Raw genomic sequence first — 57,523 nt, forward strand, 5'->3', positions numbered from 1 at the left:
TCTGATCGGCGGCCAGTGCTGTGTCATTCATCAATCAACGCTTCCTTCCAGAAGCTTCGTAAGTATCCGCTTCAGCTCCTGTGCATCCTCTTTGGTGAGGGAAGGGAACGTGCAGGCAAGGCGGAACGGTATGGCGAGGGCACGCTGCTTCAGGGCAGCGCCTTCAGGCGTCAGGGAAATCATGACCTGACGGGAGTCATCCTTCGAGCGCTCGCGCTTCACGTAGCCCTTCTGTTCGAGCTTCACCAGGACGGGCGTGAGCGTGCCTGAGTCGAGGAACAGCCTCTCGCCGATCTCTCCTACCGTCGAGGTGCCCTGTTCCCAGAGCACGAGCATGGAGATGTATTGGGTGTACGTGAGGCCCAGAGGATCGAGGAGCGGCTTGTATCTCCTCACAACCTCTTTCGAGGCAGCATAGAGCGGAAAGCAGAGCTGGTTCTCGAGCTTCAGCTGTCCCTCGTCTGCGGGCGTGCCCTCTGCGTGGCAGGATGTGCCAGCCATTAGAGGAGGTCCTTCACGGCCTGCTCGACTTCGGCCATGTCTGCCGTCGGCTCGAAGCGGGCGACGAGCGCGCCATTGCGGTCGATCAGGAACTTCGTGAAGTTCCACATGATGTAGGCCTCATCGCCGAACTTCTTTGCATTGGCCTTTGCGAACTTCTCGAGTGCCTTGGCCTTGAGGCCGCTTCCAAAGCCCTTGAACGGTGCCTCGGTCGCAAGGTCGCGGAAGAGCGGGTCTGCACCTTCGCCGTTCACCTCGAGCTTCTTGAAGCGCGGAAAGGCGGTGTTGAACTTGAGGGAGCAGAAGGAGTTGATCTCCTCATCGGACTCAGGTGCCTGGTTCGCGAACTGGTTGCAGGGGAAGTCGAGGATTTCGAAGCCCTGGTCCTTGTATGCTGCATAGATGCGCTCGAGATCCTCATACTGCGGGGTGAAGCCGCAGCCGGTGGCAGTGTTGACGATAAGGAGGACCTTGCCTGCGAAGTCCTGGAGGCTTTCCTTCGTGCCATCCTGCTTGGTAACGCTGTAATCGAAGTAGCTCATGGCTGTCCTTTCTCTTCTGTCTGACACCCACAGTATATCCCATTGCGCGCAAAACTATTGTGCAAAATACAATAGAGCACAACTAAATAACGGTACCTGTCAGATCCGGAAAGGGAATAGTGGAGCTAGCTGTCCTGAGCCCTCTTCCCGACTAGGGCCTGCCGCGCTTCTTCTGCCTGCATGCTCCGGAAGGTGCGCCCGAAGAGCTTGCCGAAGAGCGCTGCAAAGAACTGGTTGAAGAGCGTGCCTGTCATCACAGGGAAGAGCGTGATGGCAGGGAAGTACTCCTGGGCGATGATGGCGCCAGCAGAGATGTTCTTCATGGCGCAGAGGAATGTCATGCCCACGGCATCTGCCCTCTTGAGATGCATGAGCCGTGCTGCAAGAAAGCCCCAGACATATCCCGAGGAGGCAAGAAATCCTATGAGGACCAGGACGCCTGCAAGCTCGGGCGTGAGGTTGAAGATGAAGGTGGAGAGGCTCGTCGAGTTCGTGGTGATGACAAGGATCGTGAGGATGCGGGCCAAGGGCGCAAGCACCGGGGAGACTTGCTTCTTTGCCCTGCCCTTCGTGCGGTCATTCAATGCCGTGCCCAGAAGGGCAGGGATAGCGATCATGAAGAGCATGTCCAAGATCATGCCGGCAGCATCCACCTCGACTGTGGCTCCCATGAGGAGCTGGAGGGTGGCAGGAATCGTGAATGGTGCCATGCAGGTAGAGATCAGAAGCGTTCCCAGCGTGAGCGACATGTTGCCTTCATACAGGGAGACCCACATCGTCGAGGTCACGGCAATGGGCACGGTGTATTCGAGCACGATGCCGCAGATGAGGTCCGTATCCGTAAAGAAGAGATGTCCCATGGCCCATCCCAGGACCGGCATGAGGAGCTGGGAGATCAGGATGGCCAAGATCATGGGCAGAGGATGCGAGAACGTGCGCTTCAGGTTCCCGAAGTCGTTGGAAAGAGATCCCTGGAAGGTGATGACGGCAAACATCGGGGAGACATAGGGTGCAAAACGCTGGAAGAAAGCCGGGAAGAAGATGCCCGCCACAAGGCAGAGCGGCACGATCACGATCATGTTCCGCGAGATGAAGCTTCCGAACTTCTGCCATGCTTCCATGTGCCAATCCTTTCTGCAGCGTGCACAGCCTTCATTATCACGCCTGCATGCATGTGTGGCCACAATGGCACAAAGCGTACAAGCAGAGGAGAGACAGAAGGGTTCCATCGGGCCCCAGGGCGTCTCCCCGGGGAAGGTGCCGAAGCCCATTCCCGTTGCCTTCGTGATGATGAAGCACGGAAGCATGTGGCCAGGACCGGAGCAGAGGGCCTTCGTCTCCGGTTCCTGCAAGGGCTTTTCCATAAGGTTTCCCTGTTGTGCAGTTTGGCAAGCTTTCCAGATGCTGCATACATGCACGAAGAGCTCTGTTACCATGAACGTGTGCAGAGCCTCGTGCACGCGGAGGCCCGCACATGCGTGGAAGAGCCGATGCAGCAGAGGAGCTCTATCGCTATGGCCAGCAGCACCCGAAAGCTCACCCTTCTGAGCTGTATCCTGAAACAGCCGAGTCCCCAGAAGGAGGTGCTGCTTCAGGCGTTCACGGGCGTCCAGCTCGAAGACTGCGCCGGGCGCAATTCGATGAGCAGGAGCGAGGTCATGGATATCTGCAGGGACTTTGCGGAGCATGCCCCCGAGCTCGAAGAAGATCGGTATGAGATGGCATACCACGCCTCGAAGGACAGGTACGACTTCTGCCAGACCACAGGACAGAACGAGGGCGTCTTCCTCTATATGGAGCTGCGCTACGGCAAGAAGAAGCCTATCGTTTCCCAGCCCGCCGTCTCTGTGGCAGCACAGCCTGCAGACAGGCCTGTGACGCCCCAGCCCAAGAAGAAGCGTGCTTCCCGCAGGAAGGGCACCTCTGCTTCCAAGAGCGAACCTGCACAGGCGGCAGCGCCTGCGCCAGCACCGGCGCCCAGGGTCCTCACCGAGGAAGAGAAGGCAGCAGCAGAGCTCAGGCGCCAGCAGCGCAGGGCTCTACGCGAGCGTGACAAGGGTTCCTGGTACTAGGACCACGCTGCGCTGGTTCTCTCGTCGTTCAATAGCCCTTCTGAAGATGCTCTCCTGGCATGCCGGAGCAGGGGGAAGATGCTTCTCGTTTGAAAGACAGGCTCTATCCCGGAAAGTCCGGGATAGAGCCTGCATTGCTATATAGAGAAGCGGCCTGCACAGATACGGAACCCAGCAGGTCCGCAGGCAGATACGCTGCTATCCCTCGAGAGGGCTGACTTCCATCGCATAGGTCGTGATGTAGGCTGCGCCGTCGGGAGCCGGGATGCCAGGATCGCACTTCCTGAAGGTGCCTTCGATGCCGGATTCCCGTGCCGCAATCTCGAAATGGCATGCAGCAATGCCCAAATCGACCTTCTGGATGTCGCCTGTCGTTTCGCGGGCGTAGCCTCTGGTCTTGTGCTCAAAGAAGTGGACATTCTTTCCATCCACGACTATCCGCCATGGCTGCTTGTTGGTGGCAGAGGGAGACCAGCGTACCATCTGGAGTGGCTCGAGGAGACGTCCGGCTCCCTCCTCAGTGAGCGGATGCGTGAAGTCTCCGGCAAAGAAGAGCGACTCGAAGGGAACCCGGCTATCCGATTTCATGTTCCTGCGCATGAGCGACTCCCTCACAGATCTCTTCTCGGCAGCATAGCCGATGGGGGTGACTGCAGGCATCACCTCGTCGGGGGCGACCTCGAGCGCGCGCTCGAAAGCCTTGCGGTCGATTGTCGCGGCAAGCCAGACCGTACCCAGTCCCAAGGACGTGGCATACAGGACAAGCCGTTCGAAGGAGTAGCCGAAGCCCAGCTCGGCGTCCTCCTGCCTGCGGTACTTGGCAGCGATATAGGTATCTGCGCCCACGATGACGGGGCTCGATACGCCGTCTCTTCTGCGGTCGAGCATCCGATACGTTATCGGCACGCCGAAGGGGTTCTCATCCTTCTGGATGAAATCCTCGAGCTGGGAGAGCGTTTCGGCCGAAAGAGGCTCTCCATCGAAGGTCCTGACGCTCTTGCGCTCCTTTATGGTGCTGATGTCCATGCGGCCTGTCCTCAATTCCTGGTCTGTCCTGCCATCGTGGCAGCTGTTCGTGCAGCTATGCCTGCTCAATCTTGAGCAGGGTCTTTCCCTGCGAATGTCCGCTCCTGACATGCTCGAGCGCCTCGTTCACCTGGTCGAGGGTGTAGGTGCTGTCTAGGGAGACAGCAAGCGGCTGCTCCTTGGGGAAGAGCTCGCCCACGCGCTCGAGCTGACGTCCGTCCTCATGCACGAACAGAAAATCGTAGGTCTGGCCCCTCTTGGCTGCCATCCTGTCGAACCTGTAGCCGGCTATACCGAAGAGGGCACGCTTGGCAGGGGAGAGGTTTGCCCGCCTGGCGAAGCGGCGATTGGGAAGGCCACGCAGGGAGACGAGATGCCCTCCGCGCCTGAGCACGCTGAACTCGTCTTCGAGCTCGCGCTCGCCCAGGGTGTCGAGCACGCAGTCCACGTCGTGCAGCACATCCGTATAGCGCTGTGTCCTGTAGTCAATGAAGGTGGTGGCGCCAAGCTTCAGGACGCGCTCCTTGTTGGAGGCGCTGCCGTTGGTGGCGACGGCAAGCCCCATGCGTGCGGCGATGGGGATTGCCATGGCGCCGAGGCTGCCTGTCCCGCCCGAGATGAAGATCGTCTGGCCTGTCTGGGCATCCATGAGGGAAAGTGCCTGCAGGGCAGTGAGCGCCGTGAGCGGCACGCAGGCCGCTTCCTCCATCGAGAGGTAGCCCGGCACGATGGCCAAGGCCGACTCGTCCACGGCAGCATATTCTGCGAATGCACCGATCTTTGCAAGCGGCATGCGGCCGTACACACGGTCTCCCGCCTTGAACCTTGCTGCTGCAGATCCCGTCCTGACAACGGTGCCCGAGAATTCGTTTCCCATCACAAGCGGCGTGCGGTAGGGGACGATCGGGCGCACCTCTCCGCGGACAATCATGTTGTCGAGCGGATTGACCGCTGCCGTATGGATGCGCACGAGGGCCTCATGCGCCGAAGGTTCGGGCGTGGGGATGTCGCACACGGCAAGGGCCGTGCCCTTCTTGTCGTAGCTGTCCAGTATCGCTGCCTTCATTGTCTCTCGCCTTCCTGCTGGTGGCTGTTCCTGTCGATCTCTTCGCGCATCCGCGCCATGCAATCTGCGAGGGTAGCGCCTGCAAGCTCGTCTTCCACAACCTCCTCGGCGTGGCGGAACATCCCGCCAAGCACGGGACGGATGTTCCTGCCGACGATGCAGGCATCGCTCGGGTTCTGGTGGATATCGAACACGTGGACATGGTCGGCCTCTTCCACGGCACGGTATACATCCAGAAACGTGATCTCATCGGGTGCTTTGAGCAGGCAGAACCCGCTCCTTCCGCGGCTCCCGATGATTCCTGCATGGCCGAGGCGTGCTGCGACCTTGCGGATATAGCTTGCGTTCGTGCCCACGCTCTGGGCGATCTGCTCCGAGTTCATGGGAGCTTCTGCCTCGGAGACGAGTATCAGCATGTGGATAGCCGTAGAGAACTTGGTGTCCATGTGCCTTCCCCCTTCTTGCCTTTCTGATAAAAGTAAGTGTATCAGATACAGATACAATAAAGGGAGGCACATGGTTTCTGCATCTGGCACAGCCTATGCAGGAAAGGGAAGGGGAGATGCATGGGGAGAGAAGAGACACCTGCTCGTATGGGCCTGATGAAGCCGTCAAAAAGAAGGAATATGTTCTCCAGCGGCTGTCTGTGCCAGACACATACAAACGAGGAGGCAGCATCGCCCCGGTATCTCAGCAGCAGAAAGAAGAAGGCGCACCGGCAACGAGCCGGTGCGCCTTGCGGCTGCAGATGCAGGGATGGGTCTACTGCTTCTGCGACATGTCGACATCCACGTCACGGAAGTGGTAGATAAGGTTGCCGATCTTCATGCCGCTCACATACGGCTTGGCAGCGAAGTAGCGCTTCGGGTAATAGAGCGGGCAGGTTCCCCAATCCTGGAAGCAGAGGATCTGCTCTGCCTGCTGGAAGTCCTGGACCTGCTTGTCGGCATCCTCCTCCGAACGGGAGGCCTCGACGATGCTGTCGAACTCCGGATTGCTGTAGAAGGAGCCCTTTGCAGCGGAAGAGCTGCTGTGGAACAGGGTGTAGAAAGCGATGTAGGAATCCTTGAAGACCATGTTCCAGGAGAAGATGGTGGTTTCGAGGTCTCCATTGCGCCAGCGGTCGGTCCAGATGCCGGAATCGAGGACGTTTACATTGAGGGTGATGCCTACCTTCGCGAGATAGTCCTGGATAGCGACAGCGACAGCCTGCTCCGATGCGCGCACGCCGCACTCGAGCGTGAGATTGGTGGCACCTGCCTCCTCGAGCAGGGACTTTGCCTTGTCGGGGTCATACTCTATGACCGGCAGCGAATCGTCGTGTCCCGGCAGGTTCGGGTTCAGGTATTCGGTGGCAGGGATGCCTGCGCCGTGCAGGACGGTATCGACAAGCTCCTGGCGGTTGATTGCGTGGTTGATGGCCTCGCGCACGCGGGAATCCTTGAGGTTGTCCTTGGAGAGGTTCAGGTTGAAGATATAGGTTCCCAGAGGATCGTACTCGTGGAGCTCCTTGCTGACGGTGGCATCGTTCTGGTACTGCTCGAGCAGCGAAGGATCCACATCGCAGAGGTCGATATCACCGTTCACGTACGACATCATCTTCGTGTTTGCATCATCGATATATCTGACATCGAGCTCGTCGATCTTTGCCGGCGTGCCATGGTACTGATCGAACTTCTCGAAGACGAGCTCGGTCGCATCGTCGTTCTGCGTGAGCTTGAAGGGGCCGGTGCCTACAAGATTGGTGCCGGAACCCCAGGTGCCGCCGGCAGACTCCACCTTCTCGACCGCTGCCTCGGGATAGATCATGAAGAACTCGGAGCCGAGGATGTTCATGAAGGTCGGATAGGCATACTGCAGCTTGATCGTCAGATGGGTATCGTCCTGCACTTCGATGCCGGAGCACTCGGTGGTGGTACCGTTGATCACATCGGGAGCGCCTTCGATGAAGTTGATCATATAGAGGCTCTTGTAGCCCGTTGCAGGATTGAGCATGCGCTCGACTGACCATTTGACATCGGATGCCTTGAGCGTCGATCCATCGTGGCAGGCGATGTTGTCCTTCAGCGTGAGCGAATAGGTGAGGCCATCTGCCGAGACGGTCGGTATCTCCTTGAGCAGGCAGGGGACAAGCTCGAGGTCCTCTGTCCACATGAGCGGAGATTCTGCGACGCAGTCTGCAAGCGAGTAGGAGAGCTGGTCGTTGATCACATGCTCGTCGAGACCCTTCTTCGCGTTGGTCTGGGCGAAGTTCAGGACCTTGCGTCCATCCTCGTCGCTGGTCTCGGAAGAGCCGCAGCCAGAAAGGCCAAGCGCTGCGAGCGCCGCCGTTCCTGCTGCACTTTCGATGAACTGCCTCCGTGTCATGCCGGATCTGTGCGTGGCAAGCACCTGCTGCACGAAGCTTTCGCTGGGGCGCCTGCTGCTGTCTGCTTCAGCCATGATTACCTCCTTGTTCTGGCTGGCATAGGGGCCGGCAGGGCTTTCAGGAGACGGATGGTTTCCGGAAAGCTGTGCTGGCGTGGCTTCGCATTCTAGGAGGCAATGCGGGGACGTCATTGCATTGCTGTGAAACTGCGCTGTGTTTTAACCATCCTGTAATACAGTTCACACTATGGTTTAGCCATGCATTATCCATTTCTTTGCATCGGAGATGACGTCATGAGCAGAGTAGCAGACCGCTTCATTGCCTATGCCAGGATAGATTCGCCTTCGGATCAGGACAATCTTGCACATACTCCCTCGCTGCCGGGACAGTTCGATACGGCGAGAAAGATTGCCGGGGACCTCAAGGATATGGGAGCCTCCGATGTCTGCGTGGATCAGCACGCCTACGTGACTGCGACGATTCCGGCATCCAAGGGGGCGGAATCTCTGCCGGCTCTTCTGCTCTGCGCCCATCACGATGTGACACCCGATGTGAAGGCTACTGGCGTGAAGCCGCATATCGTGCACTATGAGGGAGGGACCCTCCACATCGGATTCGATGCAGAGGGCAACGAGGTCACGACCGACGAGAAGGAGACGCCGGGGCTCGCCGACTATGTCGGCCAGGATGTCATCTGCTCGGATGGCACGACGCTTCTGGGGTCTGATGACAAAGGTGCTGTGGCAGAGATCGTGGAGCTGGCAGCACGCCTTCTGGAAGATCCTTCCAAGCCCCATCCCACGCTGAAGCTGGCTCTTGTGCCTGATGAGGAGATTGGCCACGGCGCACGTCTGCTCGATATCGTGAAGACAGGCTGCCGGTGGGGCTACACCGTCGACGGCGAGCGGGTCGGCAAGCTCAACTATGAGTGCTTCAACGCCTCGATGTGGGACGTGACGGCACGTGGCCTCAATGTCCATCCGGGCATTGCCAAGAATGTCATGGTCAATGCCGTGCGGGTGCTCGAAGAGTTCGATATGGCGCTGCCGGCAGAGGAGCGGCCCCAGTATACCGAGGGCTATGAAGGCTTCTTCCATATGATGAGCCTCACGGGAGACGTGAACCATGCGATGGCGCGCTATATCGTGCGCGACCACGATGCAGGGAAGTTCGCTGAGCGCGAGCAGCTCATGCGCGATGCTGCGGCCTACATCAACAAGCGCTATGGGAAGGAGCTCATTACGCTTTCCGTGAACGAGCAGTACCGCAACATGGCAGAGGTCATCAAGAGCGAGGGAGGCCAGTGCCTCATCGACAATGCGCTTGCTGCCATCAGGGAGGCAGACGTTGAGCCCGAGGTGCTGCCAATCCGTGGCGGCACCGATGGTGCGCAGCTGACCTACCGCGGGCTTCTCTGCCCCAACATCACGAATGGCGGCCTCAACCATCACAGCATCAAGGAGCTCCAATCGGTCCAGTCGATGGAGAAGACGGTAGAGATCCTCGAGCATCTGGTTGCACGCTTCGCTGTGCCCAAGAAAGCATAGAAGAAGTTGCAGAGAAGGGGCAGGCAGAACAATCCGCATTGATGCGCGCCAGGCAGGCAGCCCCGCCGGGAGGCGGCCTGAGGGCAGGGCAGAAGAAGGCACGCCGGGCCGAAGGGACCCGACGCGCCGGTCTTGCACTGTCTTTGGATCGGCAGATATGTCTAGGCAGTATAGGGGACAGCCCAGAAGTCAGGCGCCCCATAGTGTGCATCGTTTGCTGCAGAGAACCAGCGTCCTGCCATATCGTTTGTGGCAACAAGCTTCTTGAGTGCATCGGGAACCGTCGTGTCGGCATCCATTGCTGCCAGGATCTCGTCGTATGAGGTGTGGGCATCGGCCATACCGATGACAGCATCGGTCTCCGTTGCGTCGAACACCATGCTTTCCTTCTTTTTGCTGTCCCAGGCATCCCAGGTGGCAAGTCCCTCGCCGTTGGGATTTCCGGTCTCGAGGAAGTTCTTGAGGTAGGCGTTGAATGCCTTGCCCATGGCCTGGTAGCCCTCCTTGTCGAAGGTGTCAGGAACGAGGGAGGTGTAGTTGTTCTTCGAAGAGAGCATCGGCACGAAGATGCCGTGGAACGACCCGAATGTGTCGATCTTGACGGCAGACGTCTCGCCGCCGAACGCTACCTGGCAGACATAAATGTCCTTTCCATAGCGTGAATCCATCTCCTCTGCCGAGCATTCTGCATTGAAGATACGGTACATGTCGGAGCCATACCTGATCGCAAATGCCTTGGCGGCTGCCTGCTCGTCTTCCGACCAGGCAGTGAGAGGATCGCTCTTCCAGAAGGGATCGAAGGCGCTGAACATGCTGAACTCGGTCGTGCCGGTGAGCATGAGAAGCGGCACCGCATTGTAGTCTGCATTGGCAAAGCCGCCCTTGGGAAGCACGATATCGTCCTCGAACAGATGCGGAAAGACACTCATGCGGATTCCCGCATTGCCCATGAGCGGGGCCAGACGCTCCGCTGAGACGCCCCGGAGCCACGCTGCCACCTCCGCGTCGTCCTCAAGAAGCCAGCGGTAGGCCTCTTCCTCGGTCGCCGCCTTGCCATCCTCTACGACAAGCGGAGCAAGCGCCAGGGCCTCCTTCTTCTGTGACGGCTCGATCTCCGCTGTCGTCATTCCTCCCGAGTAGGCGATGGCCTTGTCGAACTTGCCGGCAAAGAGGGGACTTGCGAGCATGGCCATGACATCACGGCCGCCGGCAGAGAAACCTGATACCGTGACATTGCCAGGGTCTCCGCCGAAGGCTTCGATATTGGAGCGGATCCAGTCGAGGGCCGCTGCGATATCGAGCATCGCGAAATTGCCGGTATCCTGGCCGAAGACAGGAAGGCACATGAAGCCGAAGAGCCCCAGGCGGTAGGAGAGCGACACGTAGACGCATCCATCGTTCGCGGCAAGATCCACACCGGGGATTTCCTGCGAGGTGCCGGTCTGGTTGTTCCCGCCGTGGACATAGACGAGAACAGGCTGCTTCTGGGCGCCCTCTGTGGCATAGATGTCGAGATCGAGGCAGTCTTCGGTGCCGGTGACCTCGTTGTTCGAGAATTGGATGGCAGGGTCTGCCGGGCTCGTGCAGTCAAGCTCTTCGCTCCAGCTTGCTGGCTCTTCTGGCGCCTGCCAGCGGAGATCTTTCTCCGGAGCCTTGGCATAAGGGATGCCGTACCAGATGCGTACGGAACCCTCTTCCGTGCCCTTGACGGGTCCATACGCAGTTTCGATGGTCGTTCCGGAAGAAGGAGCTGCTTTCTGTCCCTCATCCTTCTGCGGTGCCTGCTGCGCGCCGCATCCAGCAAGCGCCAGGCCGAGCGCGGCTGCAGCACCTCCCGAAAGCCCGACGAACGATCTGCGTGTAAGCCCTGCTCTCTTTTCCATGCTCTCTCCCTTGCATCTCTATGGTCAGCCTGGACATCAGGCCAATCGGCACAAAAAACTCCCCGGAGGATCTCGCATGCACCAGATGGCATGATGCCAGGTGCGTGAGTAATGCCTCCGGGGAGTAACAATCTCGATGGGGGGAAGCGTATCAGGTGAATGTATCCTGAAAGAGCGGCTGCCCGCCGAACGGCAGCAGATCGGAGATGAGTGGTATCAGAAATGCGATACCGGCAGGCTGGACGGAGAAGAGGGCTCTTCAGGCAAGTGCCTGTCCAAGCTGCAGCAGATGCATGTTCTGGTGTTCTACATCCGGTTATCTGGCTGTCAGATGGCACAATGGCCGCTTGGCGCATAACGTTTTCGCTGGCTCGTGGAGATGCTGCTTGGGAAAAGCTGTATCAGCAGCAGAGCCTGATATCATCAACGCCGAAATGCTCTCTTTGGCTGCTGCAGATCGTGAAAGATCTGACAGAGACAATGTCCACGATCGTGTTCAGGCCATGCTCCGCCATGCTGCTATGGCTGTTTGCCAGGATGCAGCCTCCACCTGTCATGATCCAGATGCTGGCATCGCCACGACCTGGCTTTTCAGCGGACATGTACCTGAGCGGGTCCGACTCTTTCGTTCGGCCGGAAGAAGATGCGATAGTCTCGCTATTGAACAGGCTTGGCAGCGCCTATGCCACCAGGCGCCGCATATTTTTTTGGAAGTGCAACATGTGCAGGTACAGATTCATCGAAGAAGGCAAGCTCTGCGGGCCGGAGAGTCTTCCGATGCTGTCATCCTGAGTGAGGTCGGAATTGAGTACTTCAGTGCCATCGGCAGATATGACATAGGGATGCATCTTATTGATTGCCTGTTTCAGCTGAGCATCCCGCACGTGGTGCCTATGGATCATTGCCCGCATCATGCCCAGGGGAAAATGGCCGCAGCAGACAAAAGGCAGCCACTGCCGAAGCGGTGGCTGCCTCTGTGCATATCTGTCGGACCAGCGTGATTACATGTGGTCGTGGCAGGTGCGGGCAATGACATTGAGCTGCTGCTATCGGACAGTTCCTCAGCGGCAACCACGCTGTAGGGAACCTGCCAGATAGAGTCTCTAACGCGATGCCTGCATGAATCTGATGCGGCTTGTATGCAAAAGGGCGGAGGAGCTGCCTTAAGATTCTTCACCTGCAATCGTGCGCATCCTCGCGGCTATGGCATCCGAGACCTCTCGATCGTATTCTCCATATCTGATGAGCTGGCCGCATCCATTTTCGCTCCAATACCTGAGATGATGGGAGAACTCCGATAGCTCTGCAGCGGTATTGAAGGAATTGACGAATTCGGCAATCTGCTCTATGAGCGATAGGTCCTGAGCGTCGAATGGCTGTATATCGATATGCTGCGGAACGAGGACCTCTCCCCATCCCTTTTGCTGAAAGCTGATGATTCCGTGCTCCGTCAGGAAGAGCCGGATTTCATCCATGTTGTCCATGACGGGACCATACGTTGCATGGGCATAGGAAAGACCGGTCAAAGAGCGGCTGGTCTGCTCGCAGAAGAGCATGTCTGCAAAGAACATGGCTTTCTGCAGCTTTGTCCAGTACAGATCCTTGCATTTTTCGGACAGCAGGAATACCAGCGCAGATACTCTCGTGAGGTCCAGAGCGCGGTATCCATTGAGAGAAGAGGGCTTGGCTGCGGTGCGTTCCAGCAGTTCCGTTTGGATTGCTGCCGGCTTCTCCTCAGAACCTTCGAGCTCGTCTATATGTTTTTCGATTGCGGCTACAGAGCGGGCGGCCAGGTTCTGGCCATTCCGCTCCAGCAGATGCCGCGCGCCCGTAGCTGTCTGCGCTGCCGCAAGCGTAGAGCTGTGCAGCTGGTCAGGTATGTCTCCATGCTCATAGCGATAGATGGTCTGTTCTCCGAAGCCCAAGAACCGGCTGAATTCGCGCAGGGAGAGACCATAGGATTTTCTGAGATTGCTGATTCCCTCTGGTGACATGATTCCATGCTTTGAACGGTAGATGTCGTATGCGCAATCGAGATTTTCTCCTTCGATGCGTGCGTCGCCGATGGGCTGGCCGCATACAGGGCAGACTGCAACAGTCTCGATGTAGTCGATATTCTCGCCGTGGACAGAAATTGTCGCAGGGCGCCTATGCAGCACTGCCTGCACCTCTGCATCGCATTCTGGGCAGTAGGTATCGAGATATCTATTCATCTGTGTCTCTCCTTTCAACATAGGCCTTCACCGACAGACACTTGGCTCGTTTGATGTCGACACGGATGGATAGTTTCAGATAGAGTCTTTCCCCGTCATGCACGGGCGAAAATTCGGCTACAGTCCACTTCGCGTAACGTGGGTCTCTATCCTGCTCCGGCCCATCGAAGCAATCCTTTGCCTCCAGGGAGAGGATCACGTTGGTGAGCGTTTCCATGGACATGCCCCTGCTTGCCATGAATTCCTTGCTGGCATCTCGTGGGACAAGGATGAACGAGTTCTTCTCCACGAACTGCTTGAGTTGGATCAGAAAGAGCTCTATCAAGGCAGATGATTTCATAAGCCTCCTCTGATTACTGTCATTATATAGTGACAACAATCAGCCATCAAGACAGCATCCATGGTGCTGGTGAGGATATTCGTGGGCCGAATGTCCTCTGTCTACCTGAGCATGCAAAGAGGCAGACAGAAAGGAAAAGGCAGCCACGGCTCATGCCATGGCTGCCTCTTACGTGCATCTATCGGACCTGTGTGATTACATGCGGTCGTGGCAGGTGCGGGCAATGACATCGAGCTGCTGCTCGCGGGTCAGGTCGATGAACTTGACGGCGTAGCCCGAGACACGGATCGTGAAGTTCGCGTACTCCGGCTTCTCGGGGTGCTCCATGGCATCCTTCAGCTTCTCGACACCGAAGACGTTGACGTTCAGGTGATGTGCGCCGTGGTCGAAGTAGCCATCGAGCACATTCACGAGGTTGTTCGTGCGCTGCTCGAGATCGGTGCCCAGGGCAGACGGGTTGATCGTCTGGGTGTTGGAGATGCCGTCGAGGGCGTACTCGTAGGGGAGCTTTGCCACGGAGTTGAGGGAAGCCAGAAGGCCATTCTTCTCGGCTCCGTAGGAGGGGTTGGCACCCGGCGCGAACGGAGTGAAGGCGGGACGGCCATCGGGCAGGGCACCCGTTGCCTTGCCGTAGACCACGTTCGAGGTGATGGTCAGGATCGAGGTCGTGGGCTCGGAGTTCCTGTAGGTGTGGTGCTTCTTGACCTTCGTGATGAAGGTCTTGAGCAGCCACACAGCAATGTCGTCGGCACGGTCATCATCGTTGCCGTAGCGCGGGAAGTCGCCCTCGACCTTGTAGTCGACAACGAGGCCGGTCTCGTCGCGGACGGTCTTCACCTTTGCATACTTGATGGCGGAAAGGGAGTCCACGACATGGCTGAAGCCAGCGATGCCGGTCGCGAAGGTACGGCGCACATCGGTGTCGATCAGTGCCATCTCTGCGGCCTCGTAGTAGTACTTGTCATGCATGTACTGGATGAGGTTCAGGATGTTCACGTAGAGGCCTGCGAGCCAGTCCATCATCAGGTCAAACTTGTGCATGACCTCGTCGTAGTCGAGATACTCCGACGTGATCGGGGCAAGCTCGGGGCCGACCTGCATGTGGTTGCCCTGCTTGTCCGTGAACTTCGCGTCCTTGCCGCCGTTGATGGCATAGTTCAGGCACTTTGCGAGGTTGGCACGAGCGCCGAAGAACTGCATTTCCTTGCCGGTCTCGGTAGCAGACACGCAGCAGCAGATGGAGTAGTCGTCTCCCCAGACCGGACGCATCACATCGTCGTTCTCATACTGGATGGAGCTGGTCGTGATGGAGATCTTGGCGGCATAGCGGCGGAAGTTCTCCGGGAGGCGCTTGGAATAGAGGACCGTGAGGTTCGGCTCGGGAGCAGGACCCATGTTCTCGAGCGTGTGGAGGAAGCGGAAGTCGTTCTTCGTGACCATATGGCGGCCGTCCATGCCAAGCCCTGCCATCTCGAGCGTGGCCCAGACCGGGTCGCCGGAGAAGAGCTCGTTGTAGGACGGGATGCGGGCAAACTTGACCATGCGGAACTTCAGCACGAGGTGGTCGATAAGCTCCTGTGCTTCCTTCTCGGTGATCTTGCCGGCCTCGAGGTCGCGCTGGATGTAGATGTCGAGGAAGGTCGAGATGCGGCCCACGGACATGGCAGCGCCGTTCTGGGTCTTGATGGCAGCAAGGTAGCCGAAGTAGAGCCACTGAACAGCCTCATGGGCATCGGTTGCAGGCTTGGAGATGTCGTAGCCGTAGATCTTGGCCATCTCCTTCATGCCCTTGAGGGCACGGATCTGGTCTGCGATCTCCTCGCGCTGGCGGATGACATCGTCGAGCATGGTGCCGTCGCCGCAGTTCAGGAGGTCAGCCTGCTTCTGCTGGATCAGGAAGTCGATGCCGTAGAGGGCGACACGGCGGTAGTCGCCGACGATGCGGCCACGGCCATAGGTGTCAGGCAGGCCGGTGATGACATGGGAGTGGCGGGCAGCACGCATCTCAGGCGTATAGGCATCGAAGACTGCCTGGTTGTGGGTCTTGTGGTACTCGTTGAAGATCTTGTCGTACTTTTCATTGATCTTGTAGCCATAGGACTCGGCAGCCTGCTGGGCCATCTTGATGCCGCCGTACGGCATGAAGGCACGCTTCAGGGGCTTGTCTGTCTGGAGGCCGACAACCTTCTCGAGCTCCTTGTGCTCAGGATCGATGTAGCCAGGGCCGTAGGCAGTGAGGCCGGAGACGACCTCGGTCTCGCAGTCGAGGACGCCGCCCTTGGCGCGCTCCTGCTTCTGGAACTCCTGGACATCGCCCCAGAGCTCGTCTGTCGCTGCGGTCGGACCCTCGAGGAAGGACTCGTCTCCCTCATACTGGGTGTAGTTGCGCTGGATGAAGTCGCGGACGTTCACGTCCTTTGTCCAGTGGCCAGGGACAAATCCCTTCCATGCTTCCGTTGTTGCCATCAAGAACCTCCTATTTTCCTGTTGCCTCTTTTGGTGTGCGAAGAATATGAAGCGCGTGCTCGACCCTCTCTGGGGTGGGTGGTTCGGTGTCCCTCAGGGTGTAGGGGATGCCAAGTTCGTCCCATTTGAAGATGCCAAGCGTGTGATAGGGCAGAACCTCGATGCGCTGGACATTGTCCAGTGTCTGGATGAAGTCGCGGGTGCGCTCGAGGTAGGAATCTACGTCCGTGATGTCAGGGACGAGGACATGGCGAATCCAGACCGGGATTTTGTGGTCGGAGAGCCACCTCAGTGCTTCAAGGATGTTCTCGTTGCCGTGGCCTGTGAGCTTCTGGTGCTCGACAGGATCGATGTGCTTGATGTCGACCAGCACAAGATCGGTCGACGCCATGAGACGCTCGAAGCCGGAATGCCAGGGCTCCTGCGTCGTGTAGGGAGCAAGAGAGGTGTCGAGGCAGGTATTGATGCCGCGCTCGTGGGCCTTCTCGAAGAGCTCCGTCACGAAGGGAACCTGCATGAGGGCTTCGCCCCCGGATACCGTGATGCCGCCTTCGGGTCCCCAGTAGGAGCGGTAGCGTTCCGCCTTGTCCAGAAGCTCGTCTGCTTCCATCAAGGTCCCGCCATCGAGCTTCCAGGTATCAGGATTGTGGCAATAGCGGCAGCGCATCGGGCAGCCCTGAAGGAAGATGAGGAACCTGACGCCTGGACCATCTGCCGATCCGAACGATTCGACTGAATGAATGCGGCCCTGCATATGCCCCTCCTGCCCAAGATTTGGTGGTGCACGTGATGTGATGGCATCAAATCTAGGGGGTCAGGCTTTACCGTTCCTTGACTCTAATCAAGTTGCAGAATTGTTTCGGGAAATTTTTCTGAGACAGAGTCCTATCTGTCAGAAACCATAACGGATGCTGGCGGAGTATGCCCGTTTGTGGCGGGAAAAGGCATCGAGCTGACAGAGACAGATTGGAATGCATTCTCCTTCGTCCTTCTGGATGCCATCGATCTTTGCCGGCTCGATCTGTCTTGGTGGCACATTGCGCCAAGCATGCAGTGAAAATGCCTTCCCCAAAGAAGAAGGGGGAAGGCGTTGCAATGGCTGTCTGATGTCTGGCGGGCACCTACTCCAGCGTCTTGGCCCAGGCAATGACATGGGAGGTCACAAGGGGATAGCAGATGCACTCGACAGCTACCTTGATGGCGCTCGCGACAACGATCATCTGGCCGATGACAGGCCAGGGAAGGACGCCTGTGAAGGCAAGGAGCGTGAATACCGTCATGTCGAGCGTCTCACCCCCAATGGTGGAAGCAATGCATCGCCATGCCAGTCTCTTCTCTCCGTCATGCATATGCATGAGCTCCATGATCTTGGCATTGGAGTGGGAGCCTGCGACATAGGCGGTGAAGCTTGCAGCCAGGATGCACGGGGTAGAGCCAAGCACGGCTTCGAGGGCAGACTGTGCCGTGAAGGTAGAAAAGGACGGTGACACAAGCGTCGGCTGGAAGAGGATGACGCATAAGAGGTCGCAGAGGAAGGCCGTGATGGTGACGCGGCGTGCTGGGTCGAGCTTGCGGCAGCGTGGCTTGCGCTTGATGGATCGCCTGAGGCGTACGAGATCTAGTCCTCTGGAATGCTTGTGTCTGCATCCATCGCACGCAGTGGGCTCGATTCGCGATATTCCCTGGGGCTCTGTCCTGTCATCTGCCTGAAGCGGTACGAGAAGTTGCTGTCGCTTGAAAAGCCCGTCTCGCGTGCGATGCGTGAGACGGGCTCTGTCGTCTCTACGAGAAGCTCGCGTGCCTTCGTGATGCGATAGCGCAGCAGATAGTTGTGGGGAGAGGTCCCAAGCTGGCGCTTGAAGATGCGCATGAGGTAGGAGGGGCTCACATTCGCTTCGCGTGCCATGTCCTCTACCGTGAGGTCATCAGCATATCTGAGCTCGACGAGCCTGCGCGCTGCCTCGACAGGCCCTGTCCCCATCTCCTGCACCTCAGACTGCACAGCTGTCTCTGCCATCGTGGCCACGATGTCGTATATCGCCCTGTCCTGGCGAAGCATGGGAGCGGCACCCTCCTTTTCGAGCTCTTGGAGGATGGTGGTGAAATGCCGCTCTGCGAAGGATGCTGCAAGGGGCACGGGAACAAGGCGGGGAAGGCCGAGCACTTCGCCCATGGCAGCGATGGCGGGACCATCCACATGCGCCCACCAGTGATACCAGTGCCCTCGGTCCTGTGCTGTGCCATAGTTCTGCGGGCTCCGGCAGTCCATAAGGAGGGCATGCCCCTTCTCGAGGCGTACACCCTGTCCTCCCTGATGCACGACGCCGGCACCGCTGAAGGTATAGAAGAGCAGATAGCTGTCCTTGCTCGTGCGCGAGGTCGAGAAATTGCCTAAGGCATAGAAGCAGCCTGCTTCCGTGCACCAGAGGGGCTGGCGGCGCTCAAGCTCGCTCGGCGTCGAGCGGATCCATTGGCTCTGGCGTTCCATGTCAAGCGTATAGGTAAGCATGGCTGACCCACCCCTCATCCGGCATGCATACGGCTCTTCCAAAGAGGATAGCTTTTCGAAAAACATGGTCACTTTGCAGCATAGATATACGCAGAATGACCATGTAATATGCCCAATAGACAAGCAGGGAAGAGCAATTCACTATTTCGAGATTGGGCAGGCAATGGGACAGAGGCATCTTGCTATCGACATCGGCGCTTCGAGCGGGCGCCACATCGTGGGCGAAGTCATCGATGGCCGCATGGTCCTCGAGGAGGTCTATCGCTTCGAGAATGGCCTCATCGAGAAGGATGGGCATCTCTGCTGGGACATGAACAAGCTTTTCAAGAACGTCGTCGAGGGCCTGCGTGTGGCAGGGGAGCGTGGCCTTGTTCCCGATACCATCGGCATCGATACCTGGGCAGTGGACTATGTCCTGCTCGATGCAGACGACCATCGCATAGGAGATGCGGTCGGCTATCGCGACTCGCGCACGCAGGGCGTGCGCGATCTTCTGGAGAAGCAGCACATCCTCTCCTTCGACGAGCAGTATATGCGTTGCGGCATCCAGTACCAGCAGTTCAATACCTGCTACCAGCTCTATGCGCAGAAGGCAGAGCATCCAGAGCAGCTTGCATCTGCCCGTACCTTCCTCATGGTTCCTGACTACCTCAACTTCCTGCTCTGCGGCGTCAAGGCCAACGAGTACACCAACGCCAGCACTACAGCGCTCGTGAATGCCAAGACCATGGACTGGGACAATGGGCTCATCGATCGCCTGGGCCTGCCACGCGAGATCTTCCAGCCCATCAGCATGCCCGGCACGGTGCTGGGCACATTCACGCCGGAAATCGCCGAGCGTGTGGGCTACTCAGCCCAGATCGTGCTTCCGGCAACCCATGACACGGGATCTGCCTGGCTCGCCGTTCCTGCCAGGGACGAGAAGGCTGTCTATCTCTCATCTGGCACCTGGTCGCTTCTGGGCTGCGAGCTGCGCTCTGCCATTACCACCCCTGCAAGCGCCCAGGCCAATTTCACGAACGAAGGCGGCTATGAAGGCCGCTTCCGCTACCTCAAGAACATCATGGGCCTCTGGATGATCCAGAACGTCCGCCGCGAGCTTGGCAAGGAGACAGGCGCGCTTCCCAGCTGGGGCGAGCTTGTCAAGGCAGCTGAGGCTGCCCGTACAGAAGGCTTTGCCGCAACTGTCGATGTAGACCAGCCGGCATTCCTGGCACCCCAGTCCATGGTCTCTGAGATCAGGCAGGCATGCAGGGAGGCAGGGAAGTCCGTGCCTGAGACGGCAGGCGAGGTTGCACTTGTGGTGTATGACTCGCTCGCCTCTGACTATGCCCGCTGCGTCCAGGAGCTCAAGGAGCTTACCGGCACGGACTATACTTCCATCAATATCGTGGGCGGCGGCTCGAACAACGCCTACCTCAACCAGGCGACAGCAGATGCCACGGGGCTTCCGGTCTTTGCCGGCCCCACCGAAGGCACTGCTCTTGGCAACCTCATGGTCCAGTTCATCGCGGAAGGCGCGTATCCAGACCTCGAGAGCGCGCGAAGAGCCATCAAGGACAGTTTCGAAATCACCGAGTACCAGCCCAGATAGGCAGACAGGCACAGAAAGACAGGCGGGGCACAGGAGCCCTGCCGGAAGGAGAGAAAGATCATGGCAATAGAGGATCTCGAGTTCGTCCAGGGCTTCACCCGCATGTGCGACGACGGCTTTAAGCAGGGCTGGCACGAGCGCAATGGCGGAAACCTCACCTACCTCATGAGCGAAGAGGAAGTGGCAGAGGCCAGGCCCTTCTTTGCAGAGCCGCGTGAGTGGGTTTCGATGGGTGTCGAGGACGCCACCTTGGCAGGCCGCTACTTCCTCTCTACCGGCTCCGGCAAGTACATGAGGAATGTCGCAGGCGACCCTGCCCACAACATCGGCATCGTCGAGATCAATGAGAAAGGAAGCGCCTACCGCATCGTCTGGGGCCTCCTCGAGGGTGCAAAGCCCACCTCCGAGTTCCCGAGCCACTACATGAACCACTGCGTCCGCGTCATGGCAGATCCCACGAACCGCGTCATCTACCACGCCCACACCCCTGGCGTCATCGAGATGAGCTTCATCGTGCCTCTCGAGGACCGTTCCTTCACGCGCATCCTGTGGCAGATGATGACGGAATGCGTCGTCGTCTTCCCGGCAGGCGTCGGCGTCGTCCCCTGGATGGTTCCGGGCGGCGCTGCCATCGCTCAGGCGACCTCCGAGATCATGAAGAAGTATCCTGCCGCTGTCTGGGCACACCATGGCCTCTTCGTCTCCGGGCCTGACTTCGACATTGCCTTCGGCCTGGCATACACGATCGAGAAGGCAGCAGAGCTCTACATCGCGGCTCGCGCTGCCAATGGCGGCTCTGACAAGTTCCTGAATGTCATCTCCGACCAGAACCTCAAGGATACCTGCCGCGACTTCAACGTCGAGATCAATTCCGACTTCGTCGACTAGTCGTCGCACAGGAAAGGGGAGAGTCCATGCTCGTCGAAACAAAGGCGCGTGTCGCCGTATTCTCTATTGCCCTTGGAGCCTATCTGCCGCAGTTCCCGCAGCTCGTGCCTGAGTTCGAGGGACAGTACGAAGCATTCAAGAAGACCATCCCCACGTCTGTCGAGCTCATCGACGGCGGCATGGTCACCACCAAGGAGGCAGCACAAGCTGCCGGCGACAAGTTCCGTGCAGCAGACGTCGACCTCGTGATCTGCCAGCTTCTCACCTATGCGACGTCCTACAACATGCTTCCGGCCATCCGTGACCTCAATGTGCCGGTCGTCCTCGTGAACCTCCAGAAGAAGGCCCAGCCCGACTATGCAGCCACGGACATCCCGACCTGGCTCGGCGAGCTCTATGCCTGCGGCGCTGTGGGCGAGATGGTGGCAGACCTCAACCGTGCCGGCAAGCGTCACGCCGTCATCACCGGCGTCGTGGAGGGCGGAGACCCTGCTGCCCAGGCGGAGATCGAGGACTGGTGTCGTGCTGCCCAGGTCCGCCGCCGCCTGCGCAACACGAACATCGCACAAATCGGCCGTCCCTACCCGGGCATGATGGACCTCTATATCGATGAGACGAACCTCTACAACCGCCTGGGGCTCTACACCAAGCAGTTCGACTGGGAGAAGATGTGGGCCATCGCCGACGATGTGGACGACGAGGCAGCCATCGATGAGAAGGCGAAAGAGATACTCGATACCTTCGAGGTCCAGGGCGGTGCCAGCATCCACGACAGGCCGATCCGCGAGATGGCACGCTATGTCATCGCCTTCGAGCAGTGGGTGAAGGATGAGGATCTGGGTCTTGTTGCATCCCACTACGACGGCTATGCCCAGGGCAAGGCAGGAGTCCTCGACTCCATGCTTATCCCCGCTTTCTCCATGCTCATCAAGCAGGGGACTGCCTGCGCTGTCGAGGGAGACATGAAGGTCGCCATTGCCATGAGCATCCTGAAGACCATCTCCGGCACGGGCCAGCTCTCCGAGATGTATTCCATCGACTTCCCCGAGGACATCTGCATCATCGGTCACTCCGGCTCAGGAGATGCCGATATCAGCCAGGCGCACAAGCCGACGATGAAGGTCGTGCCGGTGTTTCACGGAAAGACCGGTGGCGGCTATCTCACGCAGTTCTATCCGCCTCTGGGCACCATCACCTATCTTGCTATCACCCAGGACATGGATGGGCACTTCAAGTTCGTGGTCGCCGAGGGAGAGAACGTCGAAGGCCCCATCTTCATGTTCGGCGATACCAATATGCGCATGCGCTTCTCCATCGGTGCCCGTGAGTTCGCGAACCGCTGGGCAGAGGCTGGTCCTACGCACCACATGGCCGCCTGCATCGGCAGCTATACCGACACGATCATCAAGGTCGCCAAGATCCTGGATGTGCCGGTCGAGGTCATCTGCCGCTAAGAGCAGAACAAGCAAGCCTTTCCCCAATGCAGCCTGCCCATAGTGTGGCAGGCTGCATTTTTGTATGGGCACACATCTCTCTGCGGCCTGCCTGCTCTGCGGGGAGCTGGCGGCAGCGGAGGCTCAAGGTTCGGAGGGATGGCTGCAAGAAAGCTGGACACAGAGCGACGTGCTGGTCGGTGGCTTCATGATAGAAGACGGGCGGGGCGGCACTTGCTGGGGTGCCACCCCGCCCGCTGCTGTGCGCTCATCCGGCTGCGTCAATGGGTGGGATCTATCGATGCCTATCCCAGCCTATGCGCGCAGCGGTACTGGTACGCTGCGCTGATGATCTGGCAGCAGCCCTCGCGGCCCCAGACAGAGCGGTCCACCACCAGGTCCTTGCCCATGTGCATGTCCCACTTGCCGCCCGAGAAGCGCGTGTAGAATTTCTCGCGCTCCTTCTGCTTGCTGCGCACAAGGAGCTTTCCCTCAATAGCGCCGATGTGGCGCTTCGTGCTGACGATGCGCACGCGCTCGTCCATCGGTGCAGTTATGAGCACACTGATCAGGTTGGGGTTGTCCCGCAGGATATAGTCTGAGAGGCGGCCTTCGATGATGCACGTGCGTGACATGCCCAGGTCCAGGATGGTCTGGCGCATCGCCTGGAAGAAGCGCTCGGACGTGGTGCGCTGGTCGGTCACGTCGGGCAGGTAGGTCAAAGGTCCTGACGTATTCTTCTCGTCGAAGCTTGCGAGCTCGCCCACCTCGACGCCCGAGCTCAGAGCCGAACGCACAAGGAGCTCGTTGTCGTAAAGGGGGATGCCCAGGTGCTTTTCCAGAAGGACACCGATCTCGTGGCCCTCGGCGCCGTAGTCGCGTGCGATGGATATGACCACAGGGTTTGGCGCCCCTGCGGAATCGGGTCCTTTGGTCGGGGCAGAGCCCGGCACGGATATGGAGGAGTCGGGCGCGCCTGCGAACTTGCTTGTATCTGACATTCCGGTCTCCTTTGCCATTGTGCTATGCCGCCACGAGCTTCCGCTGGCGCGAACGGACTGCCAGCGAAATCGAGAAATTCAGCACGAAGTAGGTCAGCAGCACGAAGCCATACAGCAGAAGGATCTGTTCCAGCGTAGCTGCCTGGCCCATGACCACCGAGGAGTTGCGCATGAACTCGTGCACGTCGATGCCGCGCAGGTACGAGGTATCCTTGATAACGGTAGTGCACTGGCTGAACAGAGCAGGGACGATCATCTTGAATGTCTGGGGCAGGACGATGAGCCGCATGGTCTGGAAGAAGCCGAAGCTCTGAGACTGGGCAGCCTCGAACTGTCCCTTGGGAATCGCGTTCAGTCCGCCACGGACGATCTCAGCCATGACAGCAGAGGTGAACACCGTGAACACCAGGATGGAGATCAGAAGCTCGTTGCCCTTCATGGTGAAGCGGAAGATTAGGATCCACAGCAGGTTGGGCGTGCAGCGGAACAGCTCGATGTAGGCGCTCACCAGCCAGCTGGCCCAGCGCCAGGGGCCATGTGCGTACGTCTTTATCAGTGCCAGGATGGTGCCGAACACGATGGACAGCACGATGGAGGCGGCCGAGATGATGATGGTATTCACCAGACCGGTCAGCATGAAGGTGACGTTTGCGGGAGTGAAGATGTCCATATGCTACGCCTCCTTCATCTTCGTGCTGGCAGGGATCTTGACGGCGTGGCGCACCTTGGGCAGGCGCTTGCTGCGCTTCTCGAGCCAGGTGATGAGCATTGCCAGCGGGAAGCAGATGATGAAGTACATGACACAGCACAGGATGTATCCCTGGAGGTAGCCTGTGTCAGAAACGATCACATCAGCCTGATACATGAGGTCGCCGCCAGCGATCAGCGCCAGGACCGAGGTGTTCTTGACCAGGTTCAGGGCCTGATTGGCCAAAGGCGGCAGGATGATCTTGAACGTCTGCGGAAGGATGATGTAGCGGTATGCCTGCACGCGCGTGAAGCCCTGTGATATGGCACCTTCCATCTGGCCGCGCGGGATGGCCTGGATGCCGGTGCGGATGACTTCCGCCACGTAGGCTGCGTGGTACATGCCTACGCCCACGACGCCGAGGACGAACGGCGCAATCCTCACGGGGGAGGACGCGCCCTGGATGGCCATCAGGATGCGCGGACCTGCTGTGTACATGAAGAACACCTGCACGACAACGGGGGTGTTCTGGTAGATCTCCACGTATACACGGGCTATGCCGCGCAGGATCTTCGAGCGTGTAGTCGAGAACACGCCCAGTATCGTGCCGAGCACAAGTGCCACAGCCAATCCTGCCAAGGCGACCCTGAGGGTGAAGAAGAACCCCTGCCACAGAAGGTCGCTCTCTGCCAGGGTCTTGGCCCAGCGCTTTGTCATCAGAAGCCCGCCGAGCATGCGATGCCCCTTTCGATAGATGGATGGGGCCGCCCGGATACTGTGCCGGACGGCCCCGTGGACATGAGCTTCAGACGCTAGGCGTCGAGGCCGTTGGCAGCTATGAGCTCGTCCAGCTCGCCGGAGGACTTGAGGTCGTCGATAACGCCGTTCACGAGGTCGGTCAGCTCAGTGGCGTTCAGGTTCGTGGCGACACCGTACTGCTGCTCGCCGAAGATGATGTCAGGGCACAGGAGCTCGTTCGAGTCATCCTCATAGCCATGCAGGATGGAGCGGTCGACCGAGAACACGTCGATGGTCTGGGATGACAGGGCTGCCGACAGGGTGGGGTAGTCGGGGAACTCCTGGAAGGTGACATTCAGGCTGCTCTTCCCCTGATCCTGCAGCATCTGCTGCACGGCATCCTTCGTCGTGGCTCCCTGTGCGACGCCGATGATCTTGCCATCCAGATCGTCCAGGGTCTTCATGCCAGAGGACTTCAGCACCAGCATGCCCAGCGAGTCAGTGTAGTACGGGTCCGAGAAGTTCCATGACTGCTTGCGCTCTTCGGTGATGGTGTAGGTGGCAGCCACCAGGTCAAGCTCGCCGGAGTCGAGCAGGGGTCCGCGGGTCTTTGCAGTGACGCCGGTGAAGGAGACCTTGTCGCCGGACTTGGCCTCATCGGCGGTGATACCGAAGATCTTTCCGGCAATCTGGTAGCACAGGTCGACCTCGAGGCCGTCATAGGTGCCCGTGTTGGGGTCATCGTAGCCGAATCCGGGGACATCGGTCTTGATGCCGCACTTCAGCGTGCCGCGGTCCTTGATGGACTGGATGCCAGGATCGGAGGTCACCGTGTTTTCGGAGTCCGAGCTGCTGGAGCTGCTGGACGTGGTGTCGTCATCTGAGTTGTCGCAGCCAGCAAGTGCAAGGCTGGCGAGGGCGGCAGAGCCGAACGCGAAGCTGATGAAGGATCTGCGGGTGATGCTGGACATGGTCTACCTCCAATGGTTGTGATGGCATGGTGATGCTTCAGGTGCTGAGAGAAGCCCTGGCCAGCGAACTCGGCGAAGCAAAGGGCTCGTCTCCTGATGAAATCCCGGACTGCAGGGCCGACTCCTAGCGAAGTATCTTGCTCAGGAACTCCTGGCAGCGCGGGTTTTCTGGGTGCTCGAAGAAGTGCTCGGGCGTGCCGGTCTCCAGAATCTGGCCGTCATCCATGAACACGACACGATCGGCTACCTGACGTGCAAAGCCCATTTCGTGCGTGACGCAGATCATCGTGATGTTCTCGTGCGCCAGCTCGACCATTACATTCAGGACCTCGCTGACCATCTCGGGATCCAATGCACTGGTGGGCTCATCCAGCAGCATGATGGGCTGCCTCGTACAAAGTGCGCGGGCGATGGCAACGCGCTGCTGCTGGCCGCCCGAGAGGTTCTGCGGGAACTCGTTGGCCTTCTGTATCAGGCCAACGCGCTCAAGGTTCTTCATGGCCTCCGCCTCGGCCTGCTCACGGCTCTTCTTCTGAAGCTTCATGGGCGCGAGCGTGAGATTGCCCATGACCGTCATGTTCGGGTAGAGATTGAACTGCTGGAACACCATCGACGTGTACTTGCGGGTGATAGCGTTGTGGTTCTTCCGGGTCATGAGCTGCCCGTCGATGTACACCTCGCCGGATGTGGGCTCCTCCAGCCAGTTGATCGAACGAATCAGCGTAGACTTGCCCGAGCCTGACGGCCCGATGAGCACCAGCTTCTCGCCTTCCCTGACGGAGAGGTTCACGTCCTTCAGGACGTGCAGGTCGCCGAAGTACTTGTTCAGATTCTTGATTTCGATCATGTCGGCCATATAGACCTCCTGCCAGCCGTTTCATGTATCTGATAGTAAGGAGGCAGTGCTATCGGCAGGAAAACGACGAGTTTCCAAACAGAGCAATAGAATTAATGATGTCTGTCGAACATACGGCAGAAGTGTTACGGCACGTGCGCATTCATGAACCTGGGCATCTCGGCTGCTGAGGATTGTGGCCATGCTGCTCGCATGGAGCTCTGTGGTGCCCGCGATGAGCAGACGCATCGGCACTTGATTCTGAGACAGGCAGTCCAGGCCGGTTTTCGTCCCAGATGTTCGATGCCGCTCGAGCCCTTCGGATATGAGACGGAGAGGCACCTGTCCCTTGCCGTGATTTCGTGGCAAGGATGCTGCTGCGCATGCGGCCCGGGCGCGGGCTTGAGGGACATTCTTCGCTATGTGCACCGCCCTGCGGGAAAGCGCATTTCGAGGCTTGTCCTTCCGTTGCCAAGCCGGGGGCATCGATATCGGGACCGTGTGTATGCGTGGCAACCGGAGAACATGAGAATGGCCAGGGATGTCTGCATGCCTCATGTACGGGAGTACGGGACGCGTCCGCAGTGGCATCTTCTTCAAGGCATTGATAGACGCGGGCAATATCAAACGGCAATGCTAGGAGTCATAGCGAGTGCTGTAGCTTTGCTCGGGTGGCCATAGGCTGCCGCCGGCTGCACCGGCATATGCCGTGATAGATTGGATGCATCTTCGCTCGGGCAAATCGCTGGCTGCTGCTGGCAGCCGGCTTCTGATGGGAGCTGCCTTGAACATGTTCCTTGCATTCATGGTCCTTGCAGGAAGTGCGCTGCCGCTTCTCCTCATAAACCTGCAGACGATTCCGCTTGCCCTGTCTGCGGTGGCAGCTGCAGCTCTGCTTGCACAGGCGCTCATGCAGTAGCCGCCGCTCTGGATGCCTGCTGCAGCTGCATCGCTGGTATGGATTGGAGCTCTTGCTGCCTTTGTGGCGTCCTCAGGCCAGACGGAGCGCTCGGCGCTCGTGGTCCTTGTGACAGCATCGGTGGTGCTTGCGGTCTTGGTCCTGGCTGGCAGTTGGGGCAGCCGCGGTCTCGCCTCCCGGATTCTCCTTGTCATGCTTCTGTTGGTCCTCGCAGGAGCTTCTGCCTTCGGAGCTGCGGTCTGGATTGACCCAAATGTGCTGGCGTCGAGGTGGTCGGTAGCCAATCTCACAGACGCACGCGAAACATCTGAAGTCCGTGCGGACGGCACGACGCAGATTAGCGATGTCGACTACAGAAGCATGTACCCCAACGGCTATCTGGACCTCTATCTCGCGAAAGACGCCGGATCAGATGCGCCGACCCTGGTCTATGTCCATGGTGGTGGATACGTATTCGGCGACAAGCTCTTCGGCGATCCGACGGGAAATGCGAATGGCGGGTTCTATGTCTATCTCGAACGTTATCTCGAGGCGGGCTACAATATCGTGAGCGTGAATTACGCACATCCGCCCGTATATACCTACCCGGTGCCTGTCATGCAGCTCGCCGAAGCGATGAAGTTCATGGTGGAAGAGGGTGCCTCAAGATGGGGCATCGATATGCACAACGTGAGCTTTGCATGCGGAAGCGCCGGAGGCAATATCACCGGCATGTTCGTTCTGGCACAGGTCGACAGCGATTACGCTGGCAGGACCGGCATCCCGCAGGTCCTGACGCCTGACGATATCCGCTCGGTCGCATTCAACTGCGCGGTTCTGGACAATGCGCGGATGGGCAGGACCGAGGACCGAAATCCTGTGATGGACTATGGCGGAGACGCTTGTGTGAGGTCCTATCTGGGTGTCTCATGGCTGGACGAGGCCGACGAGGCGCTTGCAGACAGCAATGTGATATCGAATGTGACATCTGCCATGCCGCCCTGCTACATAGATGACGGGACCAGATACACCTACGGAGACCAGGCCAAGGAGCTGGCAGCACGTCTGGAAGAGCTGGGCGTCGAGCATGAGCTCCACATCTTCGAGGGCGAGCCGCACAGCTTTGACACCACAGATTCTGCGGCGGCACGCGAAAGCCTGGACCTGCAGATCGCGTTCATGGACCGCTTCGTGAGGTAGGGGGGTCCACAAAGCCATTGCCGCTGGCGGTTCGAGATACTGAAGTGCGCCGGCCAGCTCTTGCCATGGTCCTCTGCTTCCTCTATTCCTTTGTTTTGACAGGCGGGATGGACGGGAGGAGCGTGCAAGATGAAGCTTGCAGACGAAGAGCTTGACTCGATTCTTTCCAAAGCTGGCCTTGAGCTGGAGCAGCCTTACAATCCGGACGGGAAGTACCGCAAGGACGAGTACCTCTTCACGCGCTGCAAGAGATGCGGCACAGAAGCGCACTACCGGCTGAAGTACCTCCTCGACAAGAATGCGATTGGAGAGAAGGTCTGCCGTGCCTGCTTCTGGTCTGGCTGGTACGACGAAGCGCGAGCGACCCAGCATGCTGCCATCAAGCATATGCTCGACCAGGGAGCAGACCTTGATGACCTGATCGATCAGGGTGTCGTAAGCGCACGCTATGCCATGAGCCTCGCTGATGCAAAGGAGCTGGCAGAGGACAATGGCTTCGACCTCATCGACCTTCTTGCGGGCAATCATCCTGGAGACGATCTCTTAGTCGTCAGATGCAAGGTCTGTGGAAGGCAGACCGTCGAGAGGCCGGGAGATGTCAGGTTCGGCTGCACCTGTGGCGGTGCCGGAAAAGGCGTCGCTTTCGGCAGGGAAGCCATAAAGGTCGAGCGGAAGTCTGCTCCTGCAGCTCCGGGACAGTATCAGGATGGCTCAACGAAGCTCCTGGTAGACTCCGGTGCAGAATGCGTGAAGTGGTGGGATGCTGAAGCGAATGGAGGAGACATCCCGAAAGATCTGACCTGCCTTTCCCGCCATGTGTATCCATGGAAATGTCCTACGTGTGGCTTCCAGTTCAAGCGCCCGGTATATGCCGTCTACCCTCAGCCGCGTTGCCCATACTGCGCCTCACGGATCACCAATGAATTCAATGCGCTGTGGGAAGGTCTCAGCCATATGACTGCCCAGGATGTGCCGAGGCTTATGGACGCCTGGAACGATGAGAGAGATCCTTCATCGATTCCGTTGACCAGCAATCTCCTTGTGCACCTCAAGTGCCCCAAAGGCCACCATCCGGTGCAGACGCTCTATACCTATCTCACGAATGGTTGCGCCGTCTGCAGAGGCCTCGAAACAAAGAAGCTCACGGACCAGAACTGCTTGGCGGCGACAGACCCTGAGCTTGCCGCTGAATGGGTGCGTCCGAAAGATGGTGGTCCGTGGACGCCCCAGAATGTGAAGGATGGCAGCAGGAGAGTCATCATCTGGCGGTGCATGGCATGCGGGCATGAGTGGGAGATGACGGTCCATGACAGGCAGCTGAGGATGAACAACCGCTGTCCTGCCTGCGGTAAGGTCATGGGCTCTCTTGCCTGGAAGTACCCGCAGCTCGCAGCAGAATGGAGTCCGGACAACCCCATAAGCCCCTGGAACATCAAGCCCTTCAGCACGCTGCACTTCATTCCGGAATGGGTGTGCTCGAAGAATCCGGAACACAAGTGGAGGATGACAACAGCGACAAGGATCAATAAGGGAAGAGGCTGCCCCTACTGCGAGGCAGAGCAGAAACGGCAGGAGTCCTGAGCAGCAGGCATCTCATGAGGACTCCGGCACCATGCATTCGATTGCTTTGCAGCCCCTGCACGCCTGCTATCTTCTTCAAGGCGTGCAGGGGCTGCTCCAAATCAGCATTGCTTCCTGTGAGGAGAGCGATTATTTCAAGGATCGGGACCTTCGCTATCAATGTAGAGGTCCGTTTGCCATGCCTGCAGAGCTGCGGAAAGCGCATCTGCATGCAAAAGGAAGCTGTGCCTGTGGGCTGCATGGACTGTTGGGATAGGGAATGCGCTTCTGAATGTGCAGGATGAAAGTTTCTTTCATCCCTTCTGCCTTCTAAGCTAGCTCCCGAGAAAGTTACCCATCAGTTCTCTGCTATCGGCAGAGACAGCAGATTTCCCCTGTTAAGTTTGCAACATACGAAGCGGATGCAAGCAAGCGAGGGGGAAGCTGGATGTTCGACCATCTGTTTGCGCCAATCACGATCAACGGAATGATACTCAAGAATCGCGTCGTTGCGGCTCCTACCAGCGATCTGTACGAAGAGAAGGCACTTGGCGGTGCCGGTCTGGTCATTGCCGGCCATGCCATCGTCGAGCCGGGGCGTTCGAGCTTTTCAAGCGGTGACGAACCGTGGCCTTTTGCGAAGTATGAGCGCGAGGCAACCCATGAGCGTGTGATGGGCATCCATCGTGGCGGTGCCCGTGCCTCTGTGGAGATCTTCCATGGTGGACTGCATGCACGCGTGAAGGACTATGCCAAGGGCCCCTGCAGCTATGTGCGCGAGGACGGCGTCGAAGTGCGTGGCATGGACGAAGACATGATGCAGGAGACGCTCGACTGGTATGCAAAGACGTGTGCGGGTGCCGTGAAGGCTGGCTTCGACTCGATTTTCCTGCATTTCGGCCACGGCTGGCTGCCGGCACAGTTCCTCTCTCCGCTCTACAACCACCGCACCGATGAGTACGGCGGAAGCCTGGAGAACCGTGCGAAGTTCCCGCTGCGCATCTTGGAAGTTGTGCGCAAGACCGTGGGGCCACGCTATCCGGTAGATATGCGCATCAGCGCATCCGAGTGGGTGCCAGGCAGCATTGCATTCGAGGATGTCGTCGAGTTCTGCAAGATGGCTGAGCCCTATGTCGATGCCATCCAGGTCTCTGCTGGCATCGATATCAACAAGGTCGCGAACGTGCATACGGTCACGACCAACCTTGAGGAGGAGATGCCCAATCTCAAGTGGGCACGCGAGGTCAAGCGTGCGGTGAAGGTGCCGGTGGGCGTTGTCGGCGGCGTGCTGACGCCGCAGATGGCAGAAGACGCCATCGCTGCAGGCGACGTAGACCTCGTCTCATTGGGCCGTGAACTCATTGCAGATCCCGAGTGGGTGAAGAAGGCAGAAGAGAACCGTCCAGAGGATATCTCACCCTGCCTGCGCTGCTCCAACTGCTACCACATTGCCTCCGATCACTGGAATGTGGGCTGCTCCGTGAATCCTCGCTATCATCACGAAGCATTCGTTCCGGCAAAGATCGAGCGCGCAGAGGTATCCAAGCGCGTTGTCGTCGTGGGTGCTGGCCCTGGCGGCATGAAGGCAGCAATCAGCGCCTGCGATCGCGGGCACAAGGTGACGCTGATCGAGCGCGAGCAGGAGCTCGGCGGCATGCTGCGCTTCATTGCGAAGGAGCCCCACAAGAGCGAGGTGGCACGTCTCCTCGAGTATTACCGGACGCAGATTGCAAAGCGCGACATCGATGTGCGCCTGGGTTGCGAAGCTACACCAGAGCTCGTGAAGTCGCTCGATCCCGATGCGCTCTGCATCGCTATTGGTGCCACAGAGCGTGTACCGAGGATTGAAGGCCTTGAGGGTCCCCATGTGATGGTGGGCACGCAGGCAATACTTCACGAGGACGAGCTTGCACAGCGTGTTGTCATCCTAGGCGGCGGTTCCATCGGCTGCGAGCTTGCTCTTGCTTCTGCTGAGCGCGGACGCGACGTCACGGTGGTCGAGATGTGCGACCGTCTTGCTGGCAATGCGAACAGCCTCTACCAGGAAGCGCTCCGCCAGAAGTTCGAGCTGCATCCCAACATCAAAGTTCTCACGAGCTGCTCCTGCCAGAAGGTCGCAGAGGGAGAGGCGCACTGCATGATGGTAGACGGCACATCCCGTGTGATTCCCTTCGACGACATGGTTGTCTCGACGGGCATGGCAGCACGCTCGAAGGAGACTGAAGCGCTTTACGGTATCGTCCGCAACACGGTTGCTGTGGGGGACTGCACAAGGCCCTCGAGCATCATGAACGCGGTCTTCGAGGGGCATTCATTCGCGCTCTGCGTGTAAGGCAGATCGAAGTTTCAGGACGGGGATTTGCAGACTGCGCACCGGACATCGGGGGATGGGGACTGGTGCGCCCTCTGGCTTTCAAAAGAGAAGGAAAGGAACAGAGCAATGGCAAGGGACTACACGGATCTGTGTCATGGAATCGTCGAAGGTGTCGGCGGAGCACATAACATCACCAACGTTATCCATTGCGCCACGAGGCTGCGTTTCAGCCTGAAGGATCCCAGCCGCTTCGATCAAGATGCACTCAAGAAGCTTCCTGGCGTGCTTGGCACTGCCAAAGGGGCGGGCACCTATCACGTGCTCATCGGCAACCAGGTCGAGCGTGTGTACGACCGGCTTCTGGAGCTGCCTGAGATTGCAGAGCGCGGCATCACGAAGTCTGCAGGCATCGATGATCCTGCGACAGCAGCTGCAGACGGCGCAGAGAAGATCGGCCTTCTGGACCGCTTTACGCGCATGATGTCTGACGTCTTCACGCCGTACATCCCGCTTCTTGCTACGGGCGGCATCGCATCTGGCGTCATCGGCCTGCTTGCGAATATGGGCATCGTCACGTCAGACAGCCTGACCTACCAGACGTTCTATGCCATCTTCTATGGCCTCATCTACTTCTTCCCGATCATGCTTGCTTTCACGGCCGGACGTCACTTCAAGTGCAACCCCTATGTCGCGGCAGCGCTTGGCGCCTCCATCATGTATCCCGGCGTCTCCAGCCTTCTGGTGACGGGCGAGACGGTGAACCTTCTGGGAATCAGCTTCCCGGCATTCAACCTGAGCGGCAGCTTCATCCCCATCCTTCTTGCAGTCTTCTGCATGAGCTATGTGGAGCGCTTCCTCAAGGAGCATCTGCCCGAAAGCATGCAGTTCATCCTGGTGCCTCTTGTCTGCCTCGTGCTCTTCGTGCCGCTCACCATCATGGTCTTCGGACCGCTCGGCGGACTTCTCGCCAATGGCATCCTGGCCGTGTATAACGTGCTCGCTGCCTCTCCGGTCCTGCTCGAGACCATCTTCGGTGCCTTCTTCAGCCTTGTCATCCTGCTTGGCCTTCACTGGGCTGTTCTTCCTATCCAGCTTGGCATCCTTGGCGCCCAGGGCGTCGAGTACAGCCTTGCTCCTGGTGGCATGGGCAACTACGCCGTCCTCGGCATCTGCCTTGCTGTCATGGTCTTTGCAAAGAACCAGGAAGACAAGGGCGTTGCTGGCTCTGCTGCCTTCACGGACTTCCTGTGCGGCATCACCGAGCCTGGCCTCTACGGCGTCATCCTGCGCAACAAGAAGCTCATTGCAGTCATGATCTGCTCTGGCGGCCTTGCAGGCTTCATCATGGGACTCGGCAATGTCGGTGCCACGAACTTTGCCTTCACAGGCCTGCTTGCCTTCGGTGCCTGGTTCGGCGCTCAGAACTTCCCCGGCTACTGCATCGGCATCCTTGTAAGCGTTGCAGCAAGCTTCATTGCCACCGCTGCGCTCCTGAAGAGCGGACAGGTCAAGGACTTCGACTAGGCCAGGCCATCCCCCACATAGGCTTCTGGCATCAAGGCCGCACGACTGGTATCTTGGTCGTGCGGCCTTCCTGCATGAAGAGCCGCTATGGGAGGGCATATGATTCTGGAGCGGCTCAAGGAATGCGATGGATTCTCGAAGACGGAGTGCATCATTGCACGCTACCTCCTGGAGAATGGCGGCATGGTACGGGATGCATCGGTCGAGCGCCTTGCTGAGCTCACTGAATCATCGCCTGCAACCATCGTGAGGCTCTGCAAGAAGCTCGGTGCTCAGGGATACCGTGACTTCCGCGTGGCATTCGTGGCAGAGTGGGAGCAGTCGAGGCACAAGGTCGCAATCGATGCGAACATGCCGTTCGATCGAGACGACTCGCATGAGCAGGTGGCATGGAAGCTTGGCAACCTTGCGGCCAATGCTATCAACAACGCAATCTCTGGCTTCGACTGGCAGCAGATTGACCGTGTGGTGAAGCTGCTCGCTGTGGCGGACGTGGTAAACGTCTTCACGGTGGGCACGTCTATTCCCGCAGCTCTGGATTTCAAGACAAAGCTCGTACGCATCGGACGACAGGTCAATGTGGACCAGGATGCTATGGTTCAGCGTGGCTATGCAATATATGCTTCCGCACGCTCCTACAACATCTTCATCTCCCTTTCGGGGGAGACCGAGATGATTGTCTCCTATGCGAGGATCCTCAAGGCACGAGGACGCCATACCCTCGCTATCACGGCCAACCCTGCCAGCAGACTTGCATCGGAATGCGATGAGGTTATCTGCCTGAACAGCAATGAAAGCGATTCATTCTCCCGGAAGATCGAGACCTTCTCATCCTTCGATGCAACCCATTTTGTCCTGGACTGTCTCTATTGCTGGCTGTTCCAGGCAGACTATGACAGGAATATGCGCCATGCACGCGAGTCCCAGAAGACGCTCATGGAGCTGACAAACGATTCGCGCTAGCGATCTGTGCTTGCAGGCAGAGATGCCAGCAAGTCTTCAAATGGGCCGACGACGAGGATGGCTCTTCTCTGCGCTGCTGCTCCTGCATGCAACGGCAGCAGCTATTCATTGAGTGTTGTATCGTTTCGTGGCAGCGTCCATGACATCTATTGTGAGAGATGGGTTCGTCCAGCGTGCCTGCGGATTCGTCCCTTTCCTCATCATCTCGACGTTGAGCCTGTAGCACCAATCAAGAAGCCTCTTGTTGTTCAGCATTCGCTCGAATGCAGACTTGTTCCTGAAGGTGTATGAGACGACTCCTTTGGCTGCAGTGTAGCCCTGGTGGCCAAGAAGAAAGGGATAGAACGGCTTGAACTTCTTATCGCCTTCAGGACGCTTACAGTTGATTCTTCCGTAGATGTCGGTGCCATTGGTCCAGATGACAAGCGTCTCGAGCGTGCCGCAGGTCACGCAGGTGGCACAAGCCGCATCGTCGTAGGGCTTTCTTGTACGGGGAGGGAACGCCGTGATGGACCAGCGTGTCCCGGCTAGGCGGGCGAACTCGGGGATGGTTTCTGCAACATAGCGTCCAATGTCATCTGTCAGGCTGCTCACCGCAGAAGTGCTTACAAAGCGGTGGTAGCGCTGCTCCTGTGATCTGGTAGGCGTTGGAAGCTTTGCGGGTTCGAGCATGTCTGTCCGCTTGGACCTGTCCCAGGGAAGCAGCGGTGATGCTCCGTCATCCAGGATGACTTCTACGTCAGATAATCCTCCGGGCCTGTCTACCTTCAGCTTGTTGACGAGGTTCTGCCCAATGGATGGCCTCAGTCTCTATCTCGTCGAGCTGGGCGTCACTCACATCGTTACTGACTGGCGCGAAGTGGGCTTGGCGGATATCTGGCTGATGCGGATCGTGGCGGTAGTCATGGCGATGATCAGAGAGGCGGCGTGCCATATCACCCGATCTGCCTACGTAGGCTGTGCCGTCTGTGAATTCATAGAGGTAGATGCCGCGTCTTTCATCTGCTGGGAGGACGAGACTTGCTGCAGACGGAATGGATCCGTCAATCGAGCGGAACGTCAGATGGATGGACGTACCAAGCCTCATCTCTTTGCTTTTTGACATCTTGGCACCTCCTGCGCAGCAGAGGACTTTAGGGCTCCTACGCAGCAGTCGTTTGGCGTGGCTGACAAAGTTCTTACGGCTGTCTGTCGTATCATAGACCTATATGTATGGCATTCCGCAGCTTGGGAGGTGGGGCTTATGACAAGGTTGAGTGTTCTGAACAGAGATGCTGTTTGGCGTCTCTCTGAGTCTGAAAACTCTAACGTGACAAGTCTCCCTGCCTTCCCGGGCTTTGATTGCGTGGCTGCTGGTTCAGTTGCCTGGCTTGCTTCAGGCATTGGCTTGCAGCACAACGAATCAGCTTCTCTTGATCAGCCTCTCGGAGGTGTCAGCTTTGTCTCGTAGCTACTCGCTTTCTATGAGCGGCTCTTCTGCCCGTGTACAGGAGAGCCTTCTCGCCGCACGTCTGTATCTCAATCTGAATGACTGGACTGCTGCGAGAAAGACGATCATTGACGACAATCTATTCCAGCTCAATGCAGCAAGCTCCCGTGAACGCGTTTCAGGCGAGATTGTGAAGCGGCTCCGTCAGCTCACGGATGGGGAAGTGGAGTTCTTCGTCTCTGCCATAGGCGATGATCGCTATGCAATGCTCTGGGTCGCTATCTGTCGTACATACCAATTTGTGCGGGACCTCTCTGAGCAGGTGATTGTCATGCGCTACGAGCATTCCATGCCGGATTTCCCGCAGGAAGCATATGACGTATTCTTCGAGGAGCAGGCTGAGATTCACCCTGAGCTTGGGCGCATGACAGACCTGGGCCAGAAGAAGATGAGGAACACGGTTCTCCGCCTGCTGGTGGATTGCCATCTAGTGAATTCAGATCGCAGGATCACGCCCCTGTTGCCATCTGCTTCTTTCAAAGAGGCACTCGATCCTGAGCATGCTAGCGACCTTGCTATCTTTCCGGGGAGGGTCCTCTGATGGGTGCCGTATTCAATCACATCAATGATGCCCGCCAGTTCATCGTGGACAAGCTTTCCGATGATGCGCTGCTCGGGCGCAATGGCTATATGATGCGCGAAGGTACCTACATTATCGATTATGACCCCTCGCAGCAGGCCTATGCAGCAGACCTCATCCATGTCATCTGCGAACATGATCTTCCGGATAGAGGCGTCACGCCGATTGAGGTCAACCTCTACGATCTTGTGCTCCAGCGGCTTGATAATGATGGTGTCTGGGAGCGGATCGTGCAGGCCGAAGCGGTTGTGGAGCGTTCGGATCTCATACGGATGCTCGAGGGTGCTGCTGACGCGAAAGGCTACCTTGCTTCGAAGGTGATGGAGGCAATAGAGGCACACGGAGATGCTGATATCGCATTCGTGACCGGCATCGGAGAGACATTCCCCTATGTGCGTACAGGCAATCTCCTGAGCGGACTTTCGCCGAAGATACCGATTGTGCTCGTGTTTCCTGGCAGCTATGAGCATTTCGCTGATGGGACCACATCCGTGAACATTCTTGGTCTTAAACAGAATCTCGGCAGTGGTTATTACCGCGCAACGCGCGTATTCGATCTCTAAGGAAGGTGCCCCATGCTTCTGAAGGACGCATTCGAGAAAGATATAGACAGACCTATCGACCCCGTCGTGAAGGCCGATGAGACAGACGATGCACACCTTGCAAACGAGCTCGATGAGTTTGTCGTTACGAACGAGGTGAAGACGCATCTCCTTACCTTCCTGGAGAGCTACAACGAGCCAGCGAGTGTCGGCAATGGTGCCTGGATTTCGGGCTTCTTCGGCTCGGGCAAGTCTCACTTGCTCAAGATCTTGGCTGTTGCGCTCGAGAACCGCAATGTCCAGGACGAGGATGGCTCTGTCAAGCCTGCAATGGATTACCTTATCCCAAAGGTGTCTGACATCCCCGCCCTTGTCAGCGCTATGGAGATGGCTCCGAAGAAGCATCCCTCGGAGAGCATCCTTTTCAACATCGATGCCTATGCACCCAACTCGGAGAGGGCAGAGGCGGGAGCCATGCTCTCTGCCTTCATCAAGGCATTCAACCACCACTGCGGCTACTTCGATGGGGAAGCGTATATAGCGAAGCTGGAGTATGACCTTGACAAGGCAGGCAAGCTCGATGCCTTCCGCGAAGCTATAGCAAGAAGGCTTCCGGGCCAGACCTGGGAAGTGGTACGAACCTATACGCTTATCTATAGTCAGCAGATATCTGCTGCATTCGATGAGGCGGTCGGCAACCCTGAAGGCTATTCCACCGATATCGTGAAGAGCTATCAGGAGAGCTACAAACCCGACATCCGAATGTTTGCGCAGCGCGTGGCAGACTACATCAAGTCAAAGAACCAGAAGGGCTTCCGCGTAAACTTCTTCGTGGACGAGGTCGGACAGTTCATTGCCCAGAACACGACTCTCATGGTGAACCTGCAGACCATTGCAGAAGAGCTGGGCCGTGTCTGCGGCGGCGATTCCTGGGTGATCGTGACATCGCAGGAAGACATGGATACCGTCGTCGGCGGCATGAAGAAGGAGTCGGCAAACGACTTCTCGAAGATTCAGGCACGCTTCCATATAAAGATGCCTCTCACTTCCTCTGATGCGAAGGAGGTCATCCAGGACCGCCTTCTGGCAAAGAAGCCTGAGGATATGCCCGAGTTTGAGGCACTCTATGAGAAGTACAAGGATGACTTCGGCGTGCTCTTCGACTTTGCGGATGGAGCAAAGGTATACAAGTGCTACCAGAATGCCGAAGAGTTCTGCAAGACGTATCCGTTCGTTCCCTATCAGTTCGTAGTTTTCGAGAGTGCCATGCGCGGCCTTTCTGACCACAACTGCTTTACAGGCAAGCACAACTCCACGGGTGCCCGCTCCATGCTCGGTGTCTTCCAGATGGTGGCAGAGCGCATCTGTGCAGAGGGTGCCAATACAGAAGAAGGCACGCTCGCTGCCTTCGACTACATGTTCGAAGGCCTCAGGAACGACCTCCGTGGCGAGGTATATGCAGATATCTCAACCGCCGAGGACCAGCTGGATGACAAGACTGCTGTGCGTCTTCTGAAGGCACTGCTGCTCGTGAAGTATGTGGATGACTTCCGTGCAACGCCTGCTAATCTCCGTGTGCTGCTTTACGGCTCCTTCAAGGAGAACACCTCTGAGCTCAATCAGAAGATCCAGAATGCTCTCGATGAGCTCGAGAGACAGGTGTATGTGCGCCGCAATGGAAATATCTACGAGTACCTTACGAATGATGAGAAGGAAGTCGAGCAGGAGATCAACAATCTCGTAGTTCCCGAAAAGGATGTGCACGACGAGATAGCCCAACTCTTCCAGGAAGTATGCGGTACCCGCAAGATCACGTACAAGAGCGAGGGCGGCTCGTTCGAGCACTCTTATGGCTATAACCTGAGGATTGATGGAGAGCTACAGGGACCGCAGAGGAACGACCTCACGCTCGATCTTGTGACCGACTTTGAATCTGACGGACTCCTCAAGGAGATTGTCGGCACTCCCAAGACTCTCAAGGTAGTACTTCATGGTGCCCGCGACTTCCTGCACAATGTAGGCATCTTCGTGAAGACAGACCGCTATGTGCGCGTTAACAGCGGCTCCTCCAAGGTACGCCAGGCCATCATCGTCGACAAACAGACTGCCAACCAGAATCTCTTCCTGCGCCTGAAGAAGGATCTGCCAGAGCTCCTCACGCATGCCACGTACAACGCAGGCGGTACCGATGTGACAGCCCAGGTGACAGGGTCGGGCAAGGATGCCGTGAACTCTGCACTTCTCGAGCTTATTCGCCGTTCCTACACTGGCCTCCAGCAGATTACCCGCAGCTATACAGATAACGATGTCTATGCACAATGCATCAACTCCCAGATGGGCCTGGATGCTGGTCTCGAGGACTACTGCCAGAGCGTCCTTGCGCGCATCCGCTTCGCACAGGGCACCGTGACGATTGGTGGCGACGGTATTGGAAGCCTTACAGCCTGGTTCTCGAAGAACGAGTTCGGCTGGCCGGAAGTCGCAGTGCGCTCTGCTGTGGCGAAGCTCTATGCACAGAACAAGGTCGAGGTGAAGAAGGCAGGACAGCCTCTGGAAGGGACAAAGCTTGCAGAAGCGTTGAAGCGCAAGCAGGAACTGGACAAGCTGACTGTCACTGTCATCGAAGAGGTCACTCCCGAACAGCTGAATGCTCTCCAGCAGGCGTTCCGTGCATTTACTGGCACAAACCCGAAGATGCTCGATCCGAAGTCCATGGCAGCTGAGCTCGCCGCTGATGCGAGGCAAGCAGCTGATGCTGCCAATGCAATCAGTGCCAAGGCACAGGGCTATCCCTTTGCAGAGCGGTTTGCATCTGAACTCAAGACGATCAGAGAGTGTGCAGAAAAAGCTGGTGACAGGACGTGGTTCATCAGTTCCTTCCCAAAGAAGGCTGATGAGCTGGCTCAGACCAAAGATGACCTCTCCAAGATGACAGCATTCTGCAATGGCTCTCCCATGGAGAAGCGCTGGCTCGAGCTGAAGAGCTTCATGGACAACGACCTTTCCTTTGTGGATGAGCTGGATATTGACAGGACCGGCATCGATGTGGTGCGGGCAACGGTCGATGACCCCGGGTGTTACAGGAACGGCACCATACCTGGAGCATATAAGGCAATGAATGCCGTCAGCAAACGCGCCCAAGAGGCAATAGACGAGCTGCGCAGACAGACTCAAGAGCGGCTTGCTGATAGCAAGGCCTCCTATGAGCAGACGTATAAGGTGGATGAGCTGCCGGCAGACGTCCGCGAAGAGTTCGAGACCATCTTCCAGAATGCAGGAATCGAGCTCTCTGAGCTCAAGGCTCCGCACTCCATCAGGTCATTTGTGGACATGTTCACGGATCGGGAGGCAGGACGCCTGCTTGCTCTGCTCAATCCTCCAGTGCCAGAGCCTCAAGTCAAGCCGGATGAACCGAAAGGCAGTTCAGGTGAAGATGTTCCACCTGAGGTCGTTGTGTCTCCTTCTCCGGTAGCCCGAACGGTCTCGGTGAAGAAGCTCACGGTGCCAGGATTCGGAAAGCCCGTCATCGAGAATGCACATGATGCAGATGAGTATCTTGCAGCCCTCAAGGCTGCCATCCTGGATGCGCTTGACAAGGGCGAGAAGGTCACGGTGTAGGAGATGGACGAAAGAATCGACCTAGCGGATGTCAGAAAACGCCTCGAGGATGCCTTCCAAGGCAATGTCAGGCTTGTCTTCTGGGAAGATGAAGGGTCTGACTATGCTGAAGCAATAGAGAGCATCCAGCTTGAGGGGGCAACCATCCTGAATGCCACGCATCATGAGATGGCTGTGAAGCGGCGTGTGCTCAGGCAGGAGCCCGAAGGGCGGTTCGTGCTGTATCGTTCAGGCGGTGCTCCAGACCCCTATGCCGATCTTATCCTCGACCTCAAGCTGCAAGCAAAGCCGTTCGTGTGCTCGATGGAAGGCATGTGGGCAGAGGAGTGCGGGATACCGGTCGAGCTTGCCTCGACCATCTCCGATCATGCCGCCTTCTTCAAGAGCAAGGAACGCAGGCAGATGCTTGCAAAATCTGGACTGCCGAAGGATACAGCCGAGAGCCTGCGCTTTGCGCTTTGCGCTGTGGCGCTCCGCTCTACTGATTCCATTGTGCGCGATGCAGCGCGGTCCATGGCAGCAAGAGCCATCATCGAATGGTCAAGAGAGGATGAGTCAGCACTGAGGATCATCTCTGCAGCGGGGCTCGCCCAAACATTCTGGTCTGCCATGAGGGAGCATCTTGGCTATGCTCTTTCGGCGGGAAGCGAACCCTCAGTAGGGGATATGTCATTCCGCATGCTGGAAGGCATGTGCGGCGATATCGTCGAAGATGAGGGAAAGGCAGATTCTGCAGAGTCGTCGAAGGTTCTGGGAGATCTGGCACGTACGGCACAGACAAGACCAGCATTCGACTATGTCGTCCATGAATATAAAGATGCAGTTGCGGCTGCCATTCCCGAAGATGCAAGGACGCCAGAGCTTCTGGCCGATGTGGATGCAATCCCTCAGATAGACCAGTGGATTCTTATGTTCTTCCTCACGGCAGAGATGGAGAGCGGACTTGATCTCACGCTGCTGGAAGGCATCTGGGCGCGGCGGCAGTATATGCTGTTCGCCGATCGCTACAGGCATCACTATGGCGCGCTGCTTGCGCTTGCACGGTTCGAAAGAGCGTATAACGACTACAAGGGGAGCTGCGGGAATGCAGAGGGCCTTGCAGGCCTCTTTGCTGGCTATATAGCGAGCTGGCATGAGGTAGACAGGCACTACCGCGAGTTCTTCCTGGCCTGCAAGCGCATGGGAGAGACGCGCTTCAGAAAAGCTCTCGCGCCTGCAGAAGCTAAGATAATGAAGCGCTACGACGAATTCCTCTCCGATCTTACAAACCGCTGGCAGACCCATCTCATGGATGAGGAACGCTGGCCACCTGCTTCTGTGCCATCGCAGGAATGCTTCTTCCATGACAGGGTGGAGCTCGCCTTTCCACAGGCAGACCGCAGCCATAGGCTTGCTGTCGTCATCTCTGATGCCCTTCGCTATGAGGCAGGAAAAGATCTTGCAGAACGGCTCTCTGCTTCAAGGGCTGCGGGTCTTGCTGGAAAGATCTCTGTCTCATGCGATGCTGCTGTCTGTATGCTGCCAAGCTATACGCAGCTCGGAATGGCAGCGCTCCTTCCTGCCGGCACGCTTGAGATAGACCATGCCAGCTGCCGTGTGCTGAAGGATGGAAAGCCGACAGATGGCTTGCAGAACAGAGGATCTCTCATAGCTCCTGCTATAGAGGGGGCACGTGCCCTGAGCGCTGAGAAGATGCTTGAGAAGGGCTCAGTGGACCTCGAGGGCGTCCCTCTGGCCTTCGTATATCACAACGTGATCGACAAGACAGGTGATGCGCGTGACAGCGAAGGCCGAACTTTCGAAGCGGTCGATGATGCGTGCGATGAGATAGAGAAGCTGATCCAGATCCTCCTTCGTGCAGGTTGCGGCAAGGTGATCGTGACTGCGGATCATGGGTTCCTCTACCAGCAGCAGGAGCCGGAATCCTATGTCTACTCGGATGTGCCAGAACTTTCGAAGACCGTAGCGGGACAGGCTGATGCTGCCCGCTCGCGACGGTTCGCCGTGGGCACTGGTCTGCCGGAGGATGATTCTCTTCTGTCCTACGAGGCCAAGGAGCTCTCGCTCAAGGGAGACTATGAGGTCGTGATGCCACGCGGCATCACTCGGCTCAGGCTCCAAGGGTCGGGTGCCAGATTCGTGCATGGAGGAGCATCTGCCCAAGAGGATGTCATCCCCATCGTGACGGTAGAGACGACTGGATCTCATGAGGAGGCTACGCAGCCTACAGGTGTTGAAGGCTTCACAACAGGACGTCCTGTCATCACCGGTCCTTCTGTCTCTGTCTATGTCTATCAGACAAAGCCCTGTGGCTCAGGAGTATCACCGCTGACGGTGCGTGTGGGTGTCTACGACAAGGACAAGGAGGGGACGCTCCTCTGCACTCATGAACGCGAACTTGAGCTTTCGAGCACATCAGAAGATCCTGAGCAGCGCAAGACCCGTGTCACGTTGCGCCTGACCGACGAGGTGGACGATCATTCTTCGGCATGGCTGCGCATCTCTGCCAAGGTGGGCTCGACAACCAGGTATCAGACAGCATGGCAAAAGGAATACTCCGTCAACCGAGCATTCGGATCTGACTTCTAAGGGAAGGGACGTGGCCTCATGGACACGAGCAAGATAAAGGCTCTCGCTACAGGTGCACGCGATGAGCTGCGCCGCGATGTGGAGGGAAGGCTCGATGCAGTCCTTGCAAAGGGGAGTGCAGAGAGGCTCTCGGACCCCCGCGCAGTGAGCGAGCTTGAGGCTGCAATCTCCGAGCAGGGACGTGACCAGATTATAGATAGCGCTGCCTATACCTGGTTCAATCGCCTCTGCGCCCTGCGTTTCATGGATGCCAATGGTTATACGACCACTTCTGTCGTGACGCCGAGAGAGGGTTCGACACTGCCTGCCGTGCTGGCAGATGCTGCACAGGGCATATTCGATCCTGAATACGGCTTCGATCGCATGGTGCGCGACCGAGTCTCTGCTCTCTTGCTTGGTACGGTCACTAGTACTAATGCAACTGGAGATGCCTATGCCGTGCTTCTGAGGGCTGTCTCAAGGCACTATGCCAAGCCCATGGGATACCTCTTCTCAGAAGAATCTGCATCATCGCTGCTCATGCCATCAGGTCTTCTGGCAGAAGGCTCGATCCTGCACCGTATTGTGGAGGATATGGACGAAGAGGCCTGCTCCTCTGTCGAGGTGCTTGGCTGGCTCTATCAGTTCTATATCGCTGAACGGAAAGACCAAGTTATTGCTGGGTTTAAGGCGAAAGGCAAGAATAATGTCAAAGCCGGTCCAAATGAGATTGGTCCTGCAACGCAGCTTTTTACACCTGAATACATCGTCCGCTTCCTTACGCAGAACTCTCTGGGCCGCTTATGGATGCTGAACAATCCGGACTCTAGCCTTGCGGACCAAATGGAATACTATATCGCTCCCAAAGATGGGGAAAGCCATCTCGAGGTTGCAAGTGCCGAAGACATCCGTGTCATAGATCCGGCATGTGGCAGTGGACACATCCTTGTCTACGCCTTCGACCTGCTCTTTGCAATGTATGAGGAAGAGGGATACAACCCAGAGGATATTCCTGCCATGATTCTGCAAGATAATCTCAAGGGCTTGGAGATTGATGCCCGTGCTGCGGAGATAGCTAAGTTCGCCCTGGAGATGAAGGCAAGAGAGCATGACTCGCATTTCCTTGAGCGCAACATTGATGCAGACATTACGGTGCTTGTGCCTGTGAAGCTTGAAGCACAGGAGCTTGCCCAGACGTCGAAGTCGTTCAGAGAACGTAGCCGCCTTCTGGATGCCATGGAGCACATGGGAGAGGTGGGCAGCCTCTATGTGCCAGATTCAGAAGATGCTGCAGCTATCCGCAAAGAGCTGGAGCGTATGGGAGATTCGCACGGAGACAGTATCTTCGCTCAGTCTCTTCGCAGGAAGCTTCAGGAGATGCTTGTCAATGTCAAGGTGCTATCCGGTACCTACCATTGCGTCATTGCGAATCCACCGTATATGAATTCATCCCACATGAATTCATGGCTTGCTGCTTGGCTTAAAGAGAACTATGCAGATGTGAAGAGCGACTTCTTCTCCTCGTTCATCGTGCGCAATATCAATTTTGCAGAGCCAGGTGGCTATCTCGGTTTCATGTCTCCCTATGTTTGGATGTTCATCTCGTCATATGAAAAGCTCCGGAAGGATCTCATTTCCAACCGAACGATTACTACTCTCGTACAGCTTGAATACTCAGGTTTTGCTGAGGCAACAGTTCCCATTTGCTTCTTCACACTGCGTAACGCCGAAAATAACCACTACAAAGGAACCTATATCCGTCTCACTGATTTCGTTGGACCGAAACTGCAGGATCCGAAAACTCGTGAAGCAGTGGCAGATCCAAATTGCTCATGGCGATATGAGGCGGATGCTGAGTCTTTTAAAACCATACCTGGATGGCCAATTGCGTATTGGGTTGGGCATGGAATGTTTCGGGCTTTTGAAAGCTTTCCCGTAGCGAGCAAGTACGTATTTTTCCAGCAAGGTCTTACAACTGGCGATAATGATGAACTTATGAGGCTCTGGTGGGAGTGCGGGTTCACTAACGTGGGATGGCATCTTTTGTCGCGAGCAGATGCTGCCGGTTCGTCGAAACGATGGTTTCCAGCGCAAAAGGGAGGTTGTTTCCGGAAGTGGTTTGGGAACAACGACTACCTAGTTGATTGGGAAGATGATGGACGCAGATCCAGGCAATTGAAGGGTGCGCGACTTGATGGCAAAGAGGTATATTTTCACGAAGGATTTACATGGAGTCGTATTTCTTCTTCTCGAATTTCAGCAAGGTATATCCCCTCTGGCTTCATACCAACATCTGTCGGCTCGATTTGTACAAGTTCTGATAGAGACGTACTAATCTGTATGATGGCATTCGTTAACTCTAGTGTTGCGGATGCGATGCTTAGATTGCTTGCACCTGCGCTTCACTTTACGTGCGGGCCTTTAAATATGTTGCCATATGCGGTAGGTACATCAGAGGATGAGCGGCAGATTGACGACTTCGCAAAATCATGCGTTTCGTTGTGCAAGACAGACTGGGACGTCTTCGAGACCTCCTGGGACTTCCATTCGCATCCTCTCGCGCAGCCTGGCGAGCCTCTGGTCGAGCGTCAGTTCGAGCGCTGGCAGCAGGAGTGTCAGTCCCGCTTCGATGAACTCAAGTCCAATGAGGAGGAGCTCAACCGTATATTCGCCCGCATCTACGATATGGAGGGAGAGGTGCCCATAGAGGTGCCGGACGACAAGGTCTCTGTGCGGCGAGCTGACCTGGTGCGTGATGTGAAGAGCCTCATATCCTATGGCGTTGGTTGCATCTTTGGTAGGTACTCGCCTAATACGCCGGGGGTTGTACTTGCAGATCAAGGGTCTACGGTTGCGGACTATCTTAAAAATGTACCGGAACCTAAGCTCATGCCGGATGAAGATAACATCCTGCCCATCACGGAGACGGCTTGGTTCGATGACGATATCGTCGACAGCTTCTGCCGCTTCCTGGCTGCTGCTTATGGGGCGGAAACACTAGGACAGAACGTTGGGTTCATAGAGAACGCTTTGGGATGTGATTTGCGTACCTACTTTGCCAAGGAATTCTATGCGGACCATTTGAAGACCTACCAGAAGAGGCCTATCTACTGGCTCTTCCAGAGCCCGAAGAAGTCTTTCTCCTGCCTTGTCTACATGCACCGCTACAGCGAGACGACGGTGGGAGAGATTCTGACGAAGTATCTGAGACCTCTTCAGAGCAAGCTTCGCTCGCGTATCGATATCCTCTCCAAGGAGAAGACAGCAAAGAGCGAAAAAGAGATAATGGCTGAGGACCTCCGGCATAACCGCAGGAATTCCTGTCGCCGCTCCGCTGCATCATATGGATGAACGGCTGATGCATCCGGAGGATCGGGGGACGAGATGGCGAAGGGTCATGCAGGCGGACTGAGCAGGAAGGAATGCGAGAGCAGGGGCACGCTCCTGGAGTTCCTGGAGAGATATCCTGACGAGGAGTCGTGCGAGAGGAGGCTCCTCGAGGAGAAGCATCCCGGAGGCTTCGTCTGCCCCGCATGCGGAAACCGCACCTGCTCCAAGGTGCACGGGCATGCCCACAAGTGGCAGTGCACGAAGTGCTCCCGCCAGTTCAGCGTCACCGCAGGCACGATGATGGAAGGGACCCACCTCGAGCTCAGGAAGTGGTTCGTGGCTATCTGGCTCATGTCGAGCCAGAAGGCAGGCATCAGCGCATGCTCCCTGCAGCGCCAGATCGGCTGCAGCTACAAGACGGCAGGGCGCGTCCTTGCGCGCATCCGCTGCGCGATGGCCAGATCGGAGTGCGTTCAACGTGCTGTCGGCTGACTGCATCGAGGCGGACGACTTCTATATAGGCGCGAGGGCCGGAGGCACGAGGGGAAGGGGCACGGAGCAGCAGCCGATGCTTGCCGCCGTCGACAGGGCCCCTGCCGGGAGGGGATCGTGCGCCATCCGGTGCGCGCAGGACTGCTCGGGAGACTCATGGCGCCAGTTCGGGCACGACCACCTCTGCCATGCATCGAGGATAAGGGCGGATGCCTGGAGCGGCATAGCTGCCGGGCTCTCCTCGTTCCGCGGCCTCGAGCAGAAGGAATACGACAGCTCGGACGGCGATGCCTCGCTTCCCATGGTCCACAGGGTCATCTCCAACTTCAAGGCATACGTGGAGGGAGCCTTCCACGGCCTCTCCAAGAAGCACCTGCAGTCATATGCGGACTCCTACAGCTGGAGATACAGCCACAGGAGCTCCTCCGATGCCTGCATGGAGCTCCTCCACGAGATGTGCCTCATGCATGTCCCGCTCTCCGGCATCGCAGCCACGGCCACGGTCCAGCCGAAGCTTCCTGCGAGCTTGCCCAAGCCGTTTGCAGTTCAGGGAGCCTAACTATGCCGGAGGTACTCAGCCATTAAGCGGATTATCCTATGCCTGCTGGACAGCCGGTCCCTCTCCGCCGTCGTCCTTCCTGCCGAAGGAGAGCACCTCGTCGATCGTGGGCTCGTCGAAGCCGCGGGAGCGGAGGCTGTCCGCAAGGCGACGCCTCTCCAGCTCTGCGCCCTGCTCCAGTCCCTGCTTGTGGCTCTCTTCGCGGGCCTTCTGCTCGCGCTCGGCATACCGCTCGTCAGCGAACTTCAATATCTTCACGCCCATGGCTTCTCCGGTCTCCAACGTCCCAGGTCATCATCATGCCGCCGGCTCATCGCCAAGCTGGATGCTTCAGGCCTGCTGGACAGCCGGTCCCTCTCCGCCGTCGTCCTTCCTGCCGAAGGAGAGCACCTCGTCGATCGTGGACTCGTCGAAGCCGCGGGAGCGGAGGCTGTCCGCAAGGCGACGCCTCTCCAGCTCTGCGCCCTGCTCCAGTCCTTGCTCCAGTCCCTGCTCTAGCCCCTGCTTGTGGCTCTCTTCGCGGGCCTTCTGCTCGCGCTCGGCATACCGCTCGTCAGCGAACTTCAATATCTTCACGCCCATGGCTTCTCCGGTCTCCAACGTCCCATGTCATCATCATGTCGCCGGCTCATCGCCAAGCTGGATGCTTCAGGCTTGCTGGACATCCGGTCCCTCTCCGCCGTCGTCCTTCCTGCCGAAGGAGAGCACCTCGTCGATCGTGGACTCGTCGAAGCCGCGGGAGCGGAGGCTGTCCGCAAGGCGACGCCTCTCCAGCTCTGCGCCCTGCTCCAGTCCCTGCTTGTGGCTCTCTTCGCGGGCCTTCTGCTCGCGCTCGGCATACTTCTCGTCCGCTTCGCGCTTCTCTTCGGCATACCGCTCGTCAGCGAACTTCAGTATCTTCACGCCCATGGCTTCCCTCACCTCTCTCTGCAGGGGCTCATAGCCCCGCAGCAGATGGTCTGATACCTTGATTATAAGCTCCGTTATGCGTCTCTGAAATATGCTGCTGCCCTCTGCATCCTCTGCGGGGGACTGCTCAGAGGCGTTTGCATGCAGCGCCTCGGCAAAGCGCATCTGCAGGGTTCTGCATTCTGCGAGCAGCTGTTTCGCAAGCACACTGTCGTGTGCTGCTGCCTCGAAACTTCCTTCGTAGCGCATGAACCAGAAGGGGAGGAGGATGAAGAGCCTATGCTCTAGCATCTCCTCCAGATCGATCTGCTTCACCCATATGGCCGCTGTCCTATGCTCCGAGGTTTCTCCGCTAGGCTCTCCGATTTCAATGGAAAGGAAAGGCTGCATACGTTGTGCATCTCTCAGGAAGATAACGCAGGAATGCGGCAGCTTCAGGAAATGGTGCTCATGCCTGGCCTCTGCTTCCTCATGCGCTATCTCTCCGTCATACCTATCCATTCTCATGGCCATATGCGGATCCCAGGAGCTCTGGCATTCGATATGGAAGGCTGTCTCCTCTATTCGAAAGACAGAGTCGGCGATGCGCTTCTTGATCCTGCCTTCATATTCCTCTCCCATGCGAGATATGCGCGCGTCTTCGGGATAGCTTGTTCCGAATGCGTAGTTCGCAAGCGGGATGAGGAGAAAGGGCATCTTCTGCGTCATCGTCTTGAAGACAGAATCGTATATCGAGTCCGTGCTCATGGATGCTTCCCTCCCTTTCTGCCTGCACCAACAAGATGCGGGAAGCATAGCATGAAACAAGAACAAATGTTCTAACAGCATTTTTGCAGCGCTCTGACAATGTCGGGCAACGCTGCGAAATGAAGAAGACAGGCCAATGAATGACGGCAACACAAGAATGGATGCAGCTTCATGGCAGAGGGCAATCTGGACCGGTTCTAAGACGGGGAAGAATTCACGGACATGAAGAACAAGCATCTGCAATGGGTCACAAAGCTGAATGCATGCAGCCTCCATCAACGTTCTGCGGAGGCTGCTCAATGGGGCCTGCGCTGTGTGCTCAAGACCTGTGCTGTACGCTGTCCCTGCGCCATCTGTCTGCCGGATGCCATTGCTTTGCTTATGTCCGATAGATCTGAGGCTCTGCAGCGCACCTGATGCCGGGTGCGCTGTCGATGGCGGTGGGCGTACATGCATAAAAGTTAGAGGATATAACTGATTGTTAGATGCGTGCCTATCCCGTAAAGACAAGAATGGGTCTTTTCTTTGGGGGAGCTTGCCGTATAATCCTTGCAAGCCTTTAAAGCGGCACGAGATGCCGGTAAGGAGAATCTGGGTGAGTCCTTCTTCCTCATAGATTCAGGGAGCATTGTCACATGGTGACGTGCTCCCTTTTTTCGTAAATGGGGCTCTGTGCCCCATGCTGGGGGATTTGGTTTTGCCAACGAAGGAAAGGTGGCCATCTTGAACCTTTTGGTGGACGACAGCAAGCATCCGAAGGCGCTTCTGGCGCTCGAGGACGGGACTGTCTTCGAAGGAAGGTCGTGCGGTGCCCAAGGGGAGACCTTCGGCGAAGTGGTGTTCAACACCTCTATGGTGGGCTATCAGGAGATCGTGAGCGATCCGAGCTATGCTGGCCAGATCGTCACGCTGACGTACCCGCAGATCGGCAACTACGGCATAAACGAGAAGGATATGCAGTCAAGGAAGCTTCATCTGCGTGGCCTCGTGGTGCATGACATGTGCTATGCGCCGAGCAACTGGCAGAGCGTCGAGAGCCTGCCGGACTTCCTTGCAGAGCGCGATATCGTCGCTATCGAGGATGTGGATACGCGTGCGCTCACACTCCATATCCGCGAGTGCGGTGCCATGCGTGCCGCGATCTCGACGGTCGATACCGACCCCGAGAGCCTGGTTGCCCGTGTGAAGGCGTCGCCCAAGATCTCCGAGCACAACTACGTGGCAGATGTCTCGACGCGCGAGCGCTATACGGTGTCGCCCGACAAGGGTCCTGTGAAGCACAATGTCGTCGCCTACGACTGCGGCGAGAAGCTCGGCATCGTAAAGAGGCTCGCAGCTGTCGGCTGCGAGGTCACGGTCGTGCCGTGGGATACGCCGTTCTCCGACGTCGAGGCCATGAATCCGGATGGCGTCTTCTTCTCGAATGGCCCAGGAGATCCTGAGTCCGTACCCTCGACGGTGCGCGCCGTGAAAGCAGCGCTCGGCAAGCTTCCGGTCTTCGGCATCTGCCTTGGCAACCAGGTTATCTCTATGGCAGCAGGAGCTGACATCGAGAAGCTCAAGTATGGCCACCACGGCGGCAACGAGCCGGTCATGAACCTGCTTACGGGCAAGGTCGAGATCACGGCACAGAACCACAACTATGGCCCTGTCTTCCCGACGTTCGGACCGCTCATCCCCGAGCTTTCGGGCGGCATCGCCGACCATGCAGAAGACCTCCGCTTCTGGTCCGAGCGCCATATCGCGCCGGTTGTTCAAACGAAGGAGTATGGACGCGTACGCTTGACGCATGTGAATCTCAATGACGGAACGCCTGAGGGCATCCAGTTCCTCGATATCCCCGCCTTCTCGATGCAGTACCACCCTGAAGCAAAGCCCGGACCGAACGATTCCACCTATGCCTTCGCTGCCTTCGTACGCATGATGGACGGCGTGGAGGACTATCTGGCAATCGACGTCCGCGAAGGGAGGCGCTTCTGATGCCGAAGCGCACTGATATCAAGAAGATCCTCATCATCGGCTCTGGCCCGATCGTGATCGGCCAGGCCTGCGAGTTCGACTATTCCGGCACCCAGGCGTGCAAGGCGCTGCGCGAGGAGGGCTACGAGGTCGTCCTCGTGAACTCGAACCCCGCCACGATCATGACGGACCCGGAGACGGCTGATCGCACCTACATCGAGCCGATCACCGTCGAGTCCGTAGCCAAGGTCATCGAGAAGGAGCGCCCCGATGCGCTGCTTCCGAACATGGGCGGACAGACCGGCCTCAACTGCGCCGTGGCTCTTGCCAAGGCAGGCGTGCTCGACAAGTACGGCGTCGAGGTCATCGGCTGCGACATCGACTCCATCGAGGTCGGCGAGGACCGCGAGCTCTTTGCCAAGGCCATGCGCGAGATTGGTCTCGAGGTCGCAAAGTCCGATGTGGCCCATACGCTCGAAGAGTGCGAGCGCATTGCAGACGATCTCGGCTATCCTGTCGTGATCCGTCCAGCATTCACGCTCGGCGGCGCTGGCGGCGGCATGGCATACAACCACGACGATCTTGTGCGCATCGCACGCGAAGGCCTTGCCCTCTCGCCAGAGACGGAAGTGCTCGTCGAGCAGTCCGTCGAGGGCTGGAAAGAGATCGAGATGGAGGTCATGCGCGACTCTGCCGGCAATGGCATCGTCGTCTGCTCCATCGAGAATCTCGATCCCATGGGCGTCCACACGGGCGACTCTATCACCGTGGCTCCCTGCCAGACCCTGAACGACTACGAGCTCCAGCGCCTGCGCGACTACTCGCTTGCCGTACTGGAAAAGGTCGGCGTTGCCTGCGGCGGCTCGAACGTCCAGTTCGCCGTGAACCCGAAGGATGGCCGTGTCCTCGTCATCGAGATGAACCCGCGCGTGAGCCGCTCCTCGGCTCTTGCCTCCAAGGCAACGGGCTTCCCGATTGCAAAGATGGCAGCGCTCCTCTCTGTCGGCTATTCGCTCGACGAGATCACGAATGATATCACCCGTGCCACCCCTGCCTGCTTCGAGCCTTCGATCGACTACTGCGTCGTGAAGATCCCGCGCTTCGCCTTCGAGAAGTTCAAGGGAACCTCTGAGACCCTGACGACCCGCATGAAGGCCGTGGGCGAGGTCATGGCCATCGGCTCCACGTTCGAAGAAGCGCTCCAGAAGGCCACCCGCTCCCTCGAGAAGGGTCATATGGGCCTCGGCGCTGACGGCAAGACGACCTACGACGAGGAGAACTTCGAGGACCTCGTCACGCGCGCCACGCCGAATCGCATCTTCTATATTGCAGAGGCGCTGCGCCGTGGCTGGACGGTCGAGGACCTGCACAAGCGCACCGGCATCGATGAGTGGTTCCTCTTCCGCATCCAGGATATCGTGAAGGCAGAGCGCGCCATCCACGAGCGTGGCCTTTCCGGCATGGATGCAGAGCACATGCTTGCAGCAAAGCAGATGGGCTTCTCTGACTGCCAGATTGCCTATCTCACGGGCCAGAAGGAAGAGGTCGTACGTGCCCTTCGCGAGGTGCTGGGAGTCCGTCCTGTCATAAAGACGGTCGATACCTGCGCAGGCGAGTTTGCTGCCCGCACGAGCTACCACTACTTCACCTATGAGGTAGGAGGGGCATCGGAGTTCCATGAGGCAGAAAAGCCCCGTGTCGTGATCCTCTCTGCAGGACCGAACAGGATCGGCCAGGGCATCGAGTTCGACTACTGCTGCGTGCATGCTGCCTACGCGCTCGAGGCCAAGGGCTATGAGACCGTCATGGTCAACTGCAACCCCGAGACGGTCTCCACGGACTATGACACGTCCGACCGCCTCTACTTCGAGCCGCTTACGTTCGAGGATGTCATGAATGTCGTCGAGGCTGAGCACCCCGAAGGCGTCATCGTCACCCTCGGCGGCCAGACGCCTATCAACCTCGCCAGCCGCCTCAAGGCGGCAGGCGTGCCCATCATGGGCACCCAGCCCGAGGCCATCGACCTCGCTGAGGACAGGGACCGCTTCGCAAGCCTCCTCGACAGGCTCGAGATCTCCTATCCGCCTTCATCCGTCGCCGAGACTCTGGACGAGGCCCGTGCTGTCGCCAAGCACATCGGCTACCCGCTCCTGGTCCGTCCGAGCTATGTCCTGGGCGGCCGCGGCATGGCAATCGTCTACGACGACAACGACCTCAAGACCTATATGGGCGAGGCAACGAAGGTCTCTCCGGACCACCCGGTCTATCTCGACTCCTTCCTCGAGGATGCCATCGAGCTCGATGTCGATGCCCTCTGCGACGGAGACGAGTGCTACGTGGGCGCAGTGCTGGAGCACATCGAGGAGTGCGGCATCCACTCGGGCGACTCTGCCTGCTGCTTCCCGCCGTTCTCGCTCTCTGACAAGATCGTCGCGAACATCCGCGCCATTGCCGCGAAGCTCGCGCTTGCCTGCCACATCAAGGGCCTTCTCAATGTCCAGTTTGCTGTCAAGGACGAGCAGATCTTCGTGATCGAGCTGAACCCGCGTGCATCGCGCACGGTGCCCTTCTCCTCGAAGGCGACGGGCGTGCCTCTGGCAAAGTATGCTGCCCGCATCATGAGCGGAGAGAAGATTTCCGACTTCAACCTGCCTCCTGTTGATCGCGACCTTGGCTACTACGCTGTCAAGGAAGCTGTCATGCCGTGGAGCCGCTTCCCGGGCGCCGACGTCACGCTCGGACCGGAGATGAAGTCCACGGGCGAGGTCATGGGCATCGATACCACGTTCCCGAAGGCCTATGCGAAGACGCGCGAGGCCATCGAGTACGAGATCCCGATGTCGGGCAATGTCTTCATCAGCGTCTGCGACCGCGACAAGCGCTCCATCGCGCCGGTCGCGATGACGCTGAGGCAGCTCGGGTATGACCTTCTGGCCACCCGCGGCACGGCAAAGACGCTGCGTGCTGCCGGCATCGAGTGCCGCATCGTGAAGCCGGTCCGCGAGGGGCACCCGAATGTGATCGACCTCATGGCAGACGGCGAAATCGCCTTCCTGATCAATACGCCTCATGGCCACAGCTCCCGTGGCGACGGCACGAAGCTCAGGAGCGAGGCCGTGAACAGGGGAATCGACATGGCAACGACGATGTCGGGTGCGACCGCTCTTGTCCAGGCCATCGTGGCCCTGCGCGAGTCCTCGCTTGGCACCTATGCCCTCCAGGACCTCAGCAAGCTTGCTCCTGCAGAGGAGTAGCTAGGGCAATTCAGAACCTCCTTCCCTTCGGGGGAGGAGGTTTTTCTGTGCAGATGGGGCCAACAAGGCTTCTGAGCTATGGAATTGTGGCAAATCAGCGCCAGACACCACAATATTTGCTAACATATAGTGTCCGTGCGACAAATGCGGGCGTGGCGGAATTGGTAGACGCGCTGGATTTAGGTTCCAGTGAGGACACTCGTGAAGGTTCAAGTCCTTTCGCCCGCACCACATCGGTCGGAAAAGAAGGTACGGCCCATCTGCCGTGCCCGAAGCGTATAGAACAGTGGAGGAACCTTGAAGATTACTGTTACCGCAGCTGAGCCCAAGGACAACGAGGTTGCAGCAAAGCTCACCATCTCTCAGCAGGACGTCGACAACGCCGTCAAGGGTGCCTACAAGGACATCGCGAACAAGTACAGCTTCAAGGGCTTCCGCCGTGGCCGTACCCCGCGTCCTGTCATCGACTCCCTCATTGGCCGCGAGGCAGTGCTTGCCCAGGCAACGAACGACCTGCTGAACCAGGCAGAGCCGCTCATGCTCGAGGAGCTTGACATCGTGCCGGTCGAGCAGCCGAACTTCGGCGACGATCCGGACCTTGCCAAGGAGGGCGAGGACTACACGATCGACGTCACGATTCCGGTGCGTCCTGAGGTCGAGCTCGACTCCTACGACGCTCCTGCCATCAACATGCCGCCTGAGGAGGCCACCGAGGCCGAGATCGACCAGCAGGTGAAGCAGCTCCTTTCCTACCACACGACCGTCGAGGACGTCGAGGAGGACCGTGGCGTCCAGCAGGGCGACCTCGTCTCCGTCGATGTGGAAAACAAGGAGAATGCTGATTCCGTTGCCGGCACCGATCGCACGATGGATCTTTCCTCCAAGGCTCTTCCGGCTGAGTTCGTCGACGCTCTCATGGGCATGAAGAAGGGCGAGACGAAGGACGTCGAGTGGACGACCTCCGAGGAGAAGGACGGCGAGACGACTGAGACCAAGCACGCCTGCACCGTCACCCTCAAGGGCATCAAGAAGCAGGTCACGCCTGAGCTCACCGACGAGCTTGCCAAGTCCACGTTCGGCTTCGACACCGTTGCCGACCTCCGTGACGCCGTCAAGGAGGAGATCGAGTCCGACAAGAAGACGAGCCTCCCGAACCTCAGGGAGGACCGTGTCGTCGAGGAGATGGGCAAGCACGTCACCCTCGAGACCATCCCTGAGAACTACGTCAACCAGGTGCTCAACGAGATTGCCCAGGACTTCCTGCAGCAGCTCCAGCGCCAGGGCATGACGCTCGACCTGTACCTGCGCTTCCGCGGCATCACCTCTGATGAGTTCGTTGCTGACCTCCGCGAGCAGGCCAAGGAGCGTGCACGCCAGTCTCTCGCTCTTGACGCGCTGGCCAAGCACCTCGGCGTCGAGGCAACCGAAGAGGATGTCGAGAACGAGTTCAAGAAGGCTGGCGCCAAGGATGTCAAGGCCCAGATGAAGCAGTTCACGCAGCAGGGCCAGATGCCCGCCATCCGCGAGTCCATCCGCCGCACCAAGGCTCTGAACTGGCTCGTCGAGAACGCACCTGTGACGATCGTCGACGAGATTGCCGAGCAGGCGGCAGCTGACGACAACGCAGAGGATGCCGAGTAGCTCCACAATTCAGACACTTTTTGGTATCCCCAGTAATGCAAGCGCGTTACTGGGGATATTCAGTAGGAATCTACTAGCAGTTGGAAGGGGAGAAATGCACAATCCAACGAACATTCCGCTGATACCGTATGTCGTCGAGCAGACGCCGCGTGGCGAGCGCAGCTACGATATCTATTCGAGGCTGCTCAACGATCGTATCGTCTTCCTCGGCGAGGAGGTCACACGCGATAGCGCCAACCTCGTTATCGCCCAGCTCCTGCACCTCGAGAGCCAGGATCCCGACAAGGACATCTCGCTCTACATCGACTCTCCTGGCGGAGATGTCTATGCCGGCCTCGGCATCATCGATACGATGAACTTCATCAAGCCGGACGTTTCCACGATCTGTGTCGGCATGGCTGCCTCCATGGGTGCTGCCATCCTCGCTTCCGGCACGAAGGGCAAGCGCATGGCGCTGCCGAACTCGATGATCTTGATCCATCAGCCGAGCTCTGGTGTCCAGGGCCAGCAGACGGATATCCAGATCGTCGCAGACGAGACGAAGTGGATCCGCCAGCACCTGAACGAGATGCTCGCTGAGGCCACCGGCCAGCCGATCGAGAAGATCAATGCCGACACCGAGCGCGACAACTATATGCGTGCCGAAGAGGCCAAGGAGTACGGCCTCGTCGACAAGGTCATCGGCAGGCGCGTCG

49 protein-coding genes and 1 tRNA gene (2 of these 50 cut by a window edge) are annotated in these 57,523 nt (G+C 58.0%); 25 read left to right on the forward strand and 25 right to left on the reverse strand.

Going from position 1 to position 57,523, the window contains the following annotated elements:
- The 4 genes from VXJ24_RS02550 to VXJ24_RS02565 all read right to left on the reverse strand — a co-directional run.
- Positions 1–31 carry the beginning of a cation diffusion facilitator family transporter gene (locus tag VXJ24_RS02550; protein WP_330971348.1) on the reverse strand. Its footprint begins 1,103 nt before the window's first position, so the window shows 31 of its 1,134 coding nt (coding positions 1–31); it begins with the start codon at positions 29–31; the stop codon falls past the left edge of the window.
- Positions 31–501, reverse strand: a complete 471-nt coding sequence (locus tag VXJ24_RS02555; protein WP_330971349.1) for a MarR family winged helix-turn-helix transcriptional regulator — start codon at positions 499–501, stop codon at positions 31–33. Before VXJ24_RS02555 ends, VXJ24_RS02550 begins: the two co-directional genes overlap by 1 nt.
- The gene (locus VXJ24_RS02560; RefSeq protein ID WP_330971350.1) at positions 501–1,043 is read right to left on the reverse strand and encodes a glutathione peroxidase; all 543 of its coding nucleotides are present in this window, start codon (positions 1,041–1,043) and stop codon (positions 501–503) included. The genes VXJ24_RS02555 and VXJ24_RS02560 overlap by 1 nt, the downstream gene beginning before the upstream one ends.
- Positions 1,044–1,168: 125 nt before the next feature.
- Positions 1,169–2,164: a bile acid:sodium symporter family protein gene (locus tag VXJ24_RS02565; protein WP_330971351.1), complete on the reverse strand. Its 996-nt coding sequence runs from the start codon at positions 2,162–2,164 to the stop codon at positions 1,169–1,171.
- A gap of 393 nt (positions 2,165–2,557) precedes the next feature.
- Here VXJ24_RS02565 and VXJ24_RS02570 point away from each other — a divergent pair, with 393 nt between their 5' ends.
- Positions 2,558–3,115 carry a hypothetical protein gene (locus VXJ24_RS02570; protein WP_330971352.1) on the forward strand — a complete coding sequence of 186 codons (558 nt, stop codon included), beginning with the start codon at positions 2,558–2,560 and terminating at the stop codon, positions 3,113–3,115.
- 198 nt (positions 3,116–3,313) lie between these two features.
- On the opposite strand, the gene VXJ24_RS02575 is transcribed toward VXJ24_RS02570, so the two are convergent.
- The 4 genes from VXJ24_RS02575 to VXJ24_RS02590 form a co-directional block, all read right to left on the reverse strand.
- Positions 3,314–4,141: a nitroreductase family protein gene (locus VXJ24_RS02575; RefSeq protein WP_330971353.1), complete on the reverse strand. Its 828-nt coding sequence runs from the start codon at positions 4,139–4,141 to the stop codon at positions 3,314–3,316.
- A 55-nt stretch (positions 4,142–4,196) separates the two neighbouring features.
- Positions 4,197–5,207 (reverse strand): NADP-dependent oxidoreductase, encoded by a 1,011-nt coding sequence (locus VXJ24_RS02580; RefSeq protein ID WP_330971354.1) that lies wholly within the window; start codon positions 5,205–5,207, stop codon positions 4,197–4,199.
- The gene (locus tag VXJ24_RS02585) at positions 5,204–5,653 is read right to left on the reverse strand and encodes an Rrf2 family transcriptional regulator (protein ID WP_330971355.1); all 450 of its coding nucleotides are present in this window, start codon (positions 5,651–5,653) and stop codon (positions 5,204–5,206) included. The genes VXJ24_RS02580 and VXJ24_RS02585 overlap by 4 nt, the downstream gene beginning before the upstream one ends.
- Before the next feature lie 316 nt (positions 5,654–5,969).
- On the reverse strand, positions 5,970–7,649 hold the full coding sequence (locus tag VXJ24_RS02590) for an ABC transporter substrate-binding protein (RefSeq protein ID WP_330971356.1): 1,680 nt from the start codon (positions 7,647–7,649) through the stop codon (positions 5,970–5,972).
- Between the two features lie 219 nt (positions 7,650–7,868).
- Here VXJ24_RS02590 and pepT point away from each other — a divergent pair, with 219 nt between their 5' ends.
- Positions 7,869–9,122: a peptidase T gene (gene pepT / locus VXJ24_RS02595; RefSeq protein ID WP_330971357.1), complete on the forward strand. Its 1,254-nt coding sequence runs from the start codon at positions 7,869–7,871 to the stop codon at positions 9,120–9,122.
- A 161-nt stretch (positions 9,123–9,283) separates the two neighbouring features.
- On the opposite strand, the gene VXJ24_RS02600 is transcribed toward pepT, so the two are convergent.
- Positions 9,284–11,005 carry a carboxylesterase family protein gene (locus tag VXJ24_RS02600; protein WP_330971358.1) on the reverse strand — a complete coding sequence of 574 codons (1,722 nt, stop codon included), beginning with the start codon at positions 11,003–11,005 and terminating at the stop codon, positions 9,284–9,286.
- A 136-nt stretch (positions 11,006–11,141) separates the two neighbouring features.
- On the opposite strand from VXJ24_RS02600, the gene VXJ24_RS02605 reads away from it, so the two are divergent.
- Positions 11,142–11,363 (forward strand): hypothetical protein, encoded by a 222-nt coding sequence (locus VXJ24_RS02605; RefSeq protein ID WP_330971359.1) that lies wholly within the window; start codon positions 11,142–11,144, stop codon positions 11,361–11,363.
- A gap of 28 nt (positions 11,364–11,391) precedes the next feature.
- Positions 11,392–12,006 carry a hypothetical protein gene (locus VXJ24_RS02610; RefSeq protein ID WP_330971360.1) on the forward strand — a complete coding sequence of 205 codons (615 nt, stop codon included), beginning with the start codon at positions 11,392–11,394 and terminating at the stop codon, positions 12,004–12,006.
- Positions 12,007–12,168: 162 nt separating this feature from the next.
- Here the strand turns inward: VXJ24_RS02610 and VXJ24_RS02615 are convergent, their stop codons facing one another.
- The 6 genes from VXJ24_RS02615 to VXJ24_RS02640 form a co-directional block, all read right to left on the reverse strand.
- Positions 12,169–13,218 (reverse strand): type II TA system antitoxin MqsA family protein, encoded by a 1,050-nt coding sequence (locus tag VXJ24_RS02615; RefSeq protein ID WP_330971361.1) that lies wholly within the window; start codon positions 13,216–13,218, stop codon positions 12,169–12,171.
- Positions 13,211–13,558 (reverse strand): hypothetical protein, encoded by a 348-nt coding sequence (locus VXJ24_RS02620; protein WP_330971362.1) that lies wholly within the window; start codon positions 13,556–13,558, stop codon positions 13,211–13,213. The genes VXJ24_RS02615 and VXJ24_RS02620 overlap by 8 nt, the downstream gene beginning before the upstream one ends.
- A gap of 195 nt (positions 13,559–13,753) precedes the next feature.
- Positions 13,754–16,024, reverse strand: coding sequence for a formate C-acetyltransferase (pflB, locus tag VXJ24_RS02625; RefSeq protein ID WP_330971363.1), 2,271 nt, complete (start codon positions 16,022–16,024; stop codon positions 13,754–13,756).
- Positions 16,025–16,034: 10 nt separating this feature from the next.
- Complete coding sequence (gene pflA / locus VXJ24_RS02630; protein WP_330971364.1) at positions 16,035–16,778, reverse strand: pyruvate formate-lyase-activating protein; 744 nt, start codon at positions 16,776–16,778, stop codon at positions 16,035–16,037.
- 367 nt (positions 16,779–17,145) lie between these two features.
- Positions 17,146–17,703: a queuosine precursor transporter gene (locus VXJ24_RS02635; RefSeq protein WP_330971418.1), complete on the reverse strand. Its 558-nt coding sequence runs from the start codon at positions 17,701–17,703 to the stop codon at positions 17,146–17,148.
- Positions 17,643–18,533, reverse strand: a complete 891-nt coding sequence (locus VXJ24_RS02640) for a helix-turn-helix domain-containing protein (RefSeq protein ID WP_330971365.1) — start codon at positions 18,531–18,533, stop codon at positions 17,643–17,645. Before VXJ24_RS02640 ends, VXJ24_RS02635 begins: the two co-directional genes overlap by 61 nt.
- A gap of 163 nt (positions 18,534–18,696) precedes the next feature.
- On the opposite strand from VXJ24_RS02640, the gene rhaB reads away from it, so the two are divergent.
- The 3 genes from rhaB to VXJ24_RS02655 are packed head-to-tail and all read left to right on the forward strand — an operon-like array spanning position 18,697 to position 22,469.
- Complete coding sequence (gene rhaB, locus VXJ24_RS02645) at positions 18,697–20,127, forward strand: rhamnulokinase (RefSeq protein WP_330971366.1); 1,431 nt, start codon at positions 18,697–18,699, stop codon at positions 20,125–20,127.
- A 60-nt stretch (positions 20,128–20,187) separates the two neighbouring features.
- Entirely contained in the window at positions 20,188–21,015 is an 828-nt protein-coding gene (rhaD, locus tag VXJ24_RS02650; protein ID WP_330971367.1) for a rhamnulose-1-phosphate aldolase, read from the forward strand.
- Between the two features lie 26 nt (positions 21,016–21,041).
- A complete protein-coding gene (locus VXJ24_RS02655) occupies positions 21,042–22,469 on the forward strand; it encodes an arabinose isomerase (RefSeq protein WP_330971368.1) in 1,428 nt (475 codons plus the stop codon).
- Positions 22,470–22,753: 284 nt separating this feature from the next.
- Here VXJ24_RS02655 and VXJ24_RS02660 read toward each other — a convergent pair whose 3' ends face one another.
- From VXJ24_RS02660 to VXJ24_RS02680, 5 genes are all read right to left on the reverse strand, one after another.
- Positions 22,754–23,449, reverse strand: coding sequence for a cytidylate kinase-like family protein (locus VXJ24_RS02660; protein ID WP_330971369.1), 696 nt, complete (start codon positions 23,447–23,449; stop codon positions 22,754–22,756).
- A gap of 22 nt (positions 23,450–23,471) precedes the next feature.
- A complete protein-coding gene (locus VXJ24_RS02665; protein ID WP_330971370.1) occupies positions 23,472–24,119 on the reverse strand; it encodes an amino acid ABC transporter permease in 648 nt (215 codons plus the stop codon).
- A 3-nt stretch (positions 24,120–24,122) separates the two neighbouring features.
- On the reverse strand, positions 24,123–24,872 hold the full coding sequence (locus tag VXJ24_RS02670) for an amino acid ABC transporter permease (protein WP_330971371.1): 750 nt from the start codon (positions 24,870–24,872) through the stop codon (positions 24,123–24,125).
- A gap of 77 nt (positions 24,873–24,949) precedes the next feature.
- Positions 24,950–25,846, reverse strand: a complete 897-nt coding sequence (locus VXJ24_RS02675; protein ID WP_330971372.1) for a transporter substrate-binding domain-containing protein — start codon at positions 25,844–25,846, stop codon at positions 24,950–24,952.
- 124 nt (positions 25,847–25,970) lie between these two features.
- The gene (locus VXJ24_RS02680) at positions 25,971–26,702 is read right to left on the reverse strand and encodes an amino acid ABC transporter ATP-binding protein (RefSeq protein WP_330971373.1); all 732 of its coding nucleotides are present in this window, start codon (positions 26,700–26,702) and stop codon (positions 25,971–25,973) included.
- Between the two features lie 769 nt (positions 26,703–27,471).
- Here VXJ24_RS02680 and VXJ24_RS02685 point away from each other — a divergent pair.
- The 6 genes from VXJ24_RS02685 to VXJ24_RS02710 all read left to right on the forward strand — a co-directional run bounded on the left by VXJ24_RS02685 (position 27,472) and on the right by VXJ24_RS02710 (position 35,140).
- The gene (locus VXJ24_RS02685) at positions 27,472–27,600 is read left to right on the forward strand and encodes a hypothetical protein (RefSeq protein WP_330971374.1); all 129 of its coding nucleotides are present in this window, start codon (positions 27,472–27,474) and stop codon (positions 27,598–27,600) included.
- Positions 27,601–27,612: 12 nt separating this feature from the next.
- The gene (locus tag VXJ24_RS02690; protein ID WP_330971375.1) at positions 27,613–28,779 is read left to right on the forward strand and encodes an alpha/beta hydrolase; all 1,167 of its coding nucleotides are present in this window, start codon (positions 27,613–27,615) and stop codon (positions 28,777–28,779) included.
- A 129-nt stretch (positions 28,780–28,908) separates the two neighbouring features.
- A complete protein-coding gene (locus tag VXJ24_RS02695; protein ID WP_330971376.1) occupies positions 28,909–30,360 on the forward strand; it encodes a zinc-ribbon domain-containing protein in 1,452 nt (483 codons plus the stop codon).
- Between the two features lie 427 nt (positions 30,361–30,787).
- The gene (locus VXJ24_RS02700) at positions 30,788–32,671 is read left to right on the forward strand and encodes an oxidoreductase (protein WP_330971377.1); all 1,884 of its coding nucleotides are present in this window, start codon (positions 30,788–30,790) and stop codon (positions 32,669–32,671) included.
- Positions 32,672–32,779: 108 nt separating this feature from the next.
- A complete protein-coding gene (locus VXJ24_RS02705) occupies positions 32,780–34,177 on the forward strand; it encodes a PTS transporter subunit EIIC (RefSeq protein WP_330971378.1) in 1,398 nt (465 codons plus the stop codon).
- A 99-nt stretch (positions 34,178–34,276) separates the two neighbouring features.
- Positions 34,277–35,140 (forward strand): MurR/RpiR family transcriptional regulator, encoded by an 864-nt coding sequence (locus tag VXJ24_RS02710; RefSeq protein ID WP_330971379.1) that lies wholly within the window; start codon positions 34,277–34,279, stop codon positions 35,138–35,140.
- Between the two features lie 105 nt (positions 35,141–35,245).
- On the opposite strand, the gene VXJ24_RS02715 is transcribed toward VXJ24_RS02710, so the two are convergent.
- Together VXJ24_RS02715 and VXJ24_RS02720 are read right to left on the reverse strand one after the other, a co-directional pair.
- Positions 35,246–35,812, reverse strand: coding sequence for a hypothetical protein (locus tag VXJ24_RS02715; protein ID WP_330971380.1), 567 nt, complete (start codon positions 35,810–35,812; stop codon positions 35,246–35,248).
- A 67-nt stretch (positions 35,813–35,879) separates the two neighbouring features.
- Entirely contained in the window at positions 35,880–36,245 is a 366-nt protein-coding gene (locus VXJ24_RS02720; RefSeq protein WP_330971381.1) for a GIY-YIG nuclease family protein, read from the reverse strand.
- A gap of 265 nt (positions 36,246–36,510) precedes the next feature.
- Here VXJ24_RS02720 and VXJ24_RS02725 point away from each other — a divergent pair, with 265 nt between their 5' ends.
- The 7 genes from VXJ24_RS02725 to VXJ24_RS02755 are packed head-to-tail and all read left to right on the forward strand — an operon-like array spanning position 36,511 to position 48,318.
- Entirely contained in the window at positions 36,511–37,170 is a 660-nt protein-coding gene (locus VXJ24_RS02725; RefSeq protein ID WP_330971382.1) for a DUF1819 family protein, read from the forward strand.
- Positions 37,170–37,772: a BREX protein BrxB domain-containing protein gene (locus tag VXJ24_RS02730; protein ID WP_330971383.1), complete on the forward strand. Its 603-nt coding sequence runs from the start codon at positions 37,170–37,172 to the stop codon at positions 37,770–37,772. The genes VXJ24_RS02725 and VXJ24_RS02730 overlap by 1 nt, the downstream gene beginning before the upstream one ends.
- 12 nt (positions 37,773–37,784) lie before the next feature.
- Positions 37,785–41,369 carry a BREX system P-loop protein BrxC gene (gene brxC / locus VXJ24_RS02735; RefSeq protein WP_330971384.1) on the forward strand — a complete coding sequence of 1,195 codons (3,585 nt, stop codon included), beginning with the start codon at positions 37,785–37,787 and terminating at the stop codon, positions 41,367–41,369.
- 3 nt (positions 41,370–41,372) lie between these two features.
- Positions 41,373–43,958, forward strand: coding sequence for a BREX-1 system phosphatase PglZ type A (gene pglZ / locus VXJ24_RS02740; RefSeq protein ID WP_330971385.1), 2,586 nt, complete (start codon positions 41,373–41,375; stop codon positions 43,956–43,958).
- Positions 43,959–43,976: 18 nt separating this feature from the next.
- On the forward strand, positions 43,977–47,288 hold the full coding sequence (gene pglX, locus VXJ24_RS02745) for a BREX-1 system adenine-specific DNA-methyltransferase PglX (protein WP_330971386.1): 3,312 nt from the start codon (positions 43,977–43,979) through the stop codon (positions 47,286–47,288).
- A 33-nt stretch (positions 47,289–47,321) separates the two neighbouring features.
- Entirely contained in the window at positions 47,322–47,759 is a 438-nt protein-coding gene (locus VXJ24_RS02750; protein ID WP_118100749.1) for a transposase, read from the forward strand.
- The gene (locus tag VXJ24_RS02755) at positions 47,746–48,318 is read left to right on the forward strand and encodes an IS1595 family transposase (RefSeq protein WP_158559565.1); all 573 of its coding nucleotides are present in this window, start codon (positions 47,746–47,748) and stop codon (positions 48,316–48,318) included. The genes VXJ24_RS02750 and VXJ24_RS02755 overlap by 14 nt, the downstream gene beginning before the upstream one ends.
- Positions 48,319–48,354: 36 nt before the next feature.
- Here the strand turns inward: VXJ24_RS02755 and VXJ24_RS02760 are convergent, their stop codons facing one another.
- The 3 genes from VXJ24_RS02760 to VXJ24_RS02770 form a co-directional block, all read right to left on the reverse strand.
- A complete protein-coding gene (locus tag VXJ24_RS02760; protein ID WP_330971387.1) occupies positions 48,355–48,576 on the reverse strand; it encodes a hypothetical protein in 222 nt (73 codons plus the stop codon).
- A gap of 72 nt (positions 48,577–48,648) precedes the next feature.
- Positions 48,649–48,894: a hypothetical protein gene (locus VXJ24_RS02765; protein ID WP_330971388.1), complete on the reverse strand. Its 246-nt coding sequence runs from the start codon at positions 48,892–48,894 to the stop codon at positions 48,649–48,651.
- 72 nt (positions 48,895–48,966) lie between these two features.
- Positions 48,967–50,211, reverse strand: coding sequence for an RpnC/YadD family protein (locus tag VXJ24_RS02770; RefSeq protein WP_330971389.1), 1,245 nt, complete (start codon positions 50,209–50,211; stop codon positions 48,967–48,969).
- Positions 50,212–50,688: 477 nt separating this feature from the next.
- Between VXJ24_RS02770 and carA the strand changes: the two genes are divergently transcribed.
- The 5 genes from carA to VXJ24_RS02795 all read left to right on the forward strand — a co-directional run.
- Positions 50,689–51,954 carry a glutamine-hydrolyzing carbamoyl-phosphate synthase small subunit gene (carA, locus tag VXJ24_RS02775; protein ID WP_330971390.1) on the forward strand — a complete coding sequence of 422 codons (1,266 nt, stop codon included), beginning with the start codon at positions 50,689–50,691 and terminating at the stop codon, positions 51,952–51,954.
- Complete coding sequence (gene carB / locus VXJ24_RS02780; protein WP_330971391.1) at positions 51,954–55,187, forward strand: carbamoyl-phosphate synthase large subunit; 3,234 nt, start codon at positions 51,954–51,956, stop codon at positions 55,185–55,187. The genes carA and carB overlap by 1 nt, the downstream gene beginning before the upstream one ends.
- A gap of 146 nt (positions 55,188–55,333) precedes the next feature.
- A tRNA-Leu gene (locus VXJ24_RS02785) sits at positions 55,334–55,418 on the forward strand.
- 66 nt (positions 55,419–55,484) lie between these two features.
- Positions 55,485–56,828: a trigger factor gene (gene tig / locus VXJ24_RS02790; protein ID WP_330971392.1), complete on the forward strand. Its 1,344-nt coding sequence runs from the start codon at positions 55,485–55,487 to the stop codon at positions 56,826–56,828.
- 94 nt (positions 56,829–56,922) lie between these two features.
- Positions 56,923–57,523, forward strand: partial view of an ATP-dependent Clp protease proteolytic subunit gene (locus VXJ24_RS02795; protein ID WP_330971393.1) — the 5' portion only. It continues 20 nt past the right edge of the window; the window shows 601 of its 621 coding nt (coding positions 1–601); its start codon is at positions 56,923–56,925; the stop codon falls past the right edge of the window.

This window comes from Olsenella kribbiana, assembly GCF_036408795.1.
In the GTDB taxonomy this organism is placed as follows: Bacteria; Actinomycetota; Coriobacteriia; order Coriobacteriales; family Atopobiaceae; genus Olsenella_L; species Olsenella_L kribbiana.

Coding starts and splice junctions, on each gene's coding strand:
- VXJ24_RS02690 (WP_330971375.1), top strand. CDS start 27,613: ATGCCTGCTGCAGCTGCATCGCTGGTATGGATTGGAGCTCTTGCTGCC.
- VXJ24_RS02710 (WP_330971379.1), top strand. CDS start 34,277: ATGATTCTGGAGCGGCTCAAGGAATGCGATGGATTCTCGAAGACGGAG.
- VXJ24_RS02730 (WP_330971383.1), top strand. CDS start 37,170: ATGGGTGCCGTATTCAATCACATCAATGATGCCCGCCAGTTCATCGTG.
- VXJ24_RS02700 (WP_330971377.1), top strand. CDS start 30,788: ATGTTCGACCATCTGTTTGCGCCAATCACGATCAACGGAATGATACTC.
- pflB (WP_330971363.1), bottom strand. CDS start 16,024: ATGGCAACAACGGAAGCATGGAAGGGATTTGTCCCTGGCCACTGGACA.
- VXJ24_RS02675 (WP_330971372.1), bottom strand. CDS start 25,846: ATGTCCAGCATCACCCGCAGATCCTTCATCAGCTTCGCGTTCGGCTCT.
- VXJ24_RS02570 (WP_330971352.1), top strand. CDS start 2,558: ATGGCCAGCAGCACCCGAAAGCTCACCCTTCTGAGCTGTATCCTGAAA.
- VXJ24_RS02615 (WP_330971361.1), bottom strand. CDS start 13,218: ATGAATAGATATCTCGATACCTACTGCCCAGAATGCGATGCAGAGGTG.
- VXJ24_RS02580 (WP_330971354.1), bottom strand. CDS start 5,207: ATGAAGGCAGCGATACTGGACAGCTACGACAAGAAGGGCACGGCCCTT.
- VXJ24_RS02705 (WP_330971378.1), top strand. CDS start 32,780: ATGGCAAGGGACTACACGGATCTGTGTCATGGAATCGTCGAAGGTGTC.
- VXJ24_RS02605 (WP_330971359.1), top strand. CDS start 11,142: ATGGGGGGAAGCGTATCAGGTGAATGTATCCTGAAAGAGCGGCTGCCC.
- VXJ24_RS02680 (WP_330971373.1), bottom strand. CDS start 26,702: ATGGCCGACATGATCGAAATCAAGAATCTGAACAAGTACTTCGGCGAC.
- VXJ24_RS02685 (WP_330971374.1), top strand. CDS start 27,472: ATGTTCCTTGCATTCATGGTCCTTGCAGGAAGTGCGCTGCCGCTTCTC.
- VXJ24_RS02555 (WP_330971349.1), bottom strand. CDS start 501: ATGGCTGGCACATCCTGCCACGCAGAGGGCACGCCCGCAGACGAGGGA.
- carB (WP_330971391.1), top strand. CDS start 51,954: ATGCCGAAGCGCACTGATATCAAGAAGATCCTCATCATCGGCTCTGGC.
- VXJ24_RS02770 (WP_330971389.1), bottom strand. CDS start 50,211: ATGCTTGTTCTTCATGTCCGTGAATTCTTCCCCGTCTTAGAACCGGTC.
- VXJ24_RS02695 (WP_330971376.1), top strand. CDS start 28,909: ATGAAGCTTGCAGACGAAGAGCTTGACTCGATTCTTTCCAAAGCTGGC.
- VXJ24_RS02665 (WP_330971370.1), bottom strand. CDS start 24,119: ATGGACATCTTCACTCCCGCAAACGTCACCTTCATGCTGACCGGTCTG.
- VXJ24_RS02720 (WP_330971381.1), bottom strand. CDS start 36,245: ATGTCAAAAAGCAAAGAGATGAGGCTTGGTACGTCCATCCATCTGACG.
- VXJ24_RS02620 (WP_330971362.1), bottom strand. CDS start 13,558: ATGAAATCATCTGCCTTGATAGAGCTCTTTCTGATCCAACTCAAGCAG.
- rhaD (WP_330971367.1), top strand. CDS start 20,188: ATGGCAATAGAGGATCTCGAGTTCGTCCAGGGCTTCACCCGCATGTGC.
- VXJ24_RS02640 (WP_330971365.1), bottom strand. CDS start 18,533: ATGCTTACCTATACGCTTGACATGGAACGCCAGAGCCAATGGATCCGC.
- VXJ24_RS02715 (WP_330971380.1), bottom strand. CDS start 35,812: ATGCTCGAACCCGCAAAGCTTCCAACGCCTACCAGATCACAGGAGCAG.
- rhaB (WP_330971366.1), top strand. CDS start 18,697: ATGGGACAGAGGCATCTTGCTATCGACATCGGCGCTTCGAGCGGGCGC.
- pepT (WP_330971357.1), top strand. CDS start 7,869: ATGAGCAGAGTAGCAGACCGCTTCATTGCCTATGCCAGGATAGATTCG.
- VXJ24_RS02750 (WP_118100749.1), top strand. CDS start 47,322: ATGGCGAAGGGTCATGCAGGCGGACTGAGCAGGAAGGAATGCGAGAGC.
- VXJ24_RS02585 (WP_330971355.1), bottom strand. CDS start 5,653: ATGGACACCAAGTTCTCTACGGCTATCCACATGCTGATACTCGTCTCC.
- VXJ24_RS02600 (WP_330971358.1), bottom strand. CDS start 11,005: ATGGAAAAGAGAGCAGGGCTTACACGCAGATCGTTCGTCGGGCTTTCG.
- VXJ24_RS02655 (WP_330971368.1), top strand. CDS start 21,042: ATGCTCGTCGAAACAAAGGCGCGTGTCGCCGTATTCTCTATTGCCCTT.
- pglZ (WP_330971385.1), top strand. CDS start 41,373: ATGGACGAAAGAATCGACCTAGCGGATGTCAGAAAACGCCTCGAGGAT.
- VXJ24_RS02575 (WP_330971353.1), bottom strand. CDS start 4,141: ATGGACATCAGCACCATAAAGGAGCGCAAGAGCGTCAGGACCTTCGAT.
- pglX (WP_330971386.1), top strand. CDS start 43,977: ATGGACACGAGCAAGATAAAGGCTCTCGCTACAGGTGCACGCGATGAG.
- VXJ24_RS02660 (WP_330971369.1), bottom strand. CDS start 23,449: ATGTCAGATACAAGCAAGTTCGCAGGCGCGCCCGACTCCTCCATATCC.
- VXJ24_RS02670 (WP_330971371.1), bottom strand. CDS start 24,872: ATGCTCGGCGGGCTTCTGATGACAAAGCGCTGGGCCAAGACCCTGGCA.
- brxC (WP_330971384.1), top strand. CDS start 37,785: ATGCTTCTGAAGGACGCATTCGAGAAAGATATAGACAGACCTATCGAC.
- VXJ24_RS02565 (WP_330971351.1), bottom strand. CDS start 2,164: ATGGAAGCATGGCAGAAGTTCGGAAGCTTCATCTCGCGGAACATGATC.
- VXJ24_RS02560 (WP_330971350.1), bottom strand. CDS start 1,043: ATGAGCTACTTCGATTACAGCGTTACCAAGCAGGATGGCACGAAGGAA.
- VXJ24_RS02590 (WP_330971356.1), bottom strand. CDS start 7,649: ATGGCTGAAGCAGACAGCAGCAGGCGCCCCAGCGAAAGCTTCGTGCAG.
- pflA (WP_330971364.1), bottom strand. CDS start 16,778: ATGCAGGGCCGCATTCATTCAGTCGAATCGTTCGGATCGGCAGATGGT.